Here is a 52,913-nt window from a genome sequence, read left to right as displayed (position 1 = left end):
CAGTGGCGCTGCTGGGCCGGCCGCTGGCCGACTGGCCGCAGCGCCAGCGCGCGCAGCAGCTGTCGTGGCTGGGGCAGAACGAGGCCAGCGCCGACGACCTGACGGTGTGGGACGTGGCCATGCTCGGCCGCCTGCCGCACCAGGCCTGGCTCAGCCCGCCCAGCGCACAAGACCGCGCTGCCGTGGAACGGGCGCTGCGTGCCACCCAGGCCTGGGACTGGCGCGCCCGCTCGCTGGGCCAGCTCTCGGGCGGCGAGCGCCAGCGCGTGCTGCTGGCGCGCGCCCTGGCGGTGGAGGCGCAGGTGCTGCTGATGGACGAACCCCTGGCCAACCTGGACCCGCCGCACCAGGCTGACTGGCTGGAACTGGTGCAGGCGCTGGCGCGCGAAGGCAGGACGGTGGTGAGCGTGCTGCACGAGGTGGCCATGGCGCTGCACGCCGACGAGCTGGTGGTGATGGCGCAAGGCCGCGTCACGCACCAGGGGCCGTGTGCCGACGTCGCCACGCACCGCGCGCTGGAAGCTGTTTTTGACCACCGCATCGAGGTGCACGCACTGCAGGGGCAGTGGGTGGCGCTGCCGCGGATCACCCCCTTGAGGACTTCACACCATGCAGATTGAAACCCCGCCGAGCGAAAAGCCCTACGAGAAGGCCGAGGGCGAACGCCGCGGCATCGTGATCGTCAACACCGGCGATGGCAAGGGCAAGAGCACGGCCGCCTTCGGCCTGGCACTGCGCGCCCATGGCCGCGGCAAGGCCGTCAAGATCTACCAGTTCATGAAGGTGCCGAGCGCGCGCTTCGGCGAGCACCGCATGTTCGAACAAATCGGCATCCCGATCGAAGGCCTGGGCGACGGCTTCAGCTGGAAGAGCCAGGACCTGGAGCACTCGGCCCAGCTGGCGCGCGACGGCTGGGAGAAGGCGCGTGCCACCATCCTGGGTGGCGAGCACTTCCTGGTCGTGCTGGACGAGATCACCTACCCGCTGATCTACGGCTGGCTGCCGCTGGACGGCGTGCTGCAGACCCTGCGCGAGCGGCCCAGCCATGTGCACGTCTGCCTGACCGGCCGCCGCTGCCCGCCCGAGATCATCGAGCTGGCCGACACCGTGACAGAAATGACCAAAATCAAGCACGCGTTCAACGCCGGCATCCCTGCGCAGCGCGGTATTGAGGATTGACCCCTGGAGACCCCCATGAATCACATCGCTGAAGCCCCTGTGACCCTGCACCGCCCCGCCAAGCCGGCCCCCGTGACCGGGGAGCGCTGGTCCGTGGCCGACGTGCAGGCCCTGCTGGACCTGCCGCTGCCCGAACTGATGCACCGCGCTCAGACCGTGCACCGCGAGCACCACGACTCGACGCACATGGAGCTGGCGACGCTGCTGTCGATCAAGACCGGTGGCTGCCCCGAGGACTGCGGCTACTGCCCGCAGTCGGTCCACCATGAAACCGGCGTGGAAGCCAGCAAGATGATGACCGCCGAGGACGTGCGCGAAGCCGTGCTGGGTGCCAAGGCGGCCGGCGCTTCGCGCTTCTGCATGGGCGCGGCCTGGCGCGCGCCCAACGACCGCGACCTGGAGAAGGTCGAGGAACTGGTGCGCGTGGTCAAGGACGAGGGCCTGGAGGCCTGCTGCACCCTGGGCATGCTGACGGAGCAGCAAGCGCAGCGCCTCAAGGGCGCCGGGCTGGACTACTACAACCACAACCTGGACACCGCGCCCGAGCTGTACGGCGACATCATCAGCACGCGCGACTACCAGGACCGCCTGGACACGCTGGGCCACGTGCGCGAGGCGGGCATCCACGTCTGCAGCGGCGGCATCGTGGGCATGGGCGAATCGCGCGCCGGCCGCGCGGGGCTGATCGCGCAGCTGGCCAACCTGGCGCCGTATCCGGAGTCGGTGCCCATCAACCACCTGGTCAAGGTGCCGGGCACGCCGCTGGCCGACGAGCCCGATCTCGACCCGCTCGAATTCGTGCGCGCCGTGGCCGTGGCCCGCATCACCATGCCCAAGGCCAAGGTGCGCCTGTCGGCCGGGCGCCGGCAGATGGCCGAGTCGACCCAGGTGCTGTGCTTCCTGGCGGGTGCCAACTCCATCTTCTACGGTGACAAGCTGCTGGTGACCGGCAACGCCGACGTGGAGGCTGACCAGGATCTGCTCAAGCGCATGGGCATGCACACGACCCGGGCGCACGCCTGATCTGATCTTGTGATGGACTTCATCGGCCTGCCCACCCCAGACGCCGCCGTGCTGGCCGGAGCGGTGCTGGTCGCGCTCTTGCTGGACCGGTTGTTCGGCGAACCGCCGGTGCGGCTGCACCCGGTGGTGGCGATGGGACGGTACCTGGGTGCGGTCGGGCGGCGGGTGTCGCGGGCGGCCGGTGCCCCGGCGCGGCCGATGGTGGAGTTCTGGGGCGGTGCGCTGGGCTGGTGTGCTGGTGCGGCGCTGGTGGTGGCCGTGGCGTTCGCCGCCGTGATGGCGGTGCAGGATTTGCATCCGCTGGCACAGATCGCGCTGCTGGGCGCGCTGCTCAAACCCATGCTGTCCTGGCGCATGCTGCGCGATGAGGTGCGGGCGGTGGAGCGTGCGCTGGCTGATTCGCTCGCCGCCGGGCGCCAGCGCGTGGGCTGGCTGGTGAGCCGCGATGTGACGGCGCTCAGCGAGACCCAGGTGCGCGAGGCCGCGTTGTCCACGCTGGCGGAGAACCTCAACGACTCGGTGGTCGCACCCATTTTCTGGTTCGCCGTCGCGGGCCTGCCCGGCGCCGCTCTCTACCGCTTTGCCAACACCGCCGACGCCATGTGGGGCTACCGGGGCGAACGCGCTGGCCGCGACTGGACCTGGGCCGGCAAGTGGGCCGCGCGGGTGGACGACGCGCTGTCCTGGCTGCCGGCGCGCCTCACGGCGCTGCTGATCGCGCTGCCGACCGTGGGCCGCGGCTGGGCGGCCATGGTGGCCAACGCCGGTCTCACGCCGTCGCCCAACGGTGGCTGGCCCATGGGCGCGCTGGCCGTAGGGCTGGGCATCCGGCTGGGCAAACCCGGTGTGTATCAACTCAACGGCCAGGGCAGGGCGCCGCGGGCCACCGACACGGCGCTCGCGCTGCGGCGCTGTGGCCAGGTGGTGGCGGTGCTGGCGCTGCTGGCGGGTGGGGTGTTGGCGCTGTCGCTCGGGGGCCGGCCATGACGGCGCGCGTCCACGGTGGGCCGGACGCCCAGGGCGTCGCGCGCTGGGACTTTTCCAGCAACGCCAACGCCTGCGGGCCGTGTCCGATGGCGCTGCAGGCGGTGCAACGCGCGGATGCCGCGCACTACCCCGACCCGGCCTACACCCGGCTGCGCGCCGCGCTGGCGGACCTGCACGGTGTGGCGCCGTGGCGCGTGCTGCTGGCCGCCAGCGCCAGCGAATGCATCCAGCGCCTGACGGCCTGGCGCTGGCGCGCGGGCGACCGGCGTTTCTGGACCCCGCCCCACGCCTACGGCGACTACGCCCACGCGGCGTCGGCCTGGGGGCTGGAACGGGTGAACGATCCTGGGCAGGCCCCGCTGGCCTGGCTCTGCGACCCCGGCAGCCCGCTGGGGCAGGGCGAGTCGGCCGAGGTGGTGCGGGTGCTTCTGGACCACACGCCGCGCACGGTGCTGCTGGACCGGGCCTACGCACCGCTGCGGCTGCAGGGCGAAAGTGCGCTGGATGTTGCACAGCTCGACCGCGTCTGGCAGCTCTGGTCGCCCAACAAGGCCCTAGGCATGACGGGCGTGCGCGCGGCCTACGCGGTGGCACCGCTGGGCGCCCGGGCCGATGTGGAGGCGCTGGATGCGCTGGCCGCCTCCTGGCCCATCGGCGCGCACGGCGAGGCCCTGCTGATGGCCTGGGCGCAGCCCGGCGTGCAGCGCTGGGTGGCCGACAGCCGCGAGGTTCTGGCCACCTGGGCCATGGCGCTGCGGGCGGCGCTGGAGCGCCGCGGCTGGACCTGCGCACCCAGCGACACGGCCTTCCTGTGCGCGAAGCCGCCGCAGCCACTGGACGGTGCGGCCCTGCGCGCGCAGGGCATCAAGCTGCGCGATGCCACCTCGTTCGGTCTACCGGGCTGGTGGCGCCTGAGCGCACAGCTGCCCGAGGCGCTGGCTGCCCTGGACGCGGTGCTCGACAACCTGAACCTGGAGGCAGCGCGATGACCGCGGTGTGTGTGATGGTGCTGGGCACGACCAGCGGCGCAGGCAAGAGCTGGCTGACGACGGCGCTGTGCCGGCACTACGCCCGGCAGGGTCTCAAGGTGGCGCCCTTCAAGGCGCAGAACATGAGCAACAACGCGCGGGTCGTAGCCGGCGTCGCAGGCGGGCAGGGGGAAATCGGTTCCGCCCAATACTTTCAATCGCTTGCCGCAAAAGCAGAACCCGAGGTCCGCATGAACCCGCTGCTGCTCAAGCCCGAGGCCGATACGCGCAGCCAGGTGGTGCTGATGGGCGAGGTGCACCGCGCACTCAGCGACATGCCCTGGCGCGGCCGCAGCGAAACCGTCTGGCCGCACATCACGGCGGCGCTGGACGCGCTGCGCGAAGAAAACGACGTGGTGGTGATCGAAGGGGCAGGCTCACCGGCGGAGATCAACCTGCACGCCAGCGACATCGTGAACATGCGCGTCGCGCGCCATGCCGACGCACGCTGCCTGCTGGTGACCGACATCGACCGCGGTGGCGCGTTTGCCCACCTCTACGGCACCTGGGCGCTGCTGCCCGAGGACGAGCGCGCACTCATCAAAGGCTTCGTGCTCAACAAGTTCCGGGGTGACGCCAGCCTGCTGGCGCCCGCGCCGCAGATGTTGCTAGACCTGACCGGCGTGCCGGTGGTGGCCACGCTGCCGATGTGGTGGCAGCACGGCCTGCCCGAGGAGGACGGCGTGTTTGATATGACCCCCACGCTCGGCACTGGCGTGTCCTCGCTGCCCCCCAAGGGGGCGCGTTTCGCCTTGGGGCGGCCTGGCGGCGAAACCACGACAAGACCCGAATGGACCACCATCGCCGTCATCGCCTGGCCGCGCATCAGCAACCTCGACGAGTTCCAGCCGCTCAAGAACGTGCCGGGCGTGCGCCTGGTCTGGGCGCGCACGCCGGCCGACTGCGCGGGCGCGGACTGGATCGTGCTGCCTGGCTCCAAATCGACCGCTGCCGACCTGGCCTGGCTGCGCGTGCAGGGGCTGGACCAGGCCGTGGCCCATCACGCGGCACAGGGCCGGGCTGTGCTGGGCATCTGCGGCGGGCTGCAGGTGCTGGGTGAGGCGCTGATCGACACCCACGGCATAGAACCGATGGATTTGGGCAACGCACCCGGCCTGGGCCTGCTGCCGCTGGTGACTGCCTTCGATGCCGAGAAGACTGTGCGCCGGACGACGGCCACCTTTGGCGAACTCGGTGGCGCGTGGCAGTCGCTCTCGGGCGTCACCACCGCCGGCTACGAGATCCACCACGGGCAGACCGCGCAGCACCCGGCCATGGCCGCCAAGGGCGACATCGCGCGCGAAGTGATGCCCGGCCTGGCCTGGCAGAACGCGGCCGGCAACGTGCTGGGCTGCTACCTGCACGGCCTGTTTGAAGACCCGGCGGTGCTGCGCGCGCTGTTCGGCGCCCGTGTGCCGACGCTGGACACCGTGTTCGACGGGCTGGCCGATTTTCTTGAACAACATGTCGAGCCCGGTGTGCTCGATGCCCTCATTCACAAGGACTGAACCATGCCCATTGCCCTTCCCGCCGTCAGCGACATCACCCAGGCCGAGCTGGCCGCGCGCCTGCAACGCCTTCTGGACAACAAGACCAAGCCGGTCGGTTCCCTGGGCCAGATCGAGCGCCTGGCGCAGCGCATCGGCCTCATCCTGGGCAGCGAGGCCCCCGAGCTCAAGAACCCGCAACTGGTGGTGTTCGCCGGTGACCACGGTCTGGCGGCGCGCGGTGTCTCGGCCTATCCCAGCGATGTGACCTGGCAGATGGTCGAGAACTTCCTGGCCGGCGGCGCGGCGGTGAGCGTGCTGGCCCGCCAGAACGGCATCGGCCTCACGGTGGTCGACTGCGGTGTGCGGCACGACTTTGCGCCGCGACCCGGCCTGGTCATCAACAAGGTGGCGCCCGGCACCGCCGACGCGCTGGAGGGCCCGGCGATGAGCGCCGCCCAGTGCAATGTCGCGATCGCCAGCGGCGCCGCCCTGGTGAAGGACCTGCCAGGCAACGCGCTGCTGCTGGGCGAGATGGGCATCGGCAACACCTCGGCGGCCTCGCTGCTGATGAGCCGCCTGGCCGGGCTGGACATCGTGGACTGCACGGGTGCGGGCACCGGGCTGGACGCTCCCGCGGTGCAGCGCAAGATCGGCATCCTGCGCCAGGTGCTGGCGCGCCACCCGGATGCGAAAGCCCCGCTGGACGCGCTGGCCGCTTTCGGGGGCTTCGAGATCGCCACCATGGTCGGCTCGGTGCTGCAGGCCGCGGCCGAGCGGCGTGTGATCGTGGTCGACGGCTTTATCGCCAGTTCGGCCGTGCTGGTGGCCAGCGCGCTGCAACCCGCCGTGCTGCAACGCTGCGTGTTCGCCCACCAGTCGGGCGAGCGTGGTCACGCGCTGATGCTGGCGCACCTCAAGGCCGAGCCGCTGCTGGACCTGGGCCTGCGCCTGGGCGAAGGTTCGGGCGCCGCCCTGGCATGGCCGCTGCTGATAAGCGCCTGCGCCATCCTGCGAGAGATGGCCAGCTTCGAGTCGGCCGGCGTGTCGCGGCAGGACCGCGCCGAAACGGCGGTACGCTGAGGGCATGGCCTTCATCCGTCACTTTCTCATCGCGGTCCAGTTCTTCACCCGCATCCCGGTCACCGGCCGGCTGGCGGACTGGGTGGGTTTTTCACCGGCCATGCTGCGTGCCAGCGCGGCCCACTTCCCCGGCGTGGGCTGGGTGGTGGGGCTGCCCACCGCGGTGGTGTTTGCCGCGGTCTGGTGGTGGCTGCCAGCGCAGCCTGCCGCGCCCTGGGTGGCGGCGCTGCTGAGCACGGTGTTCAGCGTGCTGCTGACCGGCGCGTTTCACGAGGACGGGCTGGCCGACCTGGCCGATGGCCTGGGCGGTTCGTCGAACCGCGAGCGTGCTCTGGAAATCATGAAGGACTCGCGCATCGGCAGCTTCGGCGCCATCGCGCTGGTGCTGGCGCTGTTCTCGAAGGTGGCGGTGCTGGCCCTGATCGCGCAGTCGGGCGGGGCGCTGGTGGCTGCGGTGGCGCTGTTCGCCGGCCACGTCACCTCGCGCCTGATGCCGCTGTTCGTCATCCACACGATGCAGCACGTGGGCGACACGCCGAGTTCCAAATCCAAGCCGCTGGCCGAGAGCATCGGGCGCGGCGCGCTGGCGGTGGGCGTGCTCTGGTGGGCGCTGGCCATGGGCCTGGTGGTGGCGCTGCTGCCGTCGGTGCGCTGGGCGCAGGCGGTGCTGGGGGCTCTGCTGGGTCTGCTGTGGATGGGCCGGCTGCTGCGCCGGCGGCTGCAGGGTTTCACGGGTGACGGCCTGGGCGCCACGCAGCAGGTGAGCGAGATCGCGTTCCTGTTCGCGCTGTCGCTGGCCCTCCCCGCCGCAGCGCCATGAAGCTCTGGCTGCTGCGCCATGCGCGGGTGGTGCTGCCGCCGGGCCTGTGCTACGGCGCCAGCGACGTGCCGGCCGACCCAGCCCTGACCGCCGAGGCGGCGCAGGCCATCGCACCGCTGCTGCCGGCCGGCCTGCCAGTGCGGGTGTCGGACCTGGGGCGGGCGCAGCAGCTGCACCAGGCCTTGCGGGCGCACCGCCCCGACCTGGGCCTGGCACAGACCGACCCGCGCATCCGCGAGATGGACTTCGGCACCTGGGAGCAGACCGCCTGGGATGCTGTGCCCCGCACCGCGTTCGACACCTGGATGGACGACTTCGCGCGGCACCGCTTCGGCGGCGCCGAGAGCGTGCACGAGCTGATGGACCGGGTGGCCGACGCGCTGGACGACACCCGCGCGACTGTTGGCGAGGGCGGCGAGGCGCTGTGGATCACCCACGCGGGCGTGATCCGCTCGGCGATGCATCTCGCGCAGCACGGGCGCCGCCCCATCGCATCCGCCAGGGAATGGCCGCGTGACGCACCCCAGACGGGCGAGTGGATGGTGCTTGAGGTCTGAGGCGCAGGTCCGCCGCGAGAGGGCACACTCGGGCCTATGGATGGTTCCCGTTCCGCGTCGTTCAGCCCGGTTGACCGCATGAAGGCCCTGGCGCTGGGTTTGCTGCTGCTGGCGGCCGGGGTGTACGTGGGCGCCACGCTGATGGAGCCGCGCCATGTCGCATGGGGCTATGTCGCGGCAGCGGCCGAGGCCGCGATGGTGGGGGCGCTGGCCGACTGGTTTGCGGTCGTCGCCCTGTTCCGCCATCCGCTGGGCCTGCCCATTCCGCACACGGCGATCATCGTGTCCAACAAGGACCGTCTGGGCGCTCAGCTGGCGCGGTTTCTCGGCACGCACTTCCTCACCGCCGAGCATGTGCAGCCCATGCTGGCGCGCTGGGACCTGGCGCGAGAGCTGGGACAGTGGCTGGAACAGCCCGAATCGGCCCAGCGGGTGGGACGCTGGATGCAGCAGTCCATTCCCGCTGTGCTCGGTGCGCTGGACCAGAGCGATGTCCGGCAATGGATCGCCGGCCTGGCGCAGCGTCTGCTGAGGCAGGTGGATGTGGCCACGCTGGGCGGCCAGGCGCTGGCGGCGCTCACCCGTGACGGGCATCACCAGCAGTGGCTGGACGGGCTGCTGCAGCAGATGGCGCGATGGGCGGAGCAGCCGCAGGTGCAGGAGCAGCTCACCGACCGCATCGCGCGGGAGCTCAAGGAACTCAAATACGTCGGACTGGACCAGATGGCCGCCCGCCTGGCCACGCGCAAGCTGGTGGCCGCGCTCACGCACACGCTCTCCGACGTGGCGGCGGACCCGGAGCACGAGTTGCGCCGCCGTTTCGACGACTGGATGGCCGACGCCATCGAGCGTCTGCAGACCGACGCCGACTGGCAGCAGCGGGTGGCGGTCTGGCGCGATGCCTGGCTGGACCAGCCGTCGTGGAATCAGCCGATCGAGGCCTGGTGGCACGAGGTGGTGAACCGACTGAGCGAGGAAGCGACCCGTCCCGAGTCCGACCTGGGCGGCCGTTGCGCGCGGGTGGCGCAGGCGGCGGGCCGGCGGTTGCTGGCCGATGAGGCCTTGCGCGACTGGCTCAACGCGCAGGCCCAACAGGTGCTGCTGCGGGTGCTGGAGGGCAGCCGCGAAGCCATCGTCGGCTTCGTGGCGCAGCGCGTGCAGATCTGGGATGCACAGGACATGAGCCGCGTGCTGGAAGAACATATTGGGCGCGACCTGCAGTTCATCCGCATCAACGGCACCCTGGTGGGCGCGCTGGTGGGGCTGCTGCTGCACGCGATCACACAGGCGCTGCTGTGAGCGCCGGAACCGGGACGGGCGGGCCTCAGCCCGTCGTCTTGGGCCTGAAATCGCAACAGGCGGACACGGCGCACTGGTGGCACAGCGGCTTGCGCGCCTGGCACACGTAGCGTCCGTGCAGGATCAGCCAGTGGTGCGCGTCCACCAGGTACCTGGCCGGGATGCGTTTGAGCAGCTGCTGCTCCACCGCCAGCGGCGTCTTGCCCGGCGCCAGGCCGGTGCGGTTGCCGACGCGGAAGATGTGCGTGTCCACCGCCATGGTCGGTTCGCCGAAGGCCACGTTGAGCACGACGTTGGCCGTCTTGCGGCCCACGCCGGGCAGGGCTTCGAGTGCCTCGCGCGTGCGCGGCACCTGGCCGCCATGGCGCTCCACCAGGATGCGGCAGGTCTCCATCAGGTGCTTGGCCTTGCTGCGGTACAGGCCGATGGTCTTGATGTACGACTCCAGGCCTTCTAGGCCGAGATTCAGGATTTGCTGCGGCGTGTGCGCCACCGGGAACAGCTTGCGCGTGGCCTTGTTGACGCCCACGTCGGTGGCCTGGGCCGAGAGCAGCACCGCGGCCAGCAGCTCGAACACGCTGGTGTATTCGAGTTCGGTGACGGGGTGCGGGTTGGCGGCCTGGAGGGTGGCGAAGAAGGTTTCGATCTGCGCGGGTTTCATGCCGCGCAGTGTAGTGCCGGGCTCAGTGCAGGCGCGAGGCCTCCACGTAGCGCTGCGCCTGCGGCAGCCGCTGGCGCATCCAGTCGGCGTCCACCTCCAGGGCGGCCAGCACGTCGGAGGGCAGTTCGTCGACCGTTTCGAACGAGGGGATGGGCACGGCCGCCAGCAGTTCGGCCACGTGCAGCACCGCGCCCAGGCGCGAAAACGGCTGGGCCGCCATCGGGTTGGCGGCCGCGTCCAGCGCGCGGATCATTTCGTCGGGGAAGTTCCAGGCGCGGGCCAGTTCCGCGCTGACCTGGCCTTCGGTGAAGCCCATCAGGGCGGCCTCGCGCTCCCAGCGCGCGCCGGGCGGGCAGGGCTGGCGTTCGAACTCCGCGATGCATTGGGGTGTCTTCATGCCCATAAGAAGCTCGCCCAAACGCACCATGAAACCGGTCAGCCAGGCCTGCTGGCTGTCGGAGCCGACGCCGCTGGCCAGCCACTGCGCCATGCCACCGCGCTCCTGGCTTTCGCGCCAGAAGGTCTGGCGGTCCAGGCCGGGGGTGATCGGGAAGGCGTCGTTGAACATCGAGGCCAGCGCCAGTGCGCGCACCTGCGCCGTGCCGACGCGGGCAATCGCGTCCTCGATCGAGCCCACCTTCTCGCGGTTGCCGTAGTGCGCGCTGTTGGCCAGCCGCAGCAGGTGCACCGCCAGCGCGGGATCGCGGGCGATGGCCTCGCACAGATGCGACAGGGGCACGTCCTCCTGGTTGAGCGAGCGGATCAGGTCGTGCGCGACCTCGGGCATGACCGGTAGGGTCAGGTCCTTGAAGAATTCGGCCGCGGTCATCGCGGGCTCCGGTCGGCAGTGGGGCTCATGGCGCCTATTTTTCCGGAACGGCCAGAGGGTCAAAGTCCGATATCCGCTGCCTTTTCATCCCAGTTCCGGGCCGGGCGCTACCATTTCGCCACCTTTCCATTCCTCTTCAGAGACCTCCGCATGAGCTTTGCCATCCCGTTTGCCGACCGTCTGAACAACGTCGAAACCTCCGCCATCCGCGAACTCTTCAAGCTGCTGGGCAAGCCCGGCATCATCAGCTTTGCCGGGGGCTTTCCCGACAGCGCCATGTTTGATGTTGACGGCATCCGCGAAGCCGTCAACGCTGCGCTGACCGAAGAAGCCGGCGGCGCCCTGCAGTACGGCGCCACCGAGGGCTACAACCCGCTGCGCGAACAGCTCGCTGCCTTTATGACCGGCAAGGGCAACCAAGGGGTGGCGGCCGAGAACCTGATCGTCACCACCGGCAGCCAGCAGGCGCTGGACCTGCTGGGCAAGACATTGGTCTCGCCCGGCGACAAGGTCATCGTCGAAGGCCCGACCTTCCTGGCCACCATCCAGTGCTTCCGCCTGTACGGCGCGCAGCTGGTGACGGCGCCGGTGGACGGGCAGGGCGTGGACACCGACCGGCTGGAAAAGCTCATCGTCGAACACAAGCCCAAGTTCATCTACCTGATTCCCACCTTCGGTAACCCCAGTGGAGCCATGCTCAGCCTGGAGCGCCGCAAGCGCGTGCTCGAACTCGCCGTGCAGCACAACGTGCTGGTGGTGGAAGACGACCCGTACGGCGATCTGTACTTCGGAGACGCCCCGCCCCCCAGCCTGCTGGCCCTGAGCGCCAGCGTGCCCGGCAGCCGCGAGCGCCTGGTGCACTGCGGCAGCCTGAGCAAGGTGCTGAGCCCCGGTCTGCGTGTGGGCTGGATGGTCGGTCCGGCCGAGTTGCTGGCCAAGGCCACCATGTGCAAGCAGTTCAGCGACGCCCACACCAGCACCTTCGCCCAGGCCACCGCGGCGCAATACCTCAAGGCCGGACGCATGCCCGCCACGCTGGCCAAGGTGCGCGCGGTCTATGCCGAGCGCGCCGCCACCATGGGCAACGCCCTGCGCCGCGAACTGGGCGACGCGATTGAATTCGTGCAACCGCAGGGTGGCCTGTTCGTCTGGGCCCGACTCACGGGTGCGGGCGGCAAGGTGGCCGATGGTGGTGAACTCGCCAAGCGCGCCATCGACAAGGGCGTGGCCTTCGTGCCGGGTGCGCCGTTCTACGCGAACAACCCCGACCACGCGACCCTGCGCCTGTCGTTCGCGACGGTGGGGCTGGACAAGATCGAAGAAGGCGTGGGCCGGCTGGGCGCAGCCGTCTGACCCTGATTGCTGGCAGATAGGCCGCGGGGGCGGTCGCCGGCGGGTTCAGCTCCCGGGCATCCGGGACCGCAGCAGGCTGTCGGGCAGAGTACCCCGGAACATGGGGCGCAGCGATTCCAGCGCGCGGATCGCGTGCGGTTCGTTGTGGCGCTGGCAGAGATCGGCGTACAGCTCGGCCCGTGCGTACCACAGGCCTTCCGCATCACGGGTGTGGTGCAGCCGTTGGTGCAGCCGGGGGTTGTTCAGGCGCCCGTCCTCACCATGCAGGCGCAGCATGGCGAGGCGGATGCGCGCCACATCGGCGTCGTTGTGGCGGACCTTCTCGACGCCCAGCAGCAGCGACCCCAGGCCTTCACGCAAGGTGCTGGACAGGGTCGATAGGGTGGACAGAGGCCCTTGAAAAACGGAATGCTGGCGGCTCACCCCGCCAGAGTACCCAATCTGCGGGACGGTTTTGCAGATCGGAATGAAACCTTTTGTAGTCGTGTTACAGGTCGGGCGGCTCAGTCGCCGGTGAACTGGGTGGCGTTCTTGCCCTGGAACGGCTGGTAGAAGGCCTTGATGCGCACCATGTCGGCGTCGATGTCGCCCGTCGGCTCGAACACCGGGCCCAGGCCACTGCGTTTGGTCGCGTAGTCCATGTAGGCCAGGATGATGGGCACCTGGGCGGTGGTGGCGATGTAGTAGAAACCGGTCTTCCAGTAGCGCGTCTTGCTGCGCGTGCCCTCGGGCGGCGCGATCAGCTGCAGCGGGCCGTCGGCGTCCTGGATGGCCTGGGCCGATGCGGCGACGAGGTTGTTGGACTTCGTGCGGTCGACCGCGATGCCGCCGAGCCAGCGCATCAGACCACCAAACGGGAAACGGAAGATGCTGGCCTTGCCCATCCAGTAGGGGTTCAGGCGCAGCGCGAACGCGACCATCAGTGTGTAGGGCAGGTCCCAGTTGCTGGTGTGCGGGGCGGCGATGAAGACGCTCTTGGCGGCACTGGGCGGCAGGTGGCCTTCGACGGTCCAGCCGGTGAGCCGCAGGAAGCCGGTCGACATCGCTCGCAGCAGGGGAGCGACCACCGGGGTGGTGAAGATGGTGCGGTGCATGGCGGTCGCTATTGTCGGTGACGCGGGCGCGACCGCCCTTGATCTGCGCCAAGCTACCATCGCCCGCTCGAATCACCCGAGGAGACCGCGACATGACGCAGACGCTGACCGTGCAGGGCATCAAGGTCCTGATCGACGGCCAAGGACCGACCGTGGTCATGTTGCACGGCTGGCCCGATTCACCCGCGCTGTGGGACGAGTCGGTGGCAGCGCTGCGAGACGGCTACCGCTGCGTGCGCTTCGCCCTGCCGGGCTACGACCTGGGCCAGCCGCCGCGCCCGGTGTCGGTGAACGACATGTGTGCTTTGGTGGGCGCGGTGGTCGATGCCGTCAGCCCCGACCACAAGGTGACCCTGATGCTGCACGACTGGGGTTGCTTCTTCGGCTACGAATATGCCGCGCGGAACACGGACCGGGTGGCGCGCGTGGTCGCGGCCGACATCGGCGACACCAACACCGGCGCCTACCTGAAGTCGCTGACCGCCAAAGAAAAGGCCATGATCGCGGGCTACCAGCTCTGGCTGGCCGTGGCCTGGAAGCTCGGGCCGCTGCTGCCCGGACTGGCCAACCGCATGACGCGCTGGATGGCGCGCACCATAGGCTGCCGCACGCCCCCCGCGGAAATCGCCTGGCAGATGAACTACCCCTACGCGATGCAGTGGTTCGGCACCCTGGGTGGTCTGCGCGGCGTGGCGCGGGTCGACAAGGTGTTCGGTCCGACGCTGCCCACGCTGTTCTTCTTCGGCAAGCGCAAGCCCTTCATGTTTCATTCCGCGCGCTGGCTGGCGCAGCTGGGCACCACACCGGGTTGCGCGGCCCACGGCCTGGACGCCGGGCACTGGCTCATGAAACAGAAGCCCGAACAGTTCAACCGCACGGTGCGCGACTGGCTGGACCGCGCGCACGCTGCGCCATGAACCCGTCCGAACTGGAGCGCCTGCTGACGGTGGAGATGCCCTACGGCAAGTACAAGGGCCGGGTGATCGCCGACCTGCCGGGGAACTACCTCAACTGGTTCGCGCGCGAAGGTTTCCCGAAGGGCGAGCTGGGGCGTTTGATCGCCCTGATGCACGAGATCGACCACAACGGCCTGGGCGAGCTGCTCACGCCGCTGCGCCAGAGCCGGCCACCTAAGGCGCGCCAGTCCTGAGCGCCTCGTGCACCACGGCCGCGGCCCAGGCATCGTTGGCCGCATAGATGAGCTGGCCCTCGGTCAGGCGCGGGTTGGCCCAGTTCGACGTCGCGGCTTTCTTTGATTTGATGAAGCGTTGCCCGAACATCACCGCCACCGCACCCTTGACGCCCATGTCCTTGCGGTAGCCGCGCTCGCGGAACAGGTGGTTGAGCTCGACCACCCCAACCGGTTCGACGCCCAGCTTGGCGCGGATGCGCTTGGTGTCGTCGCCCAGGCCAAAGCCGGCCTTGCCGTATCCGCCCTCGGCCATCGCCTGCGCGGCCAGGTCCCGGGTGGCCGGGTCGTTCAGCTGGAACACCCAGGCACGCTCCAGCGTGGCCAGCTGGAGGATGTGCGGTCCATCGGACACCTCACCCTGCACGAACGTGGGCTTGCTCTCGGTGTCGAATCCCCAGTGCGGGTGGTCGCGCAGCGCTGCCACCGCCTCGCGCGCGGCCGCGGCGGTGTTCACCAGCGCGATGCGGTCCAGGCCCAGGCGGGGGAATTCGGGCAGCAGGGCGATCTCGTCCTTGCCGGGCGTGGAGCGGGTGGTGTTCATGGGCTGGCGAGCGGTGGTGTCACGGGATAATCGGTCATTGTGCCTGCCGCCCCGTCATGACCTACACCCTCAAGCTCTACGTGCCCGACGACACCCCACCTGGCCAGCGCCAGGCCGCCGAGCGGCTGTTCCGCGAGGCGCTGGAAGGCGCGCTGGGCGATGCGGCGCTGGTGGCGCCGGTCTACCGGGCCTACCTGGGCATCGTGGCGCAGCACGGCGAGACGCCCGATCCCGAGTCGCTGACGGTCGAAGAACGCACGGTGCTGGAGCACTGGCAGATGGCCGAAGCCGCGGCGCTCGAAGCCGTGTTCGGCCCGCACCGCCACCTCGACGAAGGCGGCTACGACATCGTGCTGCCCGCATAATCCGGGTCCGTTTCACGTCCTGCCGGGGCGAACGCACCCAACCCAAGGACATTCATGAGAAAAACCTATCCGCTGCGCCCCGAGGGCAAGCATCCCGACCGCGTGCTCGACGCCGTCAAGCACGACATCCGCAAATACCAGAAACGCGAGCGCCGCCGAGATCTGCCCGAGGGTGCCAACTTCTGGGACTTCGATTGCCGCTTCGGCCCTGACAAGGACAGCGCGCAGGTGGTGCATCCGGGCGAGCTGATGAACCTGCTGGACGCGCTGGCCAAGGACGGTGCCCCGCAGTGTTATGTGGAGCTGCTGGCCAAGCCCGGCGTGCGCAAGCCGCGCCCGGCGGGCGCCGAGCCTGAAGCCGCCAGCGACGCAGAGTAAGGGTTTCGCCGCCGGGCAGCCCCAAGGCGAAACGCGCCCCCTTGGGGGGCAGCGACCCGCGCAGCGGCGGAGCGTGGGGGCTACGGTTTCGCGGCCTGTGCGCGCAGCTTGTCTTTCTTGCTCGGCCGCTTGCCCTTGACTCCGCCGTTGCCTGGTGAGGGTGGGGGCGGCGTTTCGGTCGGTTCGAACCCTTCCACCGTTTCCAGTGGCAGGCTCAGGCCCTGGCGTTTTTCGATCAGCTGCCAGTGCGCCAGTTGCGCAGCGGTCACGAAGCTCACCGCCAGGCCGGCCTGACCCGCTCGGGCGGTGCGCCCGATGCGGTGCACATGGTCCACCGCCGAGCGCGGAAGATCGAAATTCACCACCACCGGCAGGCCGTCGATGTGGATGCCGCGTGCGGCCAGATCGGTCGTCACCAGCACGTCCCAGCGCCCGGCCTTGAATTCGCCCAGCGTGGTCTGACGCGCGCCCTGGCTCAGGCCACCGTGGAAGGCCGTGGCGTAGACCTCGCCGTGGTGCAGCTTGTTGGCCAGGCGCTCGGCCGCGTACTGCGTGGCCACGAATACCAGCACCGGCTTCCAGCCCTCGGTTTTCATCAGCTGCCGCAGCAGCTGGGTGCGCCGCTTGTCGTCCACCGCAAACGCGCGCTGCTGCACCAGCGGCGCGGCCGCGTCGTCGTCCGGCGTCGGCACGTCCACCCGCACCGGCTCGCGCAGCAGCTGCAGCGCCATGGCTTCGACCGCCGGCGGCACGGTGGCGGAGAACAGCAGGTTCTGGCGCTGCGCTGGCAGCAGACCCAGCACACGCGCCAGTTCTTCCGCGAAACCCAGGTCGAGCAGGCGGTCGGCTTCGTCCAGCACCAGCAGCTCCACCGAATCCAGCCGCAGGCCGTTGTGGTCCACCAGGTCCAGCAGCCGGCCGGGCGTGGCGACCACCACGTCGGCGCCTCCGCGCAGCGCCATCAGCTGCGGGTTGATCGACACGCCACCGAAGGCGACGACCAGCTTCGGGCGCCGGGGCAGTGTCTGCGCCAGCGAGCGCAGCACCTCGCCGACCTGCGCCGCCAGTTCGCGGGTGGGCACCAGCACCAGTGCCCGCGTGCGGCGTGGCCCGGTGTCCGCCCGGTCCAGCCAGCGCTGCAGCAGGGGCAGGGCGTAGGCGGCGGTCTTGCCCGAACCGGTGCGGGCGCTGGCCAGCAGGTCCTGGCCAGCGAGCACCGGCGGGATGGCCTCGGCCTGGATTGGGGTGGGGGCGGCAAAACCCAGGTCGGCAGCGGCCTGGGCGAGAGCGGGCACAAGGCCCAGAGAGGAGAACGGCATGGGACGATTGTCGGCGACGCGCTACGATCCCGGTCCATGAAATCACGAGCTTCTTCCGGCGGCCTCGTTTATTCGACCGAATCGGGCCGCATGTGCCCCGGCTGCCGCCAGCCGGTGGCGTCGTGTCGCTGCGGCGAACCCGCGGCGCCCAAGGGCGATGGCGTGCTGCGCGTCTCGCGCGAGACCAAGGGCCGCGGTGGCAAGGCCGTGACCGTGGTCAAGGGGGCGCCGCTGGATGCGGCCGGCCTGGCCGCGCTGGGGAAACAGCTGCGCACGCTCTGTGGCACCGGTGGCACGGTCAAGGACGGTGTGATCGAGGTGCAGGGCGACCACGTCGAGCGCGTGATCGAGGCGCTCAAGGCCCAGGGCCACACGGTCAAGCGTGCGGGCGGATGAGGGCCCGCTACAGCTCTCCATTGGAAATCAGCATCAGCACATCGGGCTGCGTCAGTTCTTCCAGCGCCGGGTCCTGCGCCGGGCGCAGCATCCACAGCGCCATCGCCAGCGCCACCAGTGCGCCGGTCCACAGCACCGGGTGCTGGCGCCAGGCGGCCTGCAGCGAGGCCAATGGGCCAGTCGAGGTCACCACCACCGTTTGAGGGCGGGCCTGGCGCCATTGCGCGAGCACGCGCGCCTGCAAGGCGTCTGAGCCTTCGTCGGGGCTGTGCGTCAGCGCGTTCTTCAGGCGCCCCTTGAGCGCCTCTTCGCGCATGGTGTCGCGGTCGTGGGGGGAGGGCGTGTTCATGACGGGGTCTCCTGAAGGCATCGGCGCAGGGCCGTCTTGGCCCGGTGCAGCAGCTGGTGGGCTGCGTTCGTGTCGAGTTCGAGCGAGCGCGCGATCCCGGCCGCGTCGGCATCGGCGTAGGCCCACATGGCCAGGGCCATGCGCTGGCGGGCCGGCAGCCGGAGCATGGCGGCCTGCAGGCGTGGGGCATCCAGCGCGTCGCCGGCCCGGTGGTCGGTCCCGTCGCCTGGGGGGGCCGCGTCGATCCACTCGGCCAGCTGTTCGGGGTCGGTGCTCAGCTCGCGGCGCTGCACGAGCCAGGTCTTGCAGCGGTTGATCACGATGGTGTTGAAGTAGGTCGCGAGTGCCGCGCCCCGGGTGTCGGAGGGTTGTGCGCCCCACAGGCGCAGGAACGACTCCTGCACCACGTCCTCGGCGTCCTCCTGGCGCCGCAGCAGCTGCCGGGCCAGGCCCATGGCCTGCGGCGTGAGCCGGCGCACCAGCTGGACGGCGCTGGCTTCATGACCCTGGCAGGCGGCGCGCCACATGGCCCAGTCGCTGCTCATTCCGTGCGCAGCTTCTCGCGCAGCGCGCGGCGTTCGGCCGGGGTCATGCGCTCCAGCGTCTCGCGCCGTTCGCGCAGCAAGGCACGGCGCTCGGCGGGGGTCATCTCGCGCAGCTTCTCCCGGCGCTCGTCGGCAAGGCGCTGCTTCTCCTGCGGGCTCATGGCCTGCCAGCGCTCGCGCGCGTCGTCGATCAGGGCCTGCCGTTCATGCGGCGGCAGGCTGACCAGCAGCTCGCGCAGCCGCTCGCGGAACTCCTGCCGCTCCTGCGGCGTGGCGCGCTTGAGCCGCTCGCGGATGTCGGCCTGGCGCTGCAGCCGCTGCGCGGGTGTGAGCCGCTGCCATTCCTGTGCGTCGGGCACCGGCACGGGCGCGGCCTGCGCAGGCAGACCGAACGTGGCCAGGGCCAGCAGGCAGCAGGACAGCATGTGGCGGAACCGGAACGGCATGGGGCAGGGCAAAAACAGTGGGGCTGTACCGGTTCAACCCGCAAACTCCACGGCTCTTACGCCATTCCGATCAATTTCCTCGGGAAAGGCGGCGGGACGTAAGGGAGCGCTGCGCGGGCGGTTCAACAGGCACACGGGCCAGGGTGGTCCGTGAACCACCACGGAGGAAATCACCATGTCATTCTGGCTCAAACCCCTCACCGCAGCCGTTCTGGCGCTGGGCGCCGTCACCGCTGCGCAGGCTGTCACGCCGGCCGAGCGCCAGGCCCAGCGCGTCGAGAACCGCCAGGCCCGACAGGCCGAACGCATCGACCAGGGCGTTGCCTCAGGCCAGCTGACCCGGCGCGAAGAAAACCGTCTGGAACACCAGCAGCAGCACATCGCCAACATGGAGAACCGCATGGAAAGCGACGGCAAGGTCACCGGGCGGGAGGCGGTGCGCATGGAACACGCGCAGGACCGCGCAAGCCGGAACATTCACCGCAAGAAACACAATGCCCGGCACTGATGTCGGCTCGCGCCCACCTCAGCGGCTGCGCGCGAGGGTGGCGCTGGGGCTTTCGCCGTAGGCCTGCTGGTAGGCCGCGGCAAAGCGGCCGGGGTGCTCGAAGCCCCAGCGCTCGGCGGTCTGCAGCACGCGGGTGTCCGGTCCGGGGTGCAGCAGGTCGTGGCGCACACGCTCCAGCCGCAGCCGGCGGATGTGGGCCATCGGCGTGGTGCCGCGCTCGCGGGCGAACAGCTGCTGTACCAGGCGCACGCTGCTGTTGACCGCCCGCGCCAGATCGGCCACCGTCAGCGGCTGATCCAGGTGGGCTTCGATGTGGTCTTCCAGTTGCCGCAGCCGGGGCACGGTCGCGCTGGCGGGTGCCCGGCTCACCGTGGCCGGCGCCCAGGCCACCCGCAGCAGCATGGCCAGCACATGGTCTTCCAGCATTGCCGTGTGCAGGCCCGTCGACGGGTGTTCGCCGCCCGGCTGCAGCAGCGCGGCGAGGTAGTGCATCAGCTGCCACCAGTGCGCACCCGAACCCTGGCGCAGGTCCAGCCGGGGCGCCAGCCGCAGGGTGGCGGCCGGTTCGCTGCCGCTGATCGCTGCGGCCACGTGCAAGAGCCTCTGGCGGTCGATGCGCAGCATGAACTGGTCGCAGTCGCCCGACCACTCCATGCGCACCGTGTCCTGCGGCGAGATCACCGTTGCCTCGCCCGCGGCGCTGAGGTGCCGCGCGTTCTGGTGCCACACAGCCGCCTCACCGGCCAGCGGCATCTGCACCAGGAAAAAGTCGTCCAGCCGGTCCGGGTCGATGCGCACCGCGGCGCCGTGGGCCAGCCGGTTGAGCGAGACCGAGGGGCCGAGCGCCCGATGGTGCATGCGGGCGCGCACGCGCTGGTGGCTGCCGATCACCGCCAGGTCGTGCGGCTTGTAGATGCGCGCGATCTGCTCGCGCGTTTCGTCCAGGTCGTCGGAGGCGAGTACCAACAGTGGCGCCCAGGCTGCACCTGCGGGCGCACTGCGGTCCAGCCAGGCGGGCGCGTGCGGCGGGGACGGGGCAGGGCTGGGGGCCATGTGCTGCATGCTAGTGATTACCCGGGGTTTTGCACTTATCGGATACCCGGGTTCGTTTCGCGGATGGTCTTGACCGCTGCCAGCTTCCAGAATGGCCCGGTTCGCCGTACCACCCTGTTCACCCAACTTCAGGAGAAGCGCATGAGTCTGCAAACCAAGTACCTGCTCGACGAGAACCAGATGCCCAAGTTTTGGTACAACATCCAGGCCGACCTGCCCAAGGCGCTGCCGGCTGTGCTGCATCCCGGCACCTTGCAGCCCATCGGCCCCGACGACCTGGCGCCGCTGTTCCCGATGGAACTGATCATGCAGGAGGTCAGCACCGAGCGCGAGATCGAGATCCCCGAGCCGGTGCGCGACATCTACCGCCTCTGGCGTCCGGCGCCGCTGTACCGCGCCCACCGGCTGGAAAAGGTGTTGGGAACGCCGGCCAAGATCTTCTACAAGTACGAAGGCGTCAGCCCCGCCGGCAGCCACAAGCCGAACACCGCGATCCCGCAGGCCTTCTACAACAAGCAGGCCGGCGTCAAGCGCCTGACCACCGAGACCGGTGCCGGCCAGTGGGGCACCTCGCTGTCGTTCGCGGGCTCGCTGTTCGACCTCGAGGTGCTGGTGTTCCAGGTGCGCGTGTCGTACGACCAGAAACCCTATCGCCGCGCCGTGATGGAGACCTACGGCGCGCGCTGTCTGCCCTCGCCGTCCAACCAGACCGAGTACGGCCGCAGCGTGCTGGCCCAGCGGCCCGACCACCCCGGCAGCCTCGGCATCGCGATCTCGGAAGCGGTCGAGCTGGCGGTGCAGCGTGAGGACACCAAGTACGCGCTGGGTTCGGTGCTCAACCATGTGTTGATGCACCAGACCATCATCGGCCTGGAAGCCATGGAGCAGATGCAGATGGCCGACGCGTGGCCGGACGTGGTGGTGGGCTGCACCGGCGGTGGTTCCAACTTCGCCGGCATCGCCTTCCCGTTCATCGGCCATGCGCTGCGCGGCGGTCGGAAATCTCGCATCGTCGCGGTGGAGCCGGCGGCCTGCCCGTCGCTGACGCGCGGCAAGTACGCCTACGACTTCGGCGACACCGGCCACATGACGCCGCTGACCAAGATGCACACCTTGGGCAGCACCTTCACGCCGCCAGGCTTCCACGCCGGCGGTCTGCGCTACCACGGCATGGCGCCGCTGGTGAGTCACTGCAAGGAGCTGGGCCTGCTCGAAGCCACCGCCTACACCCAGGGCCAGTGTTTCGAGGCGGGCGTGACCTTCGCGCGCGCCGAGGGCATCGTGCCGGCGCCGGAGGCCAACCACGCCGTCAGGGGCGCGATCGAAGAGGCGCTGCGCTGCAAGCGCGAGGGCAAGTCGGAGACCATCCTGTTCAACCTCTGCGGCCACGGCCACTTCGACATGGCGTCGTACCAGAAGTACTTCGCCGGTGAACTCAAGGACGAGGCCTACGACGAGAAGGAGCTGGCGATGGCGCTGTCCGGTCTGCCCAGCGTGCCGGAACCCGCCTGAGACGCCAACGGGTCAGGGCTGGAACAGTTCGAGCAGGCGGTCCAGCCCGCCCATGTCGATGGCCACCTTGGCCTGGGCGCGCACCTTGGGTTTGGCGCGGTAGGCCACCGACAGGCCCGCCACGCCCATCATTTCCAGGTCGTTGGCGCCATCGCCCATGGCAATCGCCTGCGACGGCGAGCAGCCGATCAGGCTGCAGGTGCGCAGCAGGGTTTCCCGCTTCATCGCGCCATCGCAGATGTCGCCCCAGCTCTGGTCGAGCAGGCGGCCGGTGAGCTGGCCGTCGACGATCTCCAGCTGGTTGCTGCGGGCGAAATCGAGCGCCAGCCGGTCGCGCAGGCGCTCGGCGAAGTAGGTGAAACCGCCGCTGACCAGCAGCACCTTCAGGCCGGCCGCCTTGCAGGCCAGCACCAGCTCGGCTGCGCCCGGGTTCAGGCGCAGGCGCGAGCGGTAGACGTGCGCCAGGTGTTCCTCGGTCACGCCCTTGAGCAGGGCGACGCGCTGGCGCAGGCTCTCCTTGTAGTCGGTGATCTCGCCGCGCATGGCGGCTTCGGTGATTGCCGCCACCTCGGCCTTGCGGCCGGCGGCGTCGGCAATCTCGTCCACGCATTCGATGTTGATCAGCGTGGAATCCATGTCGAAGGCGATCAGCTTGAAATCGCGCAGGTTCAGGGGCGTCTGGACGCCCTGCACGGTCAGGCCGGGGGCGAATTCGGTGGGTGAGGTCATCCCGGAATTATCGCGGGAGCCGGGACGACGCCCTGATCAGGACTTGGCCGCTGGCAGCACCTTGGTGATGGTGCCGATCTGCTTGCGCAGGTCTGGCCCGACCAGATCGGCCACCGACTGCTGGTCGCTGGTCACTGCCAGGCCCTGGGCCTGCAACTTCGCCTTGAGATCCTCGGTGCTGGTGCCGGCGACCTGGGCCAGCACGGTGATCGGGGCCTTGGCGAGTGCGCGGACCGGCGGCGCAAAGCCGGGGTCGCTGCCGCCTTCGCCGCCAGCTGGAATGAAGCTCAGTGCCAGCACCAGGGCGAAGACGCCCATGATGGTCCGACCGGTGTTCTGGTTGAAGTAGCGCTTGAATGCCGGCATGTTCAGCAGCACGTGCAGGCCGACCCCGATCACCATGGCCCAGCTGAGCCATTCGTGGGCCGTCTTGTTCAGGCCTGAATCGAGATGAAAGAACATCAGCACGCCGGTGACGGCGGACAGGGTAAAGGCGCCGATGACGACGGGCGTGATCCAGGGGCGTTGGGCAGACAGGTTCATTTTTCTTCCTTCAAGTTGAAGGCTTCGATGCTGAAGCTTCTGTGTTGAAGTTTGATCGCCGCTGTGTGAACGGCGAGTGAACGCAGGCCTGCGTTGCTCCTGTTATTGATGCAGATCAAGCCACGCCGGCGGTGGCTACCGTCTTCAGCGGCTGGCCCAGCGAACGCAGCACGTCGCGCACCAGTTGCACCCGGTCCTTGACTTCGGGCAGGGCGCGTTCGATGCGCAGCTTCTCGTTGCCGGCCAGCTTGATGTGGCGGTTCTTCTGGATCAGCTCGATGATCTTCATCGGCTCGATCGGCGGGTTGGGGCGGAAGGTGATGTTGATGACACCTGGCGCCGCATCGACCTTGACCACGCCATACGGCGCCGAGAGCACCCGCAGGCGGTGCACGTCGATCAGGGTCTGGGTTTGCGCTGGCAGTTTGCCGAAGCGGTCGACGATCTCTTCCAGCAGGCCATCGACCTGGTCCGCCGTCTTGGCGGTGGCGAGCTTCTTGTAGAAGCTCAGGCGCAAGTGCACGTCGCCGCAGTAGTCGTTGGGCAGCAGGGCGGGGGCGTGCAGGTTGATGTCGGTGGTGACGCTCAGCGGGCTCAGCAGGTCCGGCTCACGCCCGGCCTTGAGCGCGCTCACTGCTTCGCTCAGCATCTCGTTGTAGAGCTGGAAGCCGACTTCCAGCATGTTGCCGCTCTGGTTCTCACCCAGCACCTCACCCGCGCCGCGGATCTCCAGGTCGTGCATCGCCAGGTAGAAGCCGCTGCCCAGTTCCTCCATCTGCTGGATCGCGTCCAGCCGCTGCGCGGCCTGCTTGGTCAGGCCCTCGATGTCCGGGACCAGCAGGTAGGCGTAGGCCTGGTGGTGGCTGCGGCCCACGCGGCCGCGCAGCTGGTGCAGCTGGGCCAGACCGAACTTGTCGGCGCGGCTCATCACGATGGTGTTGGCCGTGGGCACGTCGATGCCGGTCTCGATGATGGTCGAGCACAGCAGCAGGTTGTAGCGCTGCGCCACGAAGTCGCGCATCACGCGCTCCAGTTCGCGCTCGGGCATCTGGCCGTGGGCGACGGCGATGCGCGCCTCGGGCAGGATTTCCTCCAGCTTCTGCTTGCGGTTTTCGATGGTCTCGACCTCGTTGTGCAGGAAGTAGACCTGACCACCGCGCTTGAGTTCGCGCAACACGGCCTCGCGGATCACGCCCGTACCCTCGTTGCGCACAAAGGTCTTGATGGCCAGGCGGCGCTGCGGCGCGGTGGCGATCACGCTCAGGTCGCGCAGGCCTTCGAGCGCCATGCCCAGCGTGCGCGGGATCGGCGTGGCGGTGAGCGTCAGCACGTCCACCTCGGCGCGCAGCTGCTTCATCGCCTCTTTGTGGCGCACGCCGAAGCGGTGCTCCTCGTCGATGATGAGCAGGCCCAGGTTCTTGAACTGCGTCTTCTCCGACAGCAGCTTGTGCGTGCCGACCACGATGTCCACGCTGCCGTCGTTGATGCCCTTCATTGCCGCGGTGATTTCTTTCTGCGAGCGGAAGCGGCTCATCTCGGCCACCTTCACCGGCCACTTGGCGAAGCGGTCCACCAGGGTCTGGTAGTGCTGCTCGGCCAGCAGCGTGGTCGGAGCCAGAAACGCCACCTGCTTGCCACCGGTGATGGCCACGAAGGCGGCGCGCAGGGCGACTTCGGTCTTGCCGAAACCCACGTCGCCGCAGACCAGACGGTCCATGGGCTGCGGGCTGATCATGTCCTGGATCACGGCGTGGATGGCGGCTTTCTGGTCGGCCGTTTCCTCAAAGCCGAAGTCGTTGGCGAAGATCTCGTAGTCCTGCGCGCTGAAGCGGAACGCGTGGCCCTGGCGCACGGCCCGTCGCGCGTAGATGTTCAGCAGCTCGGCGGCGGCGTCGCGCACCTGCTCGGCCGCGCGGCGCTTGGCTTTTTCCCACTGGCCGCTCCCCAGCTTGTGCAGCGGTGCTTCGTCGGCGCTGACGCCGGTATAGCGGCCGATCAGGCTGAGCTGGCTGACCGGCACATAGAGCACGGCCTTGTCGGCGTATTCGAGGTGCAGGAACTCCTGCAGCGCGGGCGTGCCATCTGGATTCTTGTCCCCCATGTCCATGTTGATCAGACCGCGATAGCGGCCGATACCGTGCGCGCTGTGCACCACCGGATCGCCCACGTTCAGCTCGCTCAGGTCCTTGATCAGCGCATCGACGTCGCTGACCTGTTCCTGCTTCTTGCGGCGGCGTGTGGTCGGGCCGGCGGCGAAGAGTTCGGTCTCGGTGACAAAGTCGATGCCCGCTTCCAGCCAGGAGAAGCCGACCGTCAGACCGGCGGTGGCGATGCCGACCTTTTCGTCGCTGGTCTGGAACTCGGTCAGCGAATCAAACGCCGGCGGGTTCAGGCCGCTGGCGCGCAGGAAGTCCAGCAGGCTCTCGCGCCGGCCGTCGCTCTCGGCCAGCAACAGAACGCGGTGGGCGGTGTTGCGGATGTGGCAGTGCAGGCGCGACAGTGGGTCTTCGGCACCGCGCACCGCGGCCAGCTCGCCCAGCTTCTGTGCGAACGCGTTGTCGGCGATGTCTTCCACCGCGGGGCGGATGGCCAGCTGCGCGTGGGCGTTGGCCTGGCCATAGAACTGCTCCATCGACAGGAACAGGCTCTCGGGCGGCAGGGCGGGACGGTCGGGGTCGCCGCGGACCAGGCGGTAGCGGTCCTGCGTGTCCTGCCAGAAGCGCTGGAAGGCCGGCTCCAGGTCGCCGTGCAGCACGACGGTGGCCTGCTCGCCGAGGTAGTCGAAGACCGTGGCCGTCTCCTCGAAGAACAGCGGCAGGTAGTACTCGATGCCGGCGGTGGCGACGCCGTTGCCCATGTCCTTGTAGATGCGGCTCTTGGTCGGGTCGCCTTCGAGCAGCTCGCGCCAGCGGCTGCGAAAACGCGCGCGCGCCGGCTCATCCATCGGGAACTCGCGGCCGGGCAGCAGCCGCACCTCGGGCACCGGGTAGAGGCTGCGCTGGCTGTCGGGGTCGAAGGTGCGGATCGAGTCGATCTCGTCGTCGAACAGGTCGACCCGGTAGGGCACCTGCGAGCCCATGGGGAAGAGGTCGATCAGGCCGCCGCGCACCGCGTATTCGCCGGGGCTGACCACCTGCGTCACATGGTTGTAGCCGGCAAGCGTGAGCTGTCCCTTGAGCTTTGCTTCGTCCAGCTTCTGCTTGACCTTGAACTGGAAGGTGTAGCCCGCCAGAAAGGACGGTGGTGCAAGCCGGTACAGCGCCGTGGTGGCGGGCACCAGCACCACGTCGGCGCCGGTGTCCTTGTCGCGCTGCTGGATGCGCCAGAGCGTGGCCAGCCGTTCGCTGATCAGGTCCTGGTGCGGCGAGAAGGCGTCGTAGGGCAGGGTCTCCCAGTCGGGGAACAGGGCGCAGCGCAGTTCGGGTGCGAAGAAGGCCATCTCGTCCATCAGGCGCTGCGCGTCGGTCGCGTCGGCAGTGACGATGGCCACGGGCCTGCCAGCGGCCTTCTCGCGCGCCGCCAGTTGTGCGAGCAGCAGCGCATCGGCCGCTCCGGCGGGACGGGGCAGATGAAAACGTTGGCCGGGTTTGAGCTTGGGCAGGTCCATGGGATTGGGCGCAAATGACGAAAACCCCCCGGTCGCTGCGACAGGGGGGTGAAGTGGGGGATTCTAGAATGCCCGGACCGATCATGAGTGCTTCCGAAAACACCCCGTCCACTGTGCGCTGCCACGCGCTGCTGCCTTGTGCCGGCACCGGCTCGCGCGCGGGCACCGCTGGCCCCAAGCAGTACCAGACCGTCGCCGGCCTGCCCATGGTGTTGCACACCCTGGCAGCGTTCGGCGCGGCTCCCCGCATCGAGCAGACGGTGCTGGTGGTGGCGCCGGATGACCGCTTCCTGAGCGTCGATCAGCCCGATCTGCAGCTCGCGCGCTGTGGCGGCGCGACCCGTGCGCACAGCGTGTACAACGGCCTGGATGCCCTGCGCGCCAGAGGTGCCGCCGACGATGACTGGGTGCTGGTGCACGACGCGGCGCGCTGCCTGATCACACCGCAGCAGATCGAGGCGCTGATCAGCGCCTGCGAGGGTGACCCGGTGGGCGGGCTGCTGGCACTCAAGCTGCCCGACACGCTGAAGACCGAACGCGAGGGCCGCGTGGCCGCGACCGTGGACCGCTCGGACAAATGGCTGGCCCAGACCCCGCAGATGTTCCGGCTTGGCATGCTCCGGAACGCGCTCGCCGCCCAGGCGGACAGCGGCTTCGCCGGTGTGACCGACGAGGCCAGCGCCATGGAAATGGCCGGGCACCGGCCGCTGCTCGTGCCGGGCAGCGCGCAGAATTTCAAGGTCACCTACCCCGAAGACTTCGCCCTCGCGGAAGCCATTCTCTCAAGCCGAACATGAGCGCAGCCAACACCACCCCGTCCATTCCATTTCGCATCGGTGAGGGCTGGGACGTGCACGCCCTGGTGCCGGGGCGACCGCTGATCATCGGCGGCGTGACCATCCCCCACACGGCCGGCCTGCTGGGCCATTCGGACGCCGATGTGCTGCTGCACGCCATCACCGACGCCCTGCTGGGCGCCGCGGCGCTGGGCGACATCGGGCGCCACTTCCCCGACACAGACCCGCGGTTCAAGGGCTCTGATTCGATTGTGCTGTTGACCGAAGTCGCTCGGCGCGTGCGCGAGGCGGGTTTCGAGATTGGCAACATCGACAGCACGGTGGTGGCCCAGGCACCCAAACTCGGCCCGCACATTCCGGCCATGTGCGCGCGCATAGCACAGGCTCTGGGCCTGCCTGTGGGGGGGGTCAACGTGAAGGCCAAGACCGCCGAGAAGCTGGGCCCCGTCGGGCAGGGGCTGTCGATCGAGGCCCGTGCGGTCGCCTTGCTGGTGCGCCGGCCGGGCTGAGCCCGGCTTCGATCAGGCGGTTTTGCCGACCGGCAGCTTGATGTGGGCGGCCAGCCCGCCGGAGCTGCTGTTGGCCAGCGCGAAACGGCCACCCATGCGGGCAATGGCGCGCTCGACGATGGCCAGGCCCAGGCCGGTACCAGTGGCAGCGCTGCGCGAGGCGTCTCCACGGAAGAAGGGCTGTGTGAGCTGGCTGAGCATCTCGGGATTGACGCCCGGACCGTGGTCGCGCAGCTTGACCAGCACCCATTGGTCCTTGGTCTTGGCGCCAATGTCGATCTCGGCCACGCCGGTCGTCTGGTTGCGGCCGTAGCGAACGGCGTTCTGCAGCAGGTTGGAGAACACTCGGTTGAGCTCGACCGCATCGCCCATCACCCAGGTGTCGGCGGGGATGCTGGTTTTCACGGCGACGTCGGGCTGGTTGCCCAGCGCAAACACGGCGGCCTCAATCACCTCGTTCAAGCTCACGCGCTGAGGCTCCATGTGGTCCGGCCGGGCGTAGTCGAGGAACTTGTCGATGATGGCATTGACCTGTTCGATGTCGGCCGACATGTGTTCCCGCGCTTCCGCGTCGGCCACACTCATCTCGGTCTCCAGACGCAGCCGCGCCAGCGGCGTGCGCAGGTCGTGCGAGATGCCCGCCAGCATCAAGGCGCGGTCCTGTTCGATCTTGGACAACCGCTGCGCCATCTGGTTGAACCCGATATTCACCTGCCGGATTTCACTCGTGGCCACAGCCTCGTTGAGCCGGCTGGAGTTGAAGTCGCCATCGCGCACACGGCTCGCGGCAAACGACAGCTTCTGCAACGGGCGGTTGATCAGGCGAGCGATCCACGCGGCGCCCATCAACGAAAGCACGGCAGCGGTGGCCAGCCAGATCACCCAGGTCTTGCCGGTCACCAGCTCCACCCGCGAAGGATCTGCCTGCAGCCAGTACGGATCGCCGTCAATGGAAAAACCGATCCACAGACCTGGCGTGCCGTTGACTTCGCGTGCGACCACGGTGTCGGGTCCGAGCCGGGCGCTGAGCTGTGCGCTGACTGTCCTGCTGAGCTGGTCGGCGTCGTAAAGACGGAACTTGTCACCCGGCTCGCGAGGGGCGATCCTCACCTTTTCCTCGTCGGCCATGGTCTTGACCAGCGACACACGGGCAATCGAGTCGGAGTGCACGAGTGCCGCACGGCTGAGGTTCACCAGGGAAGCGAGCTGTTGCGCACTTTGCAGCGTTCGAGGCTCGTACTCAAGCGCCCGGAACGTCTGAAGCCAGGCCACGATGCAGCCCACCAGCAGCAGCGACAACAAGAAAAAGGTGCGCCAGAACAGGCTCACCTCGCGCGCGGGTTTGCTCTCCAGCGGGGCAGACGCCGTTTCCAGCGCCGCCGGCTCTGTTTCGAAGGTGGGAACCCGCGATTCGTCGATCATCAGGCGTTGCCGTCCGGCACGAACACATATCCCACGCCCCACACCGTCTGGAGGTAGCGGGGCGAAGCGGCGTCCTCTTCGATCAGCTTGCGCAGGCGGGACACCTGCACGTCCAGGCTGCGGTCAAACGGTTCGAACTCCCGGCCGCGGGCCAGCTGCGCGAGCTTTTCGCGGGACAGCGGCTGGCGCGGATGGCGCACCAGCGCCTTGAGCATGGCGAACTCGCCCGTGGTCAGCGGCAGGTCGGCGCCGTCCTTGCGCAGGGTGCGCAGGCTCAGGTCGAACTCGAACGGGCCGAAATTGACGACCTCCGCATCCTGCGAGGGGGCACCCGGGACTTCAGCCGGGGGGCGGCGGCGCAGCACGGCATGGACGCGGGCGAGCAGTTCGCGCGGGTTGAACGGCTTGCCCAGGTAATCGTCGGCACCGACCTCCAGGCCGACGATGCGGTCCACGTCCTCGCTTTTCGCAGTGAGCATGATGATCGGGGTGCGGTCGCCGTTGGCGCGCAGGCGCCGGCAAATCGACAGGCCGTCTTCGCCCGGCATCATGAGGTCCAGAACGATCAGATCCACGGCCTCGCGTTGGAGGACACGGTTCAGTGCCTTGCCGTCCTCGGCCAGCATGACCTCGAAACCCTCCTGCATCAGGTAACGGCGCAGCAGGTCGCGGATGCGGACATCGTCATCGACCACCAGGATCTTGTTCGGGCGGGCGGTGTTTTGTGGCATGGAAGCAACTCCCGGTAAATGTAACAAAGGCGATTGTGGCAGCGCCAAGTGCTTGTCAGGGCTCGTTTTTTGGTTTTTTGACAGGCTGTTACATCTGTTGCCCGAGCCCCTCACACCGTTACCAGAGGCCCGCTCAGAATGCCTCCATCGTTCAGTTCGGTCAGAACCATGATCAATCACAAATACTCTGTGTCTGCGATGCTGCTGGGAGCGCCACTGCTTTCAGCCGCATTGGAGTTGCGGGAGCAGCCTGCCCAGCCCCTGGCCACCGAGCCAGTGGCCGTGTCGCCCGCCGAGGTCCAGGATGGGCGTCCGGTGTCTTCACGGTTGCGCGATTCCCTGCGGCAGCCAGTTGGCGATGGCTACGCCACCAGCAAGCCATTTAGGTTGTCTCCTGAGGAGCGGCAGCGCATGCGCGAACAGCTGCGCGGTTTGCCAGAGCAGTCCGCTCAGTCAAAATAGCCGCTATGAACAAATATGTGCGGGTGGCAGCGTCTTGCCGCCGGGCGGGCGTGCTCGCCGTGGTTTTTTCAGGGCTTCTGGGGACCGGTGCCTTGTTTGCCCAGCCTGTGTCTGCGGCCGCTCCGGTCAATGTGGTGGTGGTGTCTGCCAGCGCACAGCTTGAAGTGCCTCAGGACTGGCTCACGATGACATTGAGCACCTCGCGCGACGGCAGCGATGCCGCAGCGGTGCAGAGCCAGTTGCGACAAGCGGTTGATGCCGCCCTGGCGGTTGCCAAGCCACAGGCCTCTGCCCAGCAGTTGGAGGTAAAAACAGGATCTTTCGGTGTGTATCCGCGCCATGGCAGCAACGGACGTATCGTGGGCTGGCAGGGGACGGCGGAGCTTGTGCTGGAAGGGCGGGACTTCGTCCGCATCAGCACCACCGCGGGGAAGATTTCTTCCATGGGCGTTGGTAACGTGGCCTTCTCGCTGTCCCGCGAAGCGCAACAAAAGCTCGAGTCCGAGGTGCAGGCATCGGCCATCGAGCGTTTCAAGGCCAAAGCGGTCGAGGTGGCCAAGGCCTTCGGTTTCGAGGGCTACATCCTGCGGGAGGTGTCGGTAAGCCCGGCCGATCAGGGCGAGCGGCCGTTGTACCGGATGCGTGCCGCGTCGGTGGCCCAGGCGTCTGCCGACGCCGCCATCCCTGTCGAAGCGGGCAAGAGCCTGGTCACGGTGTCGGTGTCAGGCTCGGTCCAGCTGCGCTGAGGGTCATTGCGCTACCCAGCCACCGTCCATGTTCCAGGCCACGCCACGCACGTTGGCGCCGGCCGGTGAGCAGAAAAACACCGCCAGTTCGCCCAACTCCTCGGGGGTGGTGAACTGCATCGACGGCTCCTTCTCTCCCAGCAACTGCTTCTTGGCGTCCTCGTTGGAAAGGCCCAACGCCGCCGCCTTGGCATCCACCTGTTTCTGCACCAGCGGTGTCAGCACCCAGCCAGGACAGATCGCGTTGCAGGTCACGCCGGTGGTCGCATTTTCAAGGGCGGTCACTTTGGTCAGGCCAACGACCCCGTGCTTGGCCGCAACGTAGGCGGACTTCTCTGCCGAGGCGACCAGTCCGTGGACCGAGGCCACATTGATGATGCGCCCCCAATTCGCTGCGCGCATGGCGGGCAACGCCAGGCGGGTGGCATGGAACGCGCTGGAGAGATTGATGGCGATCACCGCATCCCATCGCTCGACCGGGAAGTCCTCCACACGCGCCACATGCTGGATGCCGGCGTTGTTCACCAGGATGTCGACCTTCCCAAAGCGGCTGGCCGCGAACTTCATCATGTCTTCAATCTCGGCTGGCTTGCTCATGTCCGCGCCGTGGTAGGCCACCTGCACACTCATGGCCGCGATCTCGGCCTGTGGGCCTTCAGAGTCACCGAAACCATTCAGAACAATGTTTGCACCCTGACGAGCCAGCGCCTTGGCGATACCCAGTCCAATGCCGCTGGTCGAGCCTGTGACGAGGGCGGTTTTGTTGGCAAGCATGAGGGATCTCCAGTTCCATTACGATTGGTTGAACAACATGCAAACCATTATCACGGAGTCCCGAGGAATGATCGGTTCCAGCCAGATGCCAGAGCTGCGGTTCGTCGATGTTCCCGGGCCTGCCGCCACCAGCGGCCAGCAACGCCGGCTGGCGTACTGGGACTGGATGCCGCAACAAGGTGCCGATGCGCACCGCCTCGTGGTGTGTGTGCATGGACTGTCTCGTCAGGGGCGTGACTTCGATGCGCTGGCGTCCGCCCTGACCGCACAGGCGCGCGTCATTGCTGTGGACGTTGCCGGTCGTGGATTCAGCGACTGGCTTGCCGATCCCATGGCCTACCAGGTGGGAACCTATGCCGCGGATGTGGGCCGCCTCATTGCCAGGCTGCGTTCCGAGGACCCCATGCTTCAGATCGACTGGATCGGTACCAGCATGGGGGGGCTGATTGGCATGGCCCTGGCGGCCCAAGCTGCAACGGGCATCCGCAGGCTGGTGCTCAACGACGTCGGTCCGGTGCTCCAGTGGGACGCCTTGCGGCGCATCGGAACCTATCTGGGACTCAATCCTTCCTTCGCCAGCGAGCAGGAGGCCGTGGACTATCTGTGGTCCATTTCGTCCAGTTTTGGGCCCCACAGCCAGCAGCAGTGGATGGCACTGTCCCGTCCCATGCTGCGCGAGCGGGAGGGGCGCTGGTGGCTGCACTACGACCCTGCGCTGGCCGTTCCGATCCGTGCGCTGACGGATATGGATGAATCCGTCGGTCGCCAAGTGGTGGCCGACGGGGAGGCTGCCCTGTGGGCTCTGTACGACGCCATTTCGGCTCCCACCCTGCTGCTGCGCGGCGCCGATTCCGACCTCCTGACCCGCGAGACGGCGAAGGCCATGTCTGAAAGAGGGCCCCGCGCGCGTTGTGTCGAGTTTCCGGGAGTCGGACATGCACCGACCCTGGTGGTGCCAGACCAGGTGGCGGCGGTGGTTGGTTTTCTGGGCCAGGCCTGAGCGAGCCCTTGCCATGCAGTATTCGACTTCTGTTCCTCCACCACCAACGTCGGCCATCGTGGCCGCCACCTCGGACAGCCTGCCCCAGCAGGCCCAGGCATTGGCGCGTGCCCGTGCCTTCGCAGAGCCCTTGCTGGCCAGCGAGCAGCTGGACACAGGCGAAAACATCCTCTCGCACGCCGACGCGGTCGCTACGGTGCTGCGCGACATTGGCGGGTCGGAGGCGATGCAGGCTGCCGCATATCTCGTGTACGCGTGCCAGTACCTCAACAGGCCTCAAGAGGTGATTGCCAAGGCGTTCGGCGAGAACTTCGCGGCGCTCGCTCTTGAGACGACCAAGCTGGTGCAACTGCAGCGGCAGGCGCGCATCAAGTCGGCCGAGGTGCAGAACCGGAAAACGGGAGAGCGTCTGGCCGCGCAAGAGGCGGCCCTGCCTGTGGCGTCACCGGGCAAGGTGCCTGTGTCCGAACTGGCGGCCAGCCAGACCGAGAACGTCCGCAAGATGTTGCTCGCGTTTTCCCGTGACTTGCGGGTGGTGATGCTCCGGCTGGCATCGCGCCTGCAGACGCTGCGCTATTTCGCGGCCTGCAAGGGGGATCCCGGTCAGGCCCTGGCCAGCGAGTCGCTGCATGTGTTCGCTCCGCTGGCCAACCGGCTGGGCATCTGGCAGATCAAATGGGAGATGGAGGATCTGGCCTTCCGTTTTCTAGAGCCGCACATGTACAAGGAGGTGGCCCGTCTGCTGGATGAAAAGAGGGCAGAGCGCGAGGTGCACATCGAGCAGGTGCGAATGCAATTGGAGCAAGACCTGCGCGGGCAGGGCATCCAGGCGTCGGTTCAGGGGCGGCCCAAGCACATCTACAGCATCGTCAAGAAGATGCGTGGCAAGTCGCTGGACTTCGACCAGGTGTTCGACATCCGAGCTCTGCGGGTGGTGGTGCCTTCGACCGATGCATGTTATGCAGTGCTGGCGCTGGTGCACTCGCAGTTCACACCCGTTGCGGAGGAGTTCGACGACTACATCGCCAAGCCCAAGGCCAATGGCTACCAGTCGCTGCATACGGTGGTGCGGGACCCGCAGGGTAGGGCGTTCGAGATCCAGATCCGGTCCCAGGCCATGCACGAACACGCCGAACACGGGGTGGCCGCCCACTGGGCCTACAAGGAGGCGGGCACCAAAGGCTATGCGGGCGTGTCGGCCAGTTCGGAGTACGACGCCAAGATCGCGGTGCTTCGACAACTGCTGGCCTGGGAGCGTGATCTCAGTGGGGCTTCATCTGGACTGTTTGACGACCGCATCTATGTCCTGACGCCTGATGCCGCCATCGTGGAGCTGTCGCAGGGCGCCACGCCTGTCGATTTCGCCTATTCGGTGCACACGAATCTGGGGCACCGCTGCAGAGGGGCCCGGGTGGACGGCGTCATGGTTCCGCTGAACACGGCGCTGCAGAATGGTCAGACCGTCGAAATCATCGCCGCCAAGGAGGGAGGTCCTTCGCGCGACTGGCTCAATCCTGAGTTGGGTTACCTGGTCGGCCACCGTGCCAAGAGCAAGGTCCGGGCATGGTTCAACCAACTGGCGATGGAAGAGACCGTTGCCAGGGGGCGCGAGGCGGTGGAACGTCTCCTCCAGCGAGAGGGGCGCACCGCGCTGAGGTTCGAGGAACTCGCCAGCTCGGCGGGCCTTCCCTCGGCGCAGGCCCTGTTCGAACAGGTGGGCAAGGACGAGCTGTCGCTCCGCACGCTAGAGGTGCTTTTGCGGCAGGGCGATCAGCCCGTCGTCGAGGACGTTCCCCCGTGGCTGAAGAAGCCGCGTCCTGTGCGTTCCGCGTCCAGCGGGGGTGTGCTGGTGGTCGGTGTCGATTCCCTGATGACGCAGTTGGCCAAATGCTGCAAGCCCGCCCCACCGGACGACATCCGGGGGTTTGTGACCCGTGGCAAGGGTGTGAGCATCCATCGGAGCGATTGCAGCGACTTTGCCCATCTGCAGCGCACCAGTCCTGACCGGGTGATCGATGTGCAATGGGGTGGCGCTGTGTCTGGCGGGAGGGACGGGGCTTCTGCCGTGTACCCGGTAGACGTTGCGGTTGAGGCGATCGACCGGCAGGGGTTGCTGAGAGACATTTCCGATGTGTTTGCGCGCGAGAAGATGAACGTCATCGGGGTACAGACGCAGTCGGTCAAGGGCATCGCGTGGATGACTTTCACCATAGAGATCATCGATGCGAGACAAGTGTCCCGAGCCATGTCGGTGGTCGGGGATGTGGCCGGTGTGCGCATGGTCAGGCGCAAATGATTCACGGGTTTGGACAAATTGCTGAATTCGCTGCTATAATGCGAGGCTTCGGACAGTTTGCAGGCGCGTAGCTCAGCTGGTTAGAGCACCACCTTGACATGGTGGGGGTCGTTGGTTCGAGTCCAATCGCGCCTACCAGATTTGGTAGAAAAATCAAGCACTTAGTGGAAACGCTAGGTGCTTTTTTTTGTTGGTACGGAAAGCTGCACGGCACCAGCCCGGAAATGAGGTTCTCCCGGAACCAGATGGGTGATGGATGGCCAGGCCGTCTTAGGCCCGGCGCTGTTGCTGTTCGGCCTACAAGGCTTGAAGCACCGCCGAGCTGTCCCTGGCCACGCAGGAGCCGCGCGGGCTTGGCCATGGCGTGGCTTTCAACCGAACTTGAACAGGATGCCGTGGCCGCCGCGCGGGTATTCCCAGGCGACGTTGGCGTGTTCGGTGCAGATCACGCGGCAGCTGCCGCACTCCAGGCAACCGTCGGTGATGAGGGTCACCGTGCGGTTGCCTTCGGCCTTGTAGCAGGCGGCCGGGCAGATGAAGGTGCAGGCCTGCGACTGGCAGTCGTTGCTGCAGACCTCGGCGTTCTTGATCTGGATGTGGGGCCGACCGTGGTCGACCTTGTAGCGGTTCTGGAAGAGTTTCTCTTCCACGTTGACAGCGGTGCTCATCGCGAAGCCCTCCAGATCTTGAATGCGTCGCCGACCAGGCCGGTCAGGCTGCGCTTGCTGCGGAAACTGCCCAGGATTTCCTTTTCCTTGGAATGCTTGTCCACACCGTCCACGGTGAAGAAGGTCTTGGCCGCGCGGTTGACCAGCTCGGGGTAGGCGGTGAAGAACTGCGGGCTGCTGTGCAGCACTTCGGGCAGCTTGCGGTACTTCTTCAGGTCCTTCATGACGAAGGACTCGTCCATCTTGTCCTTGTAGAGCTTCAGGTGGGCGGCGCTGGGCTCCTGGCCCGCGGCCTTCATCGCAATGACCGTTTCACCGGCCAGGCGACCGCTGGTCATGGCCAGGTTGGAGCCCTCGCGGTGCACCGCGTTGACGAAGCCGCCCGAGTCGCCCACGATCAGCCAGCCCGGGCCGTACAGGCGCGGCACTGCGTTGAAGCCGCCTTCGGGGATCAGGTGGGCGCAGTACTCCTTCATCTCGCCGCCCTCGATCATGGGCGCGATGCTGGGGTGCTTCTTGAGCTTTTCCAGCAGCTCGTAGGGCTTGGTGCGCAGCGGGTTGGCCTTGAAGTCGCTGAGCATGCAGCCCACGCCGATGGTGAGCGACTCCTTGTTGGTGTAGAGGAAGCCGGTGCCCACCATGCCCTCGGTCACCTTGCCCATCAGCTCGATGACTACGCCCTCGTCTTCCTTGATGTTGAAGCGCTGCTGGATCACGTCCTCGGGCAGGAACAGGATCTCCTTGACCGCCAGGGCCACGTTGCCCGCGTCCAGCTCGCCGTGGAAGCCGGCCTTGCGCGCCAGAGTGCTGTTCACGCCGTCGGCCAGCACCACCACGTCGGCGTACACCTCGCCACCCAGGCGGTCGCAGCGCACGCCGATGACCCGCTCGCCGTCGAGCAGCAGCTCTTCCACCGTGGTCTCGCAGATCAGCAGCGCACCGGCCTCGCGCACCTTGGAGCTGAACCACTTGTCGAACTGCGCCCGGATGATGGTGTAGCGGTTGTAGGGTGGCTTGTTGTAGTCGTCGCTGCGGTAGTGGGTGCCGACGAAGCTCTCGTCGTCCATCATCCACATGCGCTGCTCGATGATGTGGCGCTCCAGCGGTGCGTCCTCGCGGAAGTCCGGGATGATCTGTTCCAGCGCGTTGCTGTAGAGGATTGCGCCCTGCACGTTCTTGCTGCCCGGGTATTCACCGCGCTCGATCTGCAGGACCTTCAGGCCGGCCTTGGCCATGGTGTAGGCCGCGGCGTTGCCCGAGGGGCCCGCCCCGACCACGATCGCATCAAACTTTTCGTTGGACATCACAGATCTCCTTGGGGTCGGGGTTACGCAACCTTGCGGATGCGCTTGTCGAGGTGGGAACGGAAGGCCGCGGTCAGCACCGGCAGCACCTGCATCGCGTTGCCGACGATGCCGTGGTGGGCGAAGTCGAAGATGGGCGCGTTGGGGTCGGTGTTGATGGCCACGATCACATCGGACGCCTCCATGCCCACCCGGTGCTGGATCGCACCGCTCACACCGGCGGCGATGTAGAGCTTGGGCCGCACCGTCTTGCCGGTCTGGCCCACCTGCCGTTCGGCCTCCAGCCAGCCGGCCTGGGTGACCGCGCGGGTGGCGCCCACCTCGGCGCCCAGCACGCGGGCCAGGTCCCACACCAGCTTGCAGTTGTCGGCGTTCTTCAGGCCCTTGCCGGCGGTGACGATGATGTCGGCGTAGGCCAGGTTGATGTTGTTGCTGGTGGCGTCGGGGATGAAGGCCAGCAGCTTGGTGACGATGTCGGTTTCGACCATGCCCAGGTCCATGGTGATGATGTCGCCGCTGCGGCTTTCGTCGCGCGCCGGCATGGCGGCGGTGCGCGGGCGCATGGTGGCCATCTGCGGCCGGTAGGCCAGGGTCATGATGGTGCACAGCAGGCTGCCCCCGAAGGTGGGGCGGGTGGCGGCCAGCGCGCGGCCGTCGATGTTCAGCTCGGTGCAGTCGGCCGTCAGGCCAGTGCCCAGGGTGGTGGCCACCGAGCCCGCCAGGTCGCGGCCCATGGTGGTGGCGCCCAGCAGCAGGATCTCCGGTTGGTGCTTGTTCACCAGGTCGGTCAGCCCCTTGGTGAAGGGCTCGTTGCGGTAGCCCTGCAGCACCGGGTCGCGCATGAGGTAGCAGTGGTCAGCGCCGTAGACGTAGGCCTCCTTGGCGTAGTCCTCCAGCTTGTCGGACGGGCCGCCCAGCAGCACGCCGCTGACCTCCACGCCCAGTTTGTCGGCCAGCTTGCGGGCTTCGCCCATCAGCTCCCAGCTCACGCTGTGCACCTGGCCGCGATCGTGTTCGATGAACACCCAGACGCCCTTGTAGACCTTCAGGTGTTCGGGCAGTTCGGTGCTGCGGCCACTGCGGCCGGCGGTCTTGGCGGCGCCTGCGGCAGCGGCGGCGGCCATCTGGGGCTTGTCGGGTTCGGCCATGGTCTTCTCCTTCTGGTGCGTGCGGGGCTCAGGCGCTGAGACGGTCGACCGTCTCCTGCTCCAGCGTCGGGTGGGTGGTGAAAATCTTCTGCAGCAGGTTCAGGCAGACGTCGTTGACACTGGTGCCGTCGCCCACCTCCTGCATCTCGGCGCGCACGCTGCGGGCCTTGGGGGCAAACACCTTGCTGACGATGGTGGGACTGCCCTTGAGGCCGATCTTGGTTATGTCCTCGATGCCGGCGTCGTCCTTGCTCCACTTGCGCACCTGGCAGCGGCCGGCGCGCAGCATGTCGTCCATGGTCGCGAAGCGCATTTCGTTGGTGCCTTCGAGCATGGTGATCAGGCTGGGCAGCGTGGTCTGCAGGCGCTGCACGCCGCCTTCGGCGCGGCGCTCCACCGTCAGGGTCTGGCCGTCCAGGTCCACCTCGTTGATCTTGCTCACGTAGGTCAGCAAGTTCCAGCCCAGGCGCTTGGCGATGCCGGGGCCAACCTGGGCGGTGTCACCGTCGATGGTCTGCTTGCCGGTGAAGACCAGGTCCACCGCCTGCTCTGCGTGGATCTTGCGGATGGCGGCGGTCAGTGCGTAGCTGGTGGCCAGGGTGTCGGCACCGGCGAAGGCGCGGTCGGTCACCAGGATGGCGTCGGTGGCGCCGAAGCTGATGCACTTGCGCAGAGCGTCCTCGGCCTGCGGCGGGCCCATGCAAAGCATGGTGACGCGGCCGCCGAACTTGTCTTTCAGCCTCAGGGCTTCTTCCAGTGCGAACAGGTCGTACGGGTTGACGATGGCCGGCACGCCCTGGCGCATGATGGTGTTGGTCACCGGGTGGACGCGGATCTGCGCCGAGTCCGGGACCTGCTTGATGCAGACGACGATGTGCATGGTGGATTCCTTTCAGGCCACGGCGCGTTGCGGCAGGGACGCCTTGAGGTTGTCGATGGAGACGTGCTGCCGGCCCCCCACGTCCTGGAACACCTTGAAGACCTTCTCCTGTGCGGGCGTGGACTTCACGAAGTCGCCGTAGGCCTTGATGAGCAGCTGGCGGTAGGCGGTGAACAGGGCAACTTCGTTGTCCTGCGGCAGGTCGGCCGACTGCTGGCGCAGGTACTGGAAAAAGCGCTTGAGGATGTGCAGCCGGCTCACGTTGACCACGGCCTGGTCGAACGGGATGCCGAAGAACTGCAGGAAATCCTCGGCCGAGGACAGGGCCTTGAGGCGGGTCAGTAGGTCTTCCATGGTGGTCACTCCTGGTGAACGGTCACGCCGGTCTTGAGGTCGAACGAGGGCAGGGCGCAGGGGTCGTCGCATTGGCCGCAGGCGGCGTCGGCGCTGGCCAGGCCGGCGCCGGCGGCCTGGGCGCGTTCGAGCTGGGCCAGCCGGTCGAGCACGCAGGCCATGGCCTTGCCGACCGGGTCGGGAATCAGGTGGTGGTCGAGGTCGAAACCATGCGTGGTGCGGCGGCGCGGGGCCACCACGCGGCCCGGAATGCCGACCACCGTCGCGCCCGAGGGCACCGGCTCGATCACCACCGAGTTGGCCGCCACGAGCGCGCCGTCGCCCACGGTGATGGGGCCGAGAATCTTGGCGCCCGCACCCACCACCACGCCGTGGCCCAGCGTCGGGTGGCGCTTGCCCGGGTTCCAGGTGGTGCCGCCCAGCGTGACGCCGTGGTAGAGCGTCACGTCGTCACCGATCTCGGCGGTCTCGCCGATCACCACGCCCGCGCCGTGGTCGATGAAAAAGCGTTCACCGATGCGCGCACCGGGGTGGATGTCCACGTTGGTCAGCCAGCGCGCGACGTAGGAAATGAAGCGCGGCCCGAAGCGCCATCCGCGCGACCACAGCGCATGCGCCAGCCGGTACAGCGCCACCGCCTGCACGCCGGGGTAGATGGTCCACACCTCCAGCCGGTTGCGCGCCGCCGGGTCGCGCGCCAGCACGCAGGCCACGTCGCCGCGCACCAGCGACCACCAGCCGGTGCTGCGCTGGGCGGGGGGCGGGGCGGTGACAGCCAGCATCGGTGTCTCGTCGCGTTTCATGACGGGAAGCGGATGGCCGCGGGCTGCGATTCGCACAGGAAGCGCTGCAGCTCCTGCGGGGTCGGCTCGCGCTTGGCGTCCATCGCGTGCGCGCGGATGCGGCCTAGCAGGCGCCCGGTCAGGCCGTCGTCGTTCAGGGCCACGCCGATGGCTCCGTAGGCCATGCGCACCGCCTGCGAACCCGAGTGTTTGCCCAGCACGGTGCGGCGTTCGCGGCCCAGCTCGGCCGGGTCGAAGCTCTCGTAGGTGCTCGGGTTCTTGAGCAGGCCGTCGATGTGGATGCCGGATTCGTGGGTGAACACCGCCTCGCCGACGATGCTCTTGTTGAAGGCGACGGGCCGGCCCGAGGCCTTGGCGACGAGGCGCGAAATGTCCACCAGCGACTGGGTGGCCACGCCCGTGTCGCCGCCGTGCAGGTGGCGCACGCCCATCACGATCTCTTCCAGCGCGGCGTTGCCCGCGCGCTCGCCCAGGCCGTTGACGGTGGTGTTGGCGTGGCTGGCGCCGGCGCGCAGCGCGGCCAGGGTGTTGGCGGTCGCCAGGCCCAGGTCGTTGTGCGCGTGGATCTCGATCCGCATGCCGGGCAGGTCCTGGCGCAGGCGGGCGATGGCCTCGAAGGTGGAGAACGGATCGAGCACGCCCAGCGTGTCGGCAAAGCGCACGCGCGAGGCGCCGCAGCTCGCTGCGCGGCGTGCGATCTGCGCCATGAAATCCGGGTCGGCGCGCGAGGCGTCTTCCATGCCGAACGACACCTGCAGGCCGCTGGCCGCGGCGCGGGTCAGCACGCGCGTGACCTGCGCCATCACCTCATCGCGCGACTGGCGCAGCTTGTGGCGCAGGTGGATGTCGGACACCGGCATCGACAGGTGAATGATGTGTGCGTCGCAGCGCAGCGCCGCTGCGAGATCCGATTCGGTCATGCGGCCCCAGACCATCAGGCGGGCCGGCAGGCGCAGCGCGGCAATCGCGTTGATGCAGGCGATCTCTTCCTCGCCCATCGCGGGGATGCCGATCTCCATCTCCGGCACACCCGCGTCGGACAGGGCCCGGGCAATGGCGCACTTCTCTGCCACCGTGAAAGCCACGCCCGCCGTCTGCTCGCCGTCGCGCAGGGTGGTGTCGTTGATGACCAGGTGGTGTGCCATGTCGCGGTGTCCTTTCAGGGACCTCATCGCATAAGGCGTGCCACCTGTTTTGCGTGCGTTTTGTGTGGGTTTGAAGCCGCTTTGTGTGGCCGGGATGGCCGTGCTTCGGAGGCGGTGTCGGGAATGTGCCGTTTCGGACAGCCGACCCGCCGGTGTCACTTTTCGCGAGCGTGGTTGCGGGTGTGCTTGGGCAGTTCGACGACGAGATCGGCCTCGCGCAGCTTCACACAGCAGGCCAGCCGCGACTGCGCATCCAGTCCCCAGGCGTTGTCCAGCTGGTCGTTCTCTTCGTCGTCCGGCTCGGCCAGCGAAGCGCCGCCTTCGCGCACATGCACATGGCAGGTGGCACAAGCGGCCACCATGTCACACGCGTGCTCGATCGCCACGCCGGCCTTGAGCATGCTCTCGCACAGCGAGGCGCCGCGCCGGACGTCGAAGTCCTTGCCCTCGGGGCAGAGGTCGGGGTGGGGCAGGATGCGAACCAGGGGCATCAGAGGCTTTCGAGCGAGCGACCCGCCAGCGCCTGCTGGATCGAGGCGTTCATGCGCCGCGCGGCGAACTCGCCGGTGGCCGACGACAGCTCCGCGCTGGCGACGCGCAGGCCCTGCACGTCTTCTTCGGTCTCCAGCACATCGGCCAGCTTGAACATCACCTGGCGGATCGCTGCGACTTCGTCGTCGTTCAGCAGGTGACCGTCCTGCGCCAGGGCAGCATCGGTCGCGTCCAGCAGACGCCGCGCGTCGATCTGTGCCTCGCGCAGCGAGCGCAGCGCCATGTCCTTCGCGCCCGAGCCGATGGCGTCCTGCAGCATCGAAGAAATCTGTTCGTCGCCCAGACCGTAGGTGGGCTTCACTTCCACGTGTGCCTCCACGCCCGTGGTCTGCTCGCGCGCCGTCACCGACAGCAGGCCGTCGGCGTCGATCTGGAAGCTCACGCGGATGCGCGCCGCGCCGGCCACCGCCGGCGGAATGCCGCGCAGCACGAAGCGCGCGAGCGAACGGCAGTCGCTCACCGACTCGCGCTCGCCCTGCACCACGTGCAGGCTCATCGCGGTCTGGCCGTCCTTGAAGGTGGTGAAGTCCTGCGCCCGCGCGGTGGGCAGCGTGGAGTTGCGCGGAATGATCTTCTCCACCAGACCGCCCATGGTCTCGATGCCCAGCGACAGCGGGCACACGTCCAGCAGCAGCCAGCCGTCGCCACTCGCGTTGCCGGCCAGCACGTCGGCCTGTATGGCCGCGCCCAGCGCGACCACCTGGTCGGGGTCGATGTCGGCCAGCGGCTCGACACCGAAGAATTCGCGCACCGCGTCGCGTGCCACCGGCATGCGGGTCGAGCCGCCCACCAGCACCACGCCATCGATCTCGGCGGTGGACAGGCGCGCGTCGCGTAGCGCGCGTCTGGTGGCGCGGATCGTCTGGTCGATCAAGGCCTTGGACAGCTGGGCGAACTGCTCGCGGCTGAGGATGGCCTGCTGCGTCTCGCCACCGGCCAGCGCCACGCGCAGCGGCGTCGTCTCGTGGGCCGACAGCGCTTCCTTGGCCGAACGCGAGGCACCCAGCAGCGAGCGTTGGGCCGAGGGCGACAGCGCCTGCACACCGGCAATGCCGTGCTGCTGGCAGAACCACTCGGCGATCACGCGGTCGAAGTCGTCACCGCCCAGGGCCGAGTCGCCACCGGTCGCCAGCACCTCGAACACGCCGCGCGAGAGCTTGAGCACCGACACGTCAAACGTGCCGCCGCCCAGGTCGTAGACCACAAAGGTGCCCTCGGCCGCCTTGTCCAGGCCGTAGGCAATCGCCGCGGCCGTGGGTTCGTTCAGCAGGCGCAAGACATTCAGGCCCGCCAGCCGCGCCGCGTCCTTGGTGGCCTGGCGCTGGGCGTCGTCGAAGTAGGCCGGCACGGTGATCACCACGCCCGCCAGCGGCCCGCCCATGGCTTGTTCGGCGCGCACGCGCAAGGCGCTCAGGATGTCGGCCGAGACCTGCACCGGCGAACGCTCGCCCGCCACGGTCTGAATGCCGACCATGCCCGCACCGTCCACAAAGCGATAGGGCAGGCCCTTGGCTTCGCGCAGGTCGCCCAGCGTGCGGCCCATGAAGCGCTTGACCGAAACAATAGTGTTCTGCGGGTCTTCAGCCTGCTGGGCCTGCGCCGCATGCCCGACCACCGGTTCGCCATCGGCAAAGTAGCGCACCACCGACGGCAGCAGCAGCGCCCCGGCCGCGTCGGGCAATGCCCGCGCCTGCGCGCTCTGCACGGTGGCGATCAGCGAATTGGTCGTGCCCAGATCAATGCCCGCCGCCAGCCGGTGCTGGTGGGGAGCGGCCGAGCGGCCCGGTTCAGCGATCTGGAGCAGGGCCATGGTGTGTTCAGACCGCGAAGCTTTCGCCGCAGCCGCAGTTGTTTTTCGCGTTCGGGTTGTTGAACTTGAAGCCCTCGTTCAGGCCTTCGCGCACAAAGTCCAGCTCGGTGCCGTCGAGCATGCCCAGGCTGCGCGGGTCCACGATGACCTTCACGCCGTGGTTCTCGAAGCACTGGTCGTCGGCGTTCATCTCGTCGACGAACTCCAGCGCATAGGCAAAGCCCGAACAGCCGCTGGTCTTGACCGCCAGCCGCAGGCCCAGGCCCGAGCCGCGCTTGAGCAGCGACTTCTCCACATGCCGCGCGGCGGCGGGGGTGAGTGACACGCTCATGGCGACCTCCGTCAGACCGAGAACGAACTGCCGCGACCGCAGGTGGTCTGCGCGTTGGGGTTGTGGATCACGAAGCGCGAACCTTCCAGTCCGTCCTCGAAGTCCACCCGCGCGCCCAGCAGGTACTGCTGGCTCATCGCGTCCACCACCAGCGAAACACCTTCGGTCGAGACCACGGTGTCGTCTTCGGCCACCTGGTCGTCGAACACGAAGCCGTAGGAGAAGCCCGAGCAGCCGCCGCCCGTGACGTACAGGCGCAGCTTCAGCTCGGGGTTGCCTTCTTCCTCGATCAGCTCGGCCACCTTGGCGGCGGCCTGCGGCGTGAAGTCGAGCAGGGCGGGGATGGGCGCCGCTTCGGCGACGACGGCTTCGGACACAGCGGACATGGCATTTCTCCTCAGGAGTGTTTCGGCCTCAATGGCCGCGGGGTTCGCAGGCGTCCTTTTCCACCACCGTGTCGGTGGCGGGGCTTCCGTGGCGCGAGCGGTAATCGGACACGGCCGCCTTGATGGCGTCCTCGGCCAGGATGGAGCAGTGGATCTTCACGGGCGGCAGCGCCAGCTCCTCGGCAATGGTCGAGTTCTTGATCGCCAGCGCCTCGTCCAGCGTGCGGCCGCGCACCCATTCGGTCACCAGCGAGCTGGACGCAATCGCCGAGCCGCAGCCGTAGGTCTTGAACTTCGCGTCCTCGATCACGCCCTGCGCGTTCACGCGGATCTGCAGCTTCATCACGTCGCCGCAGGCGGGCGCACCCACCATGCCGGTGCCCACGCTGTCGTCGTTGGCATCGAACGCGCCGACGTTGCGGGGGTTCTCGTAGTGGTCGACGACCTTGTCGCTGTAAGCCATGGTGCTGCTCCGTTCGTTAAATCAATGCTCGGCCCACTGGATCGTGGACAGGTCGATGCCGGCCTGCACCATGTCCCACAGCGGGCTCATGCTGCGCAGCCGTGTCACCACCTCGGTGACCTGCGCGATGGTCGAGTCGATCTCTTCGGCGGTGGTGAAGCGGCCGATGGAAAAACGCACCGAGCTGTGCGCCAGCTCATCCGTGCGGCCCATGGCGCGCAACACGTAGCTCGGCTCCAGACTGGCCGAGGTGCAGGCCGAGCCCGACGACACCGCCACACCCTTGATGCCCATCAGCAGCGACTCGCCTTCGACGTAGTTGAAGCTGGCGTTCAGATACCCGCAGGCGCGGTGCACCGGGTCGCCGTTGAGTTCGACGCATTCCAGTTGGGAGATGCCGGCCCACAGCCGTTCGCGCAGCGCGGTGATGCGGGCGTTGTCGCTCGCCATCTGTTCGCGCGCCAGCCAGAAGGCCTCGCCCATGCCCACGATCTGGTGCGTGGGCAGCGTGCCCGAGCGCATGCCGCGCTCGTGGCCGCCGCCGTGCATCTGCGCCTCGATGCGCACGCGCGGCTTGCGGCGCACATACAGCGCGCCAATGCCCTTGGGACCGTAGATCTTGTGTGCCGAGAGTGAAAGCAGATCAACCGGCAACACGTCCAGATCGATCACCACCTTTCCAGCTGCCTGCGCTGCGTCCACGTGCAGCAGCACGCCCTTCTCGCGGCAGATCGTGCCGATGGCGGCGATGTCCTGGATCACACCGGTCTCATTGTTCACGAACATGACCGAGGCGAGCACCGTATCGGGGCGCAGCGATGCCTTGAACAGGTCCAGATCGAGCAGGCCGCTGGGCAGCACCGGCAGCACCGTCACTTCATAGCCTTCGCGCTCCAGCTCGCGCATGCTGTCCAGCACCGCCTTGTGCTCGGTAGCCACCGTCACCAGGTGCTTGCCCTTGGCCTTGTGGAAGTGGGCCGCCCCTTTGATCGCCAGGTTGTTCGACTCGGTCGCGCCGCTGGTCCAGACGATCTCGCGCGGGTCGGCGTTGATCAGCGAGCAGACCTGTTCACGCGCCAGCTCCACCGCCTCTTCGGCCACCCAGCCGTAGGCGTGGGAACGGCTGGCGGGGTTGCCGAACTGTTCCGTCAGGTACGGCCACATCTTGCTGGCCACGCGGCGGTCCACCGGGGTGGTGGCGGCGTAGTCCAGATAGATGGGCAACGCGCTGCGGGCAGGTGCTTGTGGGCGGCTGGTGTCCGGCATGGCAGGCTCCTGGCATTGATGGGTTGCAGCCCCTTTTGCAACGTCTGTGCCATGGGTCTGTGGCCATCAGAACGGCGGTTTTGGCGGGTTTTGTGTGGGCTTTGTGCCGCGTGAACACCGTTCGTCGCCATCTGCCGTGTCGGGTTTGTTGCAAAGCCTGCGACACGCGATATCGGCACGTTTTTTGCACCGCAGCAAGCCCAAGGTCGTCACTTTGCGGTGGAGTCCCACTGCTGGTGCAAACCCACGAACGGCCCGGAGATGGGAGTCCCATCGTGAACACATCACCTGTCATGCTCCGGCGCGAGCTGGACGCCGTCTACGAAGTCAGCAAGACGCTGGCCACCTCGCTGGATGTCCACAAGACCTTCCGCGAGGCGCTCAACTACCTCACCCACGCCTTCGACTGGCGCCGCGCCTTCGTGGTGGTCGCGGAGGCCGAGGGCAGACTCAGCGGCCTCTGCGCCATCGGTCTCACGCAGGCCGAGCAGCAGCGCCTGCAGTTCGAATCGGGCGAAGGCATCGTCGGCCACGTGTTCGCCAGCGGCGTGCCCGCCACCGTGCCCGACGTGCGCGCCGAGCCCCTGTTCCTCAACCGCACCGGCGGTGCCGACCAGAGCCCGGGCATCCCCGTGGCCATGCTCGCCACCCCGATCCGCGCCGACCACCGCACGCTGGGCGTGCTGGTGATCGACTGCCTCAACCCCGAGGAGCGCCGCGTGTTTGCCGACGACCTGCGCCTGCTGCGCATGGTCGCCACGCTCATGGGCCAGGCCCTGCTGCTCCACCGCAGCGTCACCGCCGCCCACGAAACCCTGCAGGACGAAACCCGCCGCATGCACAAGGCCCTGGGCATGGGCAGCGGCCAGCGCAACAAGATCGAGCAGGTGGTCGGCGTCTCCGGCCCCATGCTCAAGGTGTTCGAGCAGATCGAACAGGTCGCGCCCTCGCGCACCACCGTGCTGCTGCGCGGCGAAAGCGGCACCGGCAAGGAGGTGATGGCTCGCGCCATCCACAGCCTCTCGCCGCGCGCCAAGGAACCCTTCGTGGGCGTCAACTGCGCCGCGCTGACCGAAAGCCTGCTGGAGAGCGAACTCTTCGGCCATGAAAAAGGCGCCTTCACCGGCGCCCAGGGCCAGCGCAAGGGCCGCTTCGAAATGGCCCACGGTGGCACGCTCTTCCTCGACGAAATCGGCGACATCTCCGCCTCGTTCCAGGCCAAGCTGCTGCGCGTGCTGCAGGAACGCAGCTTCGAGCGCGTGGGCGGCGGCGCCCCGGTGAAGGTGGACGTGCGCCTGATCCTCGCGACCAACCGCAACCTTGAGCGCATGGTGCAGGCCGGCGAATTCCGCGCCGACCTCTACTACCGCATCAACGTCGTCAGCATCCAGCTGCCGCCGCTGCGCGAGCGCCGCGAAGACATCCCCGCCATGGCGCAGCACTTCCTGGAACGCTTCAACCGCGAAAACGCCAAGGCCACCAAGTTCAGCCCGGAGGCCATGCGCGTGCTCACCAGCTGCTACTGGCCCGGCAACGTGCGCGAGCTGGAAAACTGCGTCGAGCGCACCGCCACCATGGCGCACAACGACGTGATCACCGACCTGGCCTTCCCCTGCCGCGACAACCGGTGCCTGACGCAGGTGCTGCACCACATCGAACGCGAAGACGCCGTGCGCCCCAGCCGCCTGGCGGAAATCCCGATCACCGAAATCCCCACTGCGCCGCCGCCGCGCCAGCCGGCCTACTTCGGCGGCGGAGGCGCCGATGCGGGCGACTCGATGCCGGCCGACCTGAGCGACGCCACCTCGCTCGGCGCGCCCTCAGCGCCAGCCGCGTCGCTGGCCCGCACCGACGACAAACCCGAAGGCGAACGTGAGCGCCTGGTCTGGGCCATGGAACGCTGTGGCTGGGTCCAGGCCAAAGCCGCCCGCCTGCTCAAGATCACGCCCCGGCAGATGGGCTATGCGCTGCAGAAGCATGGGATTGAGGTGAGGAAGTTCTGAACGGCCTTCATTGCCGGTCCGCGTTCAGCGCACCGGCAATGAAGGCTTCTATTCGCTCCGCAGCTGCGGCCGCCTGGGTTTGAAGAAGAAAGTGCGGACCAGGCAGCGAGGCGATATGAGTCTGTGGGCAAAGACGTTGCACCTCTGCGGCGCAACGGATCGGAATAACCCGGTCCTCATTGGCCTGCAGGTAGAGAACCGGACAACGGACGGTGGCAAGACTGTTGCTGGCGTCGGCTGACAACGCAGCAGCTGCACGGTGGCGCATGACCCCCGGGTCCACGCTCGAAATCGCCTCGGCCAGCGCGCGGCGCAGTGGCGGCGTCGCGTGTTTTCCCATGAGCGCGAAGCTCAGAGGTCCCAAGGCCAATGCAGGGTTGGGGAGCAGGCGGGTCAACGGACGGAACGGTGCAAGGACCGGACGGGGTGTACGGACGAAAGAGCAGGCGAGGATGAGAGCCCGCAATCCCGGTGGGTTTCGACCGGCCAACAGGGTGGCGATCGGGCCCGAGAACGACTCGCCGAGCAGCACGTAGTCGGTCGCGGTCGGGAGTTGCTTTTCAACCAGCTCGACCAGCTCGGCGTAGCCGAGCCGTTCATTGGACGGGTAGGTGATCACCACCGGTTGTATTTCCGGCGAAAGCGCTTGCAACAACGGTGCGAACAACGCCCCGGTGCCGTCCATGCCGGGTAGAAGAACCAGTGTTGTCATGGGGATGGATCGCGCTGTACCAGATAGGCTACGTGTAGCAGAAGCATGAGATTGAGGTGTTGAAGTCCTGACAACCTTGATGTGCTGTCAGTCGTCAACGTGGAGCGGTCGGACCTTCGTCCCTTCCACTTGGACGAAAAAGACCGCATCTGGCCACAGCTCGCCCTTGAACGCGTACACGAGAACGATCTCGCCGGACCGCTGAACCTCCACCCCTTCCAGTTGCAACTGCGCCCACAGCATTTCGGGCGCAGTCGGGTACTCGTCCTCCCAAAGGGGTTCATCCAGATACGGTTGCCACAACGAGAAGAGGGCGCCACTCAATGACAACGTGAGTGCGGAGTAGTTGCCCAGACAAGCCAGTACCGCCAACCCAACGGCCTCGTTGGGCGCGTCACCTGCACCGTCAATTCGGAGCCAGATGCTTTGCATGCCGTCCGGCCCAGCGACGCTACCGCTCCAGCCATGCCGGTCCTGCGTCAACAAACCGAGGTTCGGATCGCTCACCTGCTTTCGGCTTGATTGGCCAAAGAGTCTCATGTGGCACCAAACTCCGCCTTGATCGACTCCGAACTCAGCCGCCAGATCATCCAGGCCGACACCGCCGAAAAGCCCAGCGCCATCGCAATCGAAACCGTCCACATCGTCGAGGCCATGCTCTCGAACTGCTGGCGGAACTCCGGCGGCGCGTCGGTCGAGACCGGGATGGACGACAGGAACGATTGCTGGACGTACAGACCGCCCAGGTTCATCACGATGCTCAGCGCCAGCAGCGCAATGACCACCAGTCGTGCCCATTCCCTGCGTTGGAGCAGACCGATGCCCGAGGCCAGCGCCAGCACCGTCAACAGCCAGAACGCCACGAACACGGCGCGCATGTGTTCCATCATGAAGAGTGCGAACGCGGGAATCTGCTCGGCCTCCGGCCCGGACGGCAATGTCATCTGGTCCATGGGCAGCATGGTGAACACCAGAATGCTCTGCAGCGTCGACATGAGCACACCCAGCGCCGACGGCACGATCATGAGCCAGGCCAGCGTGGTCACGAAGCTGGAGCGCGGGGCGGGGACGGTCGGGTGGATGGGTGACATGGCTTCCTCCTGTGGCTGGGTTTGTTGTGGATGGCGCATGGTAGCCAGTGGGCTTGGGCGCACGGGGCGTTGCGGCGAATGGCATGCATATTCGCCGCACAAAAAGCGGCGAATATGACGCACAATCGCCGCATGTTTCCCGACAAACCTCAACGCCGCCGCACCTACCTCTGGCAGCGCCCCGACTGGCCGCAGTGGCGGTTTGACGCGGCGGCGCTGGCGCCTGCGCTGGCCCAGGTGCACCGCGCGCAGGGCCATCTGGCGGGGCGCATGGCCGAGCTCGGGCTGGCCCAGCGCGACCAGGCCACGCTGCAGGCGCTGACGCAGGAAGTTGTCACCACCAGTGCCATCGAAGGCGAAGCGCTCAACCTCGACGCGGTACGTTCCTCTATCGCCCGCCGGCTTGGCGTGGACATCGGCGCGCTGGCCCCCGCCGACCGCCACGTAGACGGCGTGGTGGACATGGTGCTCGACGCAACCCAGCACCATGCCCAGCCGCTCACCGCCGAGCGCCTGTTCGGCTGGCACGCGGCCCTGTTCCCCACCGGCTTCAGCGGACCCGTTCGCATCAAGGTTGGCCAGTGGCGAAACGACGCGGCCGGCCCCATGCAGGTGGTGTCCGGCCCCGTGGGTCGGGAGAAGGTGCACTACGAGGCACCGCCCGCCGCCGCGTTGCCCGCCGAAACCGCCGCCTTCCTGCAGTGGTTCAACGCCGCCCCGGCCGGCGACCCCCTCGTCCACGCCGGCCTGGCCCACCTGTGGCTCGTCACCCTGCACCCCTTTGATGACGGCAACGGCCGCATCAGCCGCGCCGTGGGCGACATGGCGTTGGCACGCGCCGAGGGCACGGCGCAGCGCTTCTACAGCCTCAGCGCCCAGATACAGCGCGAGCGCAAACAGTATTACGACCAGCTCGGAACCACCCAGCGCGGCACGCTCGACGTGACGCCGTGGCTCGGCTGGTTCCTGGCCTGCCTGCTGCGCGCCGTGCAGGGCGCCGACGGCCTGCTGGCGGGCGTGCTGGACAAGGCCCAGTTCTGGCAGCGCTGGGCGGGCACGCCCATGAATGCGCGTCAGACGCTGGTGCTGAACCATGTGCTGGACAGTGCGCCGGGCGACTCGCCCGGCAAGCTCACGAATGCGAAGTGGGCCGCGATTGCCAAGTGCTCGGCGGACACCGCGCTGCGCGATATCAACGATCTGCTGGCGCGGGGCGTGTTGCGCAAGCTGGAGGGCGGGGGGCGGAGTACGGGGTATTCACTGAACGGGCGGCCACGTTGCATCACCGTTCAGGACTGCGCAAGGTCAGGCAGCTGAGCACTGCAAGAGTACTGGGTTCGTGCAGGAACACCTTGACTATCAAGCCAGTGAACGCGGACTTTGTCACTCGCCTTCATCGGAAAAAGGCGGATCCCCTGCATTCCAATCGTGTGTCCTCGGCAACTTGGAGGCAACGTCTCTAGAAGACGCTGCCTCCAAGCGGACTGCTTTGGTTCAGATCAACATCTTACGATCCTGATCAGTATTCAACGCTCATTTGCCTATTGAACCTGCGGGCAGGACTCTAAGCAAACTTGAGTTGTCTGGAGTTGGCCAAAAACTGGCCATGCAGAAGATCCTCGAACAGTATGCCTGATCAATAGGGCGTTTTCAACTCTTTTCTTCTGAGTACATCTGAAACATCTATCTCTTGGTTCCAGTTGAAGAACCACCGGCTTCTTTCGGCGACTTTTTGAAACTTCGTGACCCTAGTGCCGAGATTGTGGGTGGCTACAAAATGTCCCAATGCTGACTTGATGACCTCTTGCCTTTGCGCTTTCGAAATGACAGGGCATGTGGATATATCAAGCAACAACATCACTAACTCTGTTTTGATTTTCCAGTTTGGACTCTGTTTGAACAGAAGTGCAACATGGGTTGTTAGCAAATTCGTGATGTCATCTGACTTTAGAGTTCTGCTGTTCACATAAATGGAGGATACAATCTGAAAATACCCAAACTCCTTTGGGATTGAGAATAGTCCGTTTTCTAAGCGAAATCCAAGTGCCTTCGAGAAAGTCAATTGATTTAGTTGGTATTGAGGGCCTAGGGTGCAATGAACGAACAGTAGGTTAATGGCCTCAATATTGTCTTCGTTGTTTTCACCAAGATCGGCAATGAATTGTTCAATTTCTTGGGATATCATCCCGAGCAGGCGTTGCTGAGCCCCGGGAGGAAGCATCTTTGCATAGTCGATGATCAAGAGCAATATTTCGGATACTAAGTATGTTTGCCGTACTCTGGGGCTACTAGAGTAAAAGAAAAAGATTGTGCTAACAATTGCAATTAGGAGATTCAAGGACCATTCGATTCGTGGTGCAAAAAGGCTTGCAGCATC

General features: G+C 67.4%; 59 protein-coding genes and 1 tRNA gene (1 of these 60 running past the window's edge). 27 read left to right on the top strand and 33 right to left on the bottom strand.

All coding sequences use genetic code 11. The features are described 5' to 3' along the window. The 10 genes from HFL01S_RS15455 to HFL01S_RS15410 form a co-directional block, all read left to right on the top strand. Positions 1-620 carry the 3' portion of an ABC transporter ATP-binding protein gene (locus tag HFL01S_RS15455; protein ID WP_066260255.1) on the top strand. The gene continues 175 nt to the left of window position 1, outside the view, so 620 of the gene's 795 nt are visible here — the last part of the coding sequence; its start codon lies off the left edge, out of view; its stop codon occupies positions 618-620. Continuing rightward, on the top strand, positions 610-1,179 hold the full coding sequence (gene cobO, locus HFL01S_RS15450; protein WP_066260253.1) for a cob(I)yrinic acid a,c-diamide adenosyltransferase: 570 nt from the start codon (positions 610-612) through the stop codon (positions 1,177-1,179). Before HFL01S_RS15455 ends, cobO begins: the two co-directional genes overlap by 11 nt. 24 nt (positions 1,180-1,203) lie before the next feature. Next, a complete protein-coding gene (gene bioB / locus HFL01S_RS15445; protein ID WP_066260434.1) occupies positions 1,204-2,202 on the top strand; it encodes a biotin synthase BioB in 999 nt (332 codons plus the stop codon). 12 nt (positions 2,203-2,214) lie between these two features. After that, positions 2,215-3,189, top strand: a complete 975-nt coding sequence (gene cbiB, locus HFL01S_RS15440) for an adenosylcobinamide-phosphate synthase CbiB (protein WP_066260251.1) — start codon at positions 2,215-2,217, stop codon at positions 3,187-3,189. Then, complete coding sequence (locus HFL01S_RS15435) at positions 3,186-4,178, top strand: aminotransferase class I/II-fold pyridoxal phosphate-dependent enzyme (protein ID WP_066260249.1); 993 nt, start codon at positions 3,186-3,188, stop codon at positions 4,176-4,178. The genes cbiB and HFL01S_RS15435 overlap by 4 nt, the downstream gene beginning before the upstream one ends. Beyond that, positions 4,175-5,725: a cobyric acid synthase gene (locus HFL01S_RS15430; RefSeq protein WP_066260248.1), complete on the top strand. Its 1,551-nt coding sequence runs from the start codon at positions 4,175-4,177 to the stop codon at positions 5,723-5,725. The genes HFL01S_RS15435 and HFL01S_RS15430 overlap by 4 nt, the downstream gene beginning before the upstream one ends. A 3-nt stretch (positions 5,726-5,728) precedes the next feature. Then, positions 5,729-6,787, top strand: a complete 1,059-nt coding sequence (cobT, locus tag HFL01S_RS15425; protein ID WP_066260245.1) for a nicotinate-nucleotide--dimethylbenzimidazole phosphoribosyltransferase — start codon at positions 5,729-5,731, stop codon at positions 6,785-6,787. A 4-nt stretch (positions 6,788-6,791) separates the two neighbouring features. Further along, a complete protein-coding gene (gene cobS / locus HFL01S_RS15420) occupies positions 6,792-7,607 on the top strand; it encodes an adenosylcobinamide-GDP ribazoletransferase (protein WP_066260241.1) in 816 nt (271 codons plus the stop codon). Then, positions 7,604-8,164 carry a histidine phosphatase family protein gene (locus HFL01S_RS15415; RefSeq protein ID WP_066260239.1) on the top strand — a complete coding sequence of 187 codons (561 nt, stop codon included), beginning with the start codon at positions 7,604-7,606 and terminating at the stop codon, positions 8,162-8,164. The genes cobS and HFL01S_RS15415 overlap by 4 nt, the downstream gene beginning before the upstream one ends. A 78-nt stretch (positions 8,165-8,242) precedes the next feature. Next, positions 8,243-9,463: a DUF445 domain-containing protein gene (locus HFL01S_RS15410; protein ID WP_066260237.1), complete on the top strand. Its 1,221-nt coding sequence runs from the start codon at positions 8,243-8,245 to the stop codon at positions 9,461-9,463. Between the two features lie 25 nt (positions 9,464-9,488). Here the strand turns inward: HFL01S_RS15410 and nth are convergent, their stop codons facing one another. Together nth and HFL01S_RS15400 are read right to left on the bottom strand one after the other, a co-directional pair. Continuing rightward, positions 9,489-10,124 carry an endonuclease III gene (gene nth, locus HFL01S_RS15405; protein WP_066260231.1) on the bottom strand — a complete coding sequence of 212 codons (636 nt, stop codon included), beginning with the start codon at positions 10,122-10,124 and terminating at the stop codon, positions 9,489-9,491. 22 nt (positions 10,125-10,146) lie between these two features. Then, positions 10,147-10,953, bottom strand: coding sequence for an HDOD domain-containing protein (locus HFL01S_RS15400; RefSeq protein ID WP_066260228.1), 807 nt, complete (start codon positions 10,951-10,953; stop codon positions 10,147-10,149). A 162-nt stretch (positions 10,954-11,115) separates the two neighbouring features. On the opposite strand from HFL01S_RS15400, the gene HFL01S_RS15395 reads away from it, so the two are divergent. Then, positions 11,116-12,306 carry an aminotransferase-like domain-containing protein gene (locus tag HFL01S_RS15395; protein WP_066260433.1) on the top strand — a complete coding sequence of 397 codons (1,191 nt, stop codon included), beginning with the start codon at positions 11,116-11,118 and terminating at the stop codon, positions 12,304-12,306. 45 nt (positions 12,307-12,351) lie between these two features. On the opposite strand, the gene HFL01S_RS15390 is transcribed toward HFL01S_RS15395, so the two are convergent. Continuing rightward, on the bottom strand, positions 12,352-12,666 hold the full coding sequence (locus tag HFL01S_RS15390; RefSeq protein ID WP_066260225.1) for a hypothetical protein: 315 nt from the start codon (positions 12,664-12,666) through the stop codon (positions 12,352-12,354). A gap of 143 nt (positions 12,667-12,809) precedes the next feature. Beyond that, positions 12,810-13,400: a lysophospholipid acyltransferase family protein gene (locus HFL01S_RS15385; RefSeq protein WP_066260223.1), complete on the bottom strand. Its 591-nt coding sequence runs from the start codon at positions 13,398-13,400 to the stop codon at positions 12,810-12,812. Between the two features lie 92 nt (positions 13,401-13,492). On the opposite strand from HFL01S_RS15385, the gene HFL01S_RS15380 reads away from it, so the two are divergent. Together HFL01S_RS15380 and HFL01S_RS15375 are read left to right on the top strand one after the other, a co-directional pair. Further along, positions 13,493-14,317, top strand: coding sequence for an alpha/beta fold hydrolase (locus HFL01S_RS15380; RefSeq protein WP_066260220.1), 825 nt, complete (start codon positions 13,493-13,495; stop codon positions 14,315-14,317). Continuing rightward, positions 14,314-14,550: a DUF3820 family protein gene (locus HFL01S_RS15375; RefSeq protein ID WP_066260214.1), complete on the top strand. Its 237-nt coding sequence runs from the start codon at positions 14,314-14,316 to the stop codon at positions 14,548-14,550. Before HFL01S_RS15380 ends, HFL01S_RS15375 begins: the two co-directional genes overlap by 4 nt. Here HFL01S_RS15375 and HFL01S_RS15370 read toward each other — a convergent pair. Further along, positions 14,531-15,133 carry a 3'-5' exonuclease gene (locus HFL01S_RS15370; RefSeq protein ID WP_066260210.1) on the bottom strand — a complete coding sequence of 201 codons (603 nt, stop codon included), beginning with the start codon at positions 15,131-15,133 and terminating at the stop codon, positions 14,531-14,533. The two genes, HFL01S_RS15375 and HFL01S_RS15370, sit on opposite strands and share 20 nt — an antisense overlap. A 56-nt stretch (positions 15,134-15,189) precedes the next feature. On the opposite strand from HFL01S_RS15370, the gene HFL01S_RS15365 reads away from it, so the two are divergent. Beyond that, positions 15,190-15,498 (top strand): hypothetical protein, encoded by a 309-nt coding sequence (locus tag HFL01S_RS15365; protein WP_066260208.1) that lies wholly within the window; start codon positions 15,190-15,192, stop codon positions 15,496-15,498. 54 nt (positions 15,499-15,552) lie between these two features. Then, positions 15,553-15,876 (top strand): DUF6172 family protein, encoded by a 324-nt coding sequence (locus HFL01S_RS15360; RefSeq protein WP_066260206.1) that lies wholly within the window; start codon positions 15,553-15,555, stop codon positions 15,874-15,876. 80 nt (positions 15,877-15,956) lie between these two features. Here the strand turns inward: HFL01S_RS15360 and HFL01S_RS15355 are convergent, their stop codons facing one another. Then, positions 15,957-17,195 (bottom strand): DEAD/DEAH box helicase, encoded by a 1,239-nt coding sequence (locus HFL01S_RS15355; protein WP_066260205.1) that lies wholly within the window; start codon positions 17,193-17,195, stop codon positions 15,957-15,959. Between the two features lie 36 nt (positions 17,196-17,231). Between HFL01S_RS15355 and HFL01S_RS15350 the strand changes: the two genes are divergently transcribed. Beyond that, a complete protein-coding gene (locus HFL01S_RS15350) occupies positions 17,232-17,591 on the top strand; it encodes a translation initiation factor Sui1 (protein WP_066260202.1) in 360 nt (119 codons plus the stop codon). A gap of 7 nt (positions 17,592-17,598) precedes the next feature. Here HFL01S_RS15350 and HFL01S_RS15345 read toward each other — a convergent pair whose 3' ends face one another. The 3 genes from HFL01S_RS15345 to HFL01S_RS15335 are packed head-to-tail and all read right to left on the bottom strand — an operon-like array spanning position 17,599 to position 18,931. After that, on the bottom strand, positions 17,599-17,940 hold the full coding sequence (locus HFL01S_RS15345; RefSeq protein ID WP_066260201.1) for a hypothetical protein: 342 nt from the start codon (positions 17,938-17,940) through the stop codon (positions 17,599-17,601). Continuing rightward, on the bottom strand, positions 17,937-18,485 hold the full coding sequence (locus HFL01S_RS15340) for an RNA polymerase sigma factor (protein ID WP_066260199.1): 549 nt from the start codon (positions 18,483-18,485) through the stop codon (positions 17,937-17,939). The genes HFL01S_RS15345 and HFL01S_RS15340 overlap by 4 nt, the downstream gene beginning before the upstream one ends. Continuing rightward, positions 18,482-18,931: a DUF3106 domain-containing protein gene (locus HFL01S_RS15335; protein WP_084383359.1), complete on the bottom strand. Its 450-nt coding sequence runs from the start codon at positions 18,929-18,931 to the stop codon at positions 18,482-18,484. The genes HFL01S_RS15340 and HFL01S_RS15335 overlap by 4 nt, the downstream gene beginning before the upstream one ends. A gap of 175 nt (positions 18,932-19,106) precedes the next feature. Here HFL01S_RS15335 and HFL01S_RS15330 point away from each other — a divergent pair, with 175 nt between their 5' ends. Next, positions 19,107-19,439 carry a hypothetical protein gene (locus tag HFL01S_RS15330; protein WP_066260198.1) on the top strand — a complete coding sequence of 111 codons (333 nt, stop codon included), beginning with the start codon at positions 19,107-19,109 and terminating at the stop codon, positions 19,437-19,439. Between the two features lie 18 nt (positions 19,440-19,457). Here the strand turns inward: HFL01S_RS15330 and HFL01S_RS25135 are convergent, their stop codons facing one another. Next, on the bottom strand, positions 19,458-20,492 hold the full coding sequence (locus HFL01S_RS25135) for an AraC family transcriptional regulator (protein WP_169802343.1): 1,035 nt from the start codon (positions 20,490-20,492) through the stop codon (positions 19,458-19,460). Positions 20,493-20,633: 141 nt separating this feature from the next. Here HFL01S_RS25135 and HFL01S_RS15320 point away from each other — a divergent pair, with 141 nt between their 5' ends. After that, the gene (locus HFL01S_RS15320; RefSeq protein ID WP_174525249.1) at positions 20,634-22,004 is read left to right on the top strand and encodes a TrpB-like pyridoxal phosphate-dependent enzyme; all 1,371 of its coding nucleotides are present in this window, start codon (positions 20,634-20,636) and stop codon (positions 22,002-22,004) included. 12 nt (positions 22,005-22,016) lie between these two features. Here the strand turns inward: HFL01S_RS15320 and serB are convergent, their stop codons facing one another. From serB to mfd, 3 genes are all read right to left on the bottom strand, one after another. After that, entirely contained in the window at positions 22,017-22,733 is a 717-nt protein-coding gene (gene serB, locus HFL01S_RS15315; protein ID WP_066260192.1) for a phosphoserine phosphatase SerB, read from the bottom strand. Between the two features lie 36 nt (positions 22,734-22,769). Beyond that, positions 22,770-23,276 carry a DUF4405 domain-containing protein gene (locus HFL01S_RS15310; RefSeq protein ID WP_066260191.1) on the bottom strand — a complete coding sequence of 169 codons (507 nt, stop codon included), beginning with the start codon at positions 23,274-23,276 and terminating at the stop codon, positions 22,770-22,772. A 115-nt stretch (positions 23,277-23,391) separates the two neighbouring features. After that, the gene (gene mfd / locus HFL01S_RS15305) at positions 23,392-26,883 is read right to left on the bottom strand and encodes a transcription-repair coupling factor (protein ID WP_066260188.1); all 3,492 of its coding nucleotides are present in this window, start codon (positions 26,881-26,883) and stop codon (positions 23,392-23,394) included. Between the two features lie 83 nt (positions 26,884-26,966). Between mfd and ispD the strand changes: the two genes are divergently transcribed. Beyond that, positions 26,967-27,680 carry a 2-C-methyl-D-erythritol 4-phosphate cytidylyltransferase gene (gene ispD, locus HFL01S_RS15300; RefSeq protein WP_066260429.1) on the top strand — a complete coding sequence of 238 codons (714 nt, stop codon included), beginning with the start codon at positions 26,967-26,969 and terminating at the stop codon, positions 27,678-27,680. Between the two features lie 23 nt (positions 27,681-27,703). Next, on the top strand, positions 27,704-28,189 hold the full coding sequence (ispF, locus tag HFL01S_RS15295) for a 2-C-methyl-D-erythritol 2,4-cyclodiphosphate synthase (RefSeq protein WP_066260428.1): 486 nt from the start codon (positions 27,704-27,706) through the stop codon (positions 28,187-28,189). 12 nt (positions 28,190-28,201) lie between these two features. Here ispF and HFL01S_RS15290 read toward each other — a convergent pair whose 3' ends face one another. Together HFL01S_RS15290 and ompR are read right to left on the bottom strand one after the other, a co-directional pair. Further along, positions 28,202-29,611, bottom strand: a complete 1,410-nt coding sequence (locus HFL01S_RS15290) for an ATP-binding protein (protein ID WP_066260181.1) — start codon at positions 29,609-29,611, stop codon at positions 28,202-28,204. Next, on the bottom strand, positions 29,611-30,342 hold the full coding sequence (ompR, locus tag HFL01S_RS15285; RefSeq protein ID WP_066260180.1) for an osmolarity response regulator transcription factor OmpR: 732 nt from the start codon (positions 30,340-30,342) through the stop codon (positions 29,611-29,613). The genes HFL01S_RS15290 and ompR overlap by 1 nt, the downstream gene beginning before the upstream one ends. 168 nt (positions 30,343-30,510) lie before the next feature. On the opposite strand from ompR, the gene HFL01S_RS25130 reads away from it, so the two are divergent. Both HFL01S_RS25130 and HFL01S_RS15280 read left to right on the top strand, forming a co-directional pair. Next, entirely contained in the window at positions 30,511-30,804 is a 294-nt protein-coding gene (locus HFL01S_RS25130) for a hypothetical protein (protein WP_157538897.1), read from the top strand. Positions 30,805-30,809: 5 nt separating this feature from the next. Beyond that, the gene (locus HFL01S_RS15280) at positions 30,810-31,550 is read left to right on the top strand and encodes an SIMPL domain-containing protein (protein WP_084383353.1); all 741 of its coding nucleotides are present in this window, start codon (positions 30,810-30,812) and stop codon (positions 31,548-31,550) included. A gap of 3 nt (positions 31,551-31,553) precedes the next feature. Here the strand turns inward: HFL01S_RS15280 and HFL01S_RS15275 are convergent, their stop codons facing one another. Further along, on the bottom strand, positions 31,554-32,324 hold the full coding sequence (locus HFL01S_RS15275) for a 3-hydroxybutyrate dehydrogenase (RefSeq protein WP_066260179.1): 771 nt from the start codon (positions 32,322-32,324) through the stop codon (positions 31,554-31,556). A gap of 37 nt (positions 32,325-32,361) precedes the next feature. Between HFL01S_RS15275 and HFL01S_RS15270 the strand changes: the two genes are divergently transcribed. From HFL01S_RS15270 to HFL01S_RS15260, 3 genes are all read left to right on the top strand, one after another. Continuing rightward, on the top strand, positions 32,362-33,324 hold the full coding sequence (locus HFL01S_RS15270) for an alpha/beta fold hydrolase (protein ID WP_439648604.1): 963 nt from the start codon (positions 32,362-32,364) through the stop codon (positions 33,322-33,324). A 13-nt stretch (positions 33,325-33,337) separates the two neighbouring features. After that, a complete protein-coding gene (locus HFL01S_RS15265) occupies positions 33,338-35,620 on the top strand; it encodes a RelA/SpoT family protein (RefSeq protein WP_066260177.1) in 2,283 nt (760 codons plus the stop codon). 61 nt (positions 35,621-35,681) lie between these two features. Further along, positions 35,682-35,758, top strand: a tRNA-Val gene (locus tag HFL01S_RS15260). 233 nt (positions 35,759-35,991) lie between these two features. Here the strand turns inward: HFL01S_RS15260 and HFL01S_RS15255 are convergent. From HFL01S_RS15255 to HFL01S_RS15195, 13 genes are all read right to left on the bottom strand, one after another. Continuing rightward, a complete protein-coding gene (locus HFL01S_RS15255; protein ID WP_066260174.1) occupies positions 35,992-36,288 on the bottom strand; it encodes a ferredoxin family protein in 297 nt (98 codons plus the stop codon). Then, positions 36,285-37,592, bottom strand: coding sequence for an FAD-dependent monooxygenase (locus tag HFL01S_RS15250; RefSeq protein WP_066260173.1), 1,308 nt, complete (start codon positions 37,590-37,592; stop codon positions 36,285-36,287). Before HFL01S_RS15250 ends, HFL01S_RS15255 begins: the two co-directional genes overlap by 4 nt. A gap of 23 nt (positions 37,593-37,615) precedes the next feature. Continuing rightward, on the bottom strand, positions 37,616-38,740 hold the full coding sequence (locus HFL01S_RS15245) for an electron transfer flavoprotein subunit alpha/FixB family protein (protein ID WP_174525247.1): 1,125 nt from the start codon (positions 38,738-38,740) through the stop codon (positions 37,616-37,618). A gap of 28 nt (positions 38,741-38,768) precedes the next feature. Beyond that, on the bottom strand, positions 38,769-39,620 hold the full coding sequence (locus tag HFL01S_RS15240) for an electron transfer flavoprotein subunit beta/FixA family protein (protein WP_066260169.1): 852 nt from the start codon (positions 39,618-39,620) through the stop codon (positions 38,769-38,771). Between the two features lie 12 nt (positions 39,621-39,632). Continuing rightward, on the bottom strand, positions 39,633-39,974 hold the full coding sequence (nifW, locus tag HFL01S_RS15235; RefSeq protein WP_066260166.1) for a nitrogenase stabilizing/protective protein NifW: 342 nt from the start codon (positions 39,972-39,974) through the stop codon (positions 39,633-39,635). A gap of 5 nt (positions 39,975-39,979) precedes the next feature. Continuing rightward, positions 39,980-40,756 (bottom strand): serine O-acetyltransferase, encoded by a 777-nt coding sequence (gene cysE / locus HFL01S_RS15230; protein ID WP_157538896.1) that lies wholly within the window; start codon positions 40,754-40,756, stop codon positions 39,980-39,982. Between the two features lie 17 nt (positions 40,757-40,773). Further along, positions 40,774-41,922, bottom strand: coding sequence for a homocitrate synthase (nifV, locus tag HFL01S_RS15225; protein WP_066260160.1), 1,149 nt, complete (start codon positions 41,920-41,922; stop codon positions 40,774-40,776). 155 nt (positions 41,923-42,077) lie between these two features. Further along, on the bottom strand, positions 42,078-42,413 hold the full coding sequence (gene fdx / locus HFL01S_RS15220) for an ISC system 2Fe-2S type ferredoxin (RefSeq protein ID WP_066260156.1): 336 nt from the start codon (positions 42,411-42,413) through the stop codon (positions 42,078-42,080). Next, positions 42,413-44,284, bottom strand: coding sequence for a Fe-S protein assembly chaperone HscA (hscA, locus tag HFL01S_RS15215; protein WP_066260153.1), 1,872 nt, complete (start codon positions 44,282-44,284; stop codon positions 42,413-42,415). The genes fdx and hscA overlap by 1 nt, the downstream gene beginning before the upstream one ends. 7 nt (positions 44,285-44,291) lie before the next feature. Further along, on the bottom strand, positions 44,292-44,615 hold the full coding sequence (gene iscA, locus HFL01S_RS15210) for an iron-sulfur cluster assembly protein IscA (protein WP_066260151.1): 324 nt from the start codon (positions 44,613-44,615) through the stop codon (positions 44,292-44,294). Positions 44,616-44,626: 11 nt separating this feature from the next. Continuing rightward, positions 44,627-45,001, bottom strand: coding sequence for an iron-sulfur cluster insertion protein ErpA (gene erpA / locus HFL01S_RS15205; protein ID WP_066260148.1), 375 nt, complete (start codon positions 44,999-45,001; stop codon positions 44,627-44,629). A gap of 28 nt (positions 45,002-45,029) precedes the next feature. Continuing rightward, positions 45,030-45,464 carry a Fe-S cluster assembly scaffold IscU gene (iscU, locus tag HFL01S_RS15200; RefSeq protein ID WP_066260144.1) on the bottom strand — a complete coding sequence of 145 codons (435 nt, stop codon included), beginning with the start codon at positions 45,462-45,464 and terminating at the stop codon, positions 45,030-45,032. Positions 45,465-45,485: 21 nt separating this feature from the next. Beyond that, a complete protein-coding gene (locus HFL01S_RS15195; RefSeq protein ID WP_066260142.1) occupies positions 45,486-46,730 on the bottom strand; it encodes an IscS subfamily cysteine desulfurase in 1,245 nt (414 codons plus the stop codon). A 293-nt stretch (positions 46,731-47,023) separates the two neighbouring features. On the opposite strand from HFL01S_RS15195, the gene nifA reads away from it, so the two are divergent. After that, positions 47,024-48,733, top strand: a complete 1,710-nt coding sequence (gene nifA / locus HFL01S_RS15190; protein WP_066260139.1) for a nif-specific transcriptional activator NifA — start codon at positions 47,024-47,026, stop codon at positions 48,731-48,733. Positions 48,734-48,740: 7 nt separating this feature from the next. Here nifA and HFL01S_RS15185 read toward each other — a convergent pair whose 3' ends face one another. The 3 genes from HFL01S_RS15185 to HFL01S_RS15175 form a co-directional block, all read right to left on the bottom strand. Continuing rightward, positions 48,741-49,445, bottom strand: coding sequence for an alpha/beta fold hydrolase (locus HFL01S_RS15185; protein WP_157538895.1), 705 nt, complete (start codon positions 49,443-49,445; stop codon positions 48,741-48,743). Positions 49,446-49,532: 87 nt separating this feature from the next. Further along, the gene (locus HFL01S_RS15180) at positions 49,533-49,985 is read right to left on the bottom strand and encodes a hypothetical protein (RefSeq protein ID WP_157538894.1); all 453 of its coding nucleotides are present in this window, start codon (positions 49,983-49,985) and stop codon (positions 49,533-49,535) included. Further along, a complete protein-coding gene (locus HFL01S_RS15175; protein WP_066260135.1) occupies positions 49,982-50,536 on the bottom strand; it encodes a hypothetical protein in 555 nt (184 codons plus the stop codon). Before HFL01S_RS15175 ends, HFL01S_RS15180 begins: the two co-directional genes overlap by 4 nt. Positions 50,537-50,668: 132 nt before the next feature. Here HFL01S_RS15175 and HFL01S_RS15170 point away from each other — a divergent pair, with 132 nt between their 5' ends. Further along, positions 50,669-51,853 (top strand): Fic family protein, encoded by a 1,185-nt coding sequence (locus HFL01S_RS15170; protein ID WP_066260417.1) that lies wholly within the window; start codon positions 50,669-50,671, stop codon positions 51,851-51,853. 319 nt (positions 51,854-52,172) lie between these two features. Here the strand turns inward: HFL01S_RS15170 and HFL01S_RS25125 are convergent. After that, the coding region (locus HFL01S_RS25125; protein WP_218008636.1) for a hypothetical protein at positions 52,173-52,913 on the bottom strand (741 nt) is incomplete at its 5' end.

The sequence above is a fragment of the Hydrogenophaga flava NBRC 102514 genome, from assembly GCF_001571145.1.
Classification (GTDB): Bacteria; Pseudomonadota; Gammaproteobacteria; order Burkholderiales; family Burkholderiaceae_C; genus Hydrogenophaga; species Hydrogenophaga flava.
This window is presented reverse-complemented; position numbering and strand designations above follow the sequence as displayed.

Excerpts from the sequence above, each read along its gene's own strand:
- cobO (WP_066260253.1), top strand. The coding sequence starts at position 610 with ATGCAGATTGAAACCCCGCCGAGCGAAAAGCCCTACGAGAAGGCCGAG.
- cbiB (WP_066260251.1), top strand. The coding sequence starts at position 2,215 with ATGGACTTCATCGGCCTGCCCACCCCAGACGCCGCCGTGCTGGCCGGA.
- HFL01S_RS15435 (WP_066260249.1), top strand. The coding sequence starts at position 3,186 with ATGACGGCGCGCGTCCACGGTGGGCCGGACGCCCAGGGCGTCGCGCGC.
- HFL01S_RS15430 (WP_066260248.1), top strand. The coding sequence starts at position 4,175 with ATGACCGCGGTGTGTGTGATGGTGCTGGGCACGACCAGCGGCGCAGGC.
- cobT (WP_066260245.1), top strand. The coding sequence starts at position 5,729 with ATGCCCATTGCCCTTCCCGCCGTCAGCGACATCACCCAGGCCGAGCTG.
- cobS (WP_066260241.1), top strand. The coding sequence starts at position 6,792 with ATGGCCTTCATCCGTCACTTTCTCATCGCGGTCCAGTTCTTCACCCGC.
- HFL01S_RS15415 (WP_066260239.1), top strand. The coding sequence starts at position 7,604 with ATGAAGCTCTGGCTGCTGCGCCATGCGCGGGTGGTGCTGCCGCCGGGC.
- HFL01S_RS15410 (WP_066260237.1), top strand. The coding sequence starts at position 8,243 with ATGAAGGCCCTGGCGCTGGGTTTGCTGCTGCTGGCGGCCGGGGTGTAC.
- nth (WP_066260231.1), bottom strand. The coding sequence starts at position 10,124 with ATGAAACCCGCGCAGATCGAAACCTTCTTCGCCACCCTCCAGGCCGCC.
- HFL01S_RS15400 (WP_066260228.1), bottom strand. The coding sequence starts at position 10,953 with ATGACCGCGGCCGAATTCTTCAAGGACCTGACCCTACCGGTCATGCCC.
- HFL01S_RS15385 (WP_066260223.1), bottom strand. The coding sequence starts at position 13,400 with ATGCACCGCACCATCTTCACCACCCCGGTGGTCGCTCCCCTGCTGCGA.
- HFL01S_RS15380 (WP_066260220.1), top strand. The coding sequence starts at position 13,493 with ATGACGCAGACGCTGACCGTGCAGGGCATCAAGGTCCTGATCGACGGC.
- HFL01S_RS15375 (WP_066260214.1), top strand. The coding sequence starts at position 14,314 with ATGAACCCGTCCGAACTGGAGCGCCTGCTGACGGTGGAGATGCCCTAC.
- HFL01S_RS15370 (WP_066260210.1), bottom strand. The coding sequence starts at position 15,133 with ATGAACACCACCCGCTCCACGCCCGGCAAGGACGAGATCGCCCTGCTG.
- HFL01S_RS15365 (WP_066260208.1), top strand. The coding sequence starts at position 15,190 with ATGACCTACACCCTCAAGCTCTACGTGCCCGACGACACCCCACCTGGC.
- HFL01S_RS15360 (WP_066260206.1), top strand. The coding sequence starts at position 15,553 with ATGAGAAAAACCTATCCGCTGCGCCCCGAGGGCAAGCATCCCGACCGC.
- HFL01S_RS15355 (WP_066260205.1), bottom strand. The coding sequence starts at position 17,195 with ATGCCGTTCTCCTCTCTGGGCCTTGTGCCCGCTCTCGCCCAGGCCGCT.
- HFL01S_RS15350 (WP_066260202.1), top strand. The coding sequence starts at position 17,232 with ATGAAATCACGAGCTTCTTCCGGCGGCCTCGTTTATTCGACCGAATCG.
- HFL01S_RS15345 (WP_066260201.1), bottom strand. The coding sequence starts at position 17,940 with ATGAACACGCCCTCCCCCCACGACCGCGACACCATGCGCGAAGAGGCG.
- HFL01S_RS15340 (WP_066260199.1), bottom strand. The coding sequence starts at position 18,485 with ATGAGCAGCGACTGGGCCATGTGGCGCGCCGCCTGCCAGGGTCATGAA.
- HFL01S_RS15335 (WP_084383359.1), bottom strand. The coding sequence starts at position 18,931 with ATGCCGTTCCGGTTCCGCCACATGCTGTCCTGCTGCCTGCTGGCCCTG.
- HFL01S_RS15330 (WP_066260198.1), top strand. The coding sequence starts at position 19,107 with ATGTCATTCTGGCTCAAACCCCTCACCGCAGCCGTTCTGGCGCTGGGC.
- HFL01S_RS25135 (WP_169802343.1), bottom strand. The coding sequence starts at position 20,492 with ATGGCCCCCAGCCCTGCCCCGTCCCCGCCGCACGCGCCCGCCTGGCTG.
- HFL01S_RS15320 (WP_174525249.1), top strand. The coding sequence starts at position 20,634 with ATGAGTCTGCAAACCAAGTACCTGCTCGACGAGAACCAGATGCCCAAG.
- serB (WP_066260192.1), bottom strand. The coding sequence starts at position 22,733 with ATGACCTCACCCACCGAATTCGCCCCCGGCCTGACCGTGCAGGGCGTC.
- HFL01S_RS15310 (WP_066260191.1), bottom strand. The coding sequence starts at position 23,276 with ATGAACCTGTCTGCCCAACGCCCCTGGATCACGCCCGTCGTCATCGGC.
- mfd (WP_066260188.1), bottom strand. The coding sequence starts at position 26,883 with ATGGACCTGCCCAAGCTCAAACCCGGCCAACGTTTTCATCTGCCCCGT.
- ispD (WP_066260429.1), top strand. The coding sequence starts at position 26,967 with ATGAGTGCTTCCGAAAACACCCCGTCCACTGTGCGCTGCCACGCGCTG.
- HFL01S_RS15290 (WP_066260181.1), bottom strand. The coding sequence starts at position 29,611 with ATGATCGACGAATCGCGGGTTCCCACCTTCGAAACAGAGCCGGCGGCG.
- ompR (WP_066260180.1), bottom strand. The coding sequence starts at position 30,342 with ATGCCACAAAACACCGCCCGCCCGAACAAGATCCTGGTGGTCGATGAC.
- HFL01S_RS25130 (WP_157538897.1), top strand. The coding sequence starts at position 30,511 with ATGATCAATCACAAATACTCTGTGTCTGCGATGCTGCTGGGAGCGCCA.
- HFL01S_RS15280 (WP_084383353.1), top strand. The coding sequence starts at position 30,810 with ATGAACAAATATGTGCGGGTGGCAGCGTCTTGCCGCCGGGCGGGCGTG.
- HFL01S_RS15275 (WP_066260179.1), bottom strand. The coding sequence starts at position 32,324 with ATGCTTGCCAACAAAACCGCCCTCGTCACAGGCTCGACCAGCGGCATT.
- HFL01S_RS15270 (WP_439648604.1), top strand. The coding sequence starts at position 32,362 with ATGCAAACCATTATCACGGAGTCCCGAGGAATGATCGGTTCCAGCCAG.
- HFL01S_RS15265 (WP_066260177.1), top strand. The coding sequence starts at position 33,338 with ATGCAGTATTCGACTTCTGTTCCTCCACCACCAACGTCGGCCATCGTG.
- HFL01S_RS15255 (WP_066260174.1), bottom strand. The coding sequence starts at position 36,288 with ATGAGCACCGCTGTCAACGTGGAAGAGAAACTCTTCCAGAACCGCTAC.
- HFL01S_RS15250 (WP_066260173.1), bottom strand. The coding sequence starts at position 37,592 with ATGTCCAACGAAAAGTTTGATGCGATCGTGGTCGGGGCGGGCCCCTCG.
- HFL01S_RS15245 (WP_174525247.1), bottom strand. The coding sequence starts at position 38,740 with ATGGCCGAACCCGACAAGCCCCAGATGGCCGCCGCCGCTGCCGCAGGC.
- HFL01S_RS15240 (WP_066260169.1), bottom strand. The coding sequence starts at position 39,620 with ATGCACATCGTCGTCTGCATCAAGCAGGTCCCGGACTCGGCGCAGATC.
- nifW (WP_066260166.1), bottom strand. The coding sequence starts at position 39,974 with ATGGAAGACCTACTGACCCGCCTCAAGGCCCTGTCCTCGGCCGAGGAT.
- cysE (WP_157538896.1), bottom strand. The coding sequence starts at position 40,756 with ATGCTGGCTGTCACCGCCCCGCCCCCCGCCCAGCGCAGCACCGGCTGG.
- nifV (WP_066260160.1), bottom strand. The coding sequence starts at position 41,922 with ATGGCACACCACCTGGTCATCAACGACACCACCCTGCGCGACGGCGAG.
- fdx (WP_066260156.1), bottom strand. The coding sequence starts at position 42,413 with ATGCCCCTGGTTCGCATCCTGCCCCACCCCGACCTCTGCCCCGAGGGC.
- hscA (WP_066260153.1), bottom strand. The coding sequence starts at position 44,284 with ATGGCCCTGCTCCAGATCGCTGAACCGGGCCGCTCGGCCGCTCCCCAC.
- iscA (WP_066260151.1), bottom strand. The coding sequence starts at position 44,615 with ATGAGCGTGTCACTCACCCCCGCCGCCGCGCGGCATGTGGAGAAGTCG.
- erpA (WP_066260148.1), bottom strand. The coding sequence starts at position 45,001 with ATGTCCGCTGTGTCCGAAGCCGTCGTCGCCGAAGCGGCGCCCATCCCC.
- iscU (WP_066260144.1), bottom strand. The coding sequence starts at position 45,464 with ATGGCTTACAGCGACAAGGTCGTCGACCACTACGAGAACCCCCGCAAC.
- HFL01S_RS15195 (WP_066260142.1), bottom strand. The coding sequence starts at position 46,730 with ATGCCGGACACCAGCCGCCCACAAGCACCTGCCCGCAGCGCGTTGCCC.
- nifA (WP_066260139.1), top strand. The coding sequence starts at position 47,024 with ATGCTCCGGCGCGAGCTGGACGCCGTCTACGAAGTCAGCAAGACGCTG.
- HFL01S_RS15185 (WP_157538895.1), bottom strand. The coding sequence starts at position 49,445 with ATGACAACACTGGTTCTTCTACCCGGCATGGACGGCACCGGGGCGTTG.
- HFL01S_RS15180 (WP_157538894.1), bottom strand. The coding sequence starts at position 49,985 with ATGAGACTCTTTGGCCAATCAAGCCGAAAGCAGGTGAGCGATCCGAAC.
- HFL01S_RS15175 (WP_066260135.1), bottom strand. The coding sequence starts at position 50,536 with ATGTCACCCATCCACCCGACCGTCCCCGCCCCGCGCTCCAGCTTCGTG.
- HFL01S_RS15170 (WP_066260417.1), top strand. The coding sequence starts at position 50,669 with ATGTTTCCCGACAAACCTCAACGCCGCCGCACCTACCTCTGGCAGCGC.